General features: G+C 48.7%; 79 protein-coding genes, 2 tRNA genes and 3 pseudogenes (2 of these 84 only partly in view). 23 read left to right on the forward strand and 61 right to left on the reverse strand.

Annotated elements, in window-relative coordinates:
- From JCM14467_RS02225 to JCM14467_RS15095, 39 genes are all read right to left on the reverse strand, one after another.
- On the reverse strand, positions 1 to 197 hold the start of the coding sequence (locus JCM14467_RS02225) for a hypothetical protein (RefSeq protein ID WP_054848977.1). Its footprint begins 478 nt before the window's first position; 197 of the gene's 675 nt are visible here — the first part of the coding sequence; its start codon is at positions 195 to 197; its stop codon lies off the left edge, out of view.
- A gap of 125 nt (positions 198 to 322) precedes the next feature.
- On the reverse strand, positions 323 to 1,105 hold the full coding sequence (locus JCM14467_RS02230) for a thermopsin family protease (protein WP_054848978.1): 783 nt from the start codon (positions 1,103 to 1,105) through the stop codon (positions 323 to 325).
- Positions 1,045 to 1,629, reverse strand: coding sequence for a hypothetical protein (locus JCM14467_RS02235; protein WP_054848979.1), 585 nt, complete (start codon positions 1,627 to 1,629; stop codon positions 1,045 to 1,047). The genes JCM14467_RS02230 and JCM14467_RS02235 overlap by 61 nt, the downstream gene beginning before the upstream one ends.
- Before the next feature lie 15 nt (positions 1,630 to 1,644).
- Positions 1,645 to 2,403, reverse strand: coding sequence for an MFS transporter (locus tag JCM14467_RS02240; RefSeq protein ID WP_342765453.1), 759 nt, complete (start codon positions 2,401 to 2,403; stop codon positions 1,645 to 1,647).
- A gap of 72 nt (positions 2,404 to 2,475) precedes the next feature.
- Complete coding sequence (locus JCM14467_RS02245) at positions 2,476 to 2,670, reverse strand: hypothetical protein (RefSeq protein WP_054848980.1); 195 nt, start codon at positions 2,668 to 2,670, stop codon at positions 2,476 to 2,478.
- Between the two features lie 52 nt (positions 2,671 to 2,722).
- Positions 2,723 to 3,502: a hypothetical protein gene (locus JCM14467_RS02250; RefSeq protein ID WP_054848981.1), complete on the reverse strand. Its 780-nt coding sequence runs from the start codon at positions 3,500 to 3,502 to the stop codon at positions 2,723 to 2,725.
- A 4-nt stretch (positions 3,503 to 3,506) separates the two neighbouring features.
- Positions 3,507 to 3,863 (reverse strand): hypothetical protein, encoded by a 357-nt coding sequence (locus JCM14467_RS02255; RefSeq protein WP_054848982.1) that lies wholly within the window; start codon positions 3,861 to 3,863, stop codon positions 3,507 to 3,509.
- A gap of 942 nt (positions 3,864 to 4,805) precedes the next feature.
- Entirely contained in the window at positions 4,806 to 5,246 is a 441-nt protein-coding gene (locus JCM14467_RS02260; RefSeq protein ID WP_252900462.1) for a hypothetical protein, read from the reverse strand.
- Positions 5,246 to 5,485, reverse strand: coding sequence for a hypothetical protein (locus tag JCM14467_RS15090; protein WP_252900463.1), 240 nt, complete (start codon positions 5,483 to 5,485; stop codon positions 5,246 to 5,248). The genes JCM14467_RS02260 and JCM14467_RS15090 overlap by 1 nt, the downstream gene beginning before the upstream one ends.
- 507 nt (positions 5,486 to 5,992) lie before the next feature.
- Complete coding sequence (locus tag JCM14467_RS02270; protein ID WP_054848984.1) at positions 5,993 to 6,373, reverse strand: hypothetical protein; 381 nt, start codon at positions 6,371 to 6,373, stop codon at positions 5,993 to 5,995.
- Positions 6,333 to 6,695, reverse strand: coding sequence for a hypothetical protein (locus tag JCM14467_RS02275; RefSeq protein ID WP_252900464.1), 363 nt, complete (start codon positions 6,693 to 6,695; stop codon positions 6,333 to 6,335). Before JCM14467_RS02275 ends, JCM14467_RS02270 begins: the two co-directional genes overlap by 41 nt.
- Positions 6,685 to 7,128, reverse strand: a complete 444-nt coding sequence (locus JCM14467_RS02280; RefSeq protein WP_252900465.1) for a hypothetical protein — start codon at positions 7,126 to 7,128, stop codon at positions 6,685 to 6,687. Before JCM14467_RS02280 ends, JCM14467_RS02275 begins: the two co-directional genes overlap by 11 nt.
- A complete protein-coding gene (locus tag JCM14467_RS20335; RefSeq protein ID WP_054848987.1) occupies positions 7,076 to 7,372 on the reverse strand; it encodes a DEAD/DEAH box helicase family protein in 297 nt (98 codons plus the stop codon). Before JCM14467_RS20335 ends, JCM14467_RS02280 begins: the two co-directional genes overlap by 53 nt.
- A 7-nt stretch (positions 7,373 to 7,379) precedes the next feature.
- Positions 7,380 to 7,919, reverse strand: coding sequence for a hypothetical protein (locus tag JCM14467_RS02290; RefSeq protein WP_252900466.1), 540 nt, complete (start codon positions 7,917 to 7,919; stop codon positions 7,380 to 7,382).
- Positions 7,897 to 8,094, reverse strand: a complete 198-nt coding sequence (locus JCM14467_RS02295; protein ID WP_054848989.1) for a hypothetical protein — start codon at positions 8,092 to 8,094, stop codon at positions 7,897 to 7,899. The genes JCM14467_RS02290 and JCM14467_RS02295 overlap by 23 nt, the downstream gene beginning before the upstream one ends.
- A 260-nt stretch (positions 8,095 to 8,354) precedes the next feature.
- Positions 8,355 to 8,555 (reverse strand): hypothetical protein, encoded by a 201-nt coding sequence (locus tag JCM14467_RS02300; RefSeq protein ID WP_054848990.1) that lies wholly within the window; start codon positions 8,553 to 8,555, stop codon positions 8,355 to 8,357.
- Positions 8,556 to 8,590: 35 nt separating this feature from the next.
- On the reverse strand, positions 8,591 to 8,869 hold the full coding sequence (locus tag JCM14467_RS02305; RefSeq protein ID WP_054848991.1) for a hypothetical protein: 279 nt from the start codon (positions 8,867 to 8,869) through the stop codon (positions 8,591 to 8,593).
- Complete coding sequence (locus tag JCM14467_RS02310; RefSeq protein WP_054848992.1) at positions 8,851 to 9,147, reverse strand: hypothetical protein; 297 nt, start codon at positions 9,145 to 9,147, stop codon at positions 8,851 to 8,853. The genes JCM14467_RS02305 and JCM14467_RS02310 overlap by 19 nt, the downstream gene beginning before the upstream one ends.
- A complete protein-coding gene (locus tag JCM14467_RS02315) occupies positions 9,144 to 10,181 on the reverse strand; it encodes an ATP-binding protein (protein WP_054848993.1) in 1,038 nt (345 codons plus the stop codon). The genes JCM14467_RS02310 and JCM14467_RS02315 overlap by 4 nt, the downstream gene beginning before the upstream one ends.
- Positions 10,108 to 11,028 (reverse strand): hypothetical protein, encoded by a 921-nt coding sequence (locus tag JCM14467_RS02320; RefSeq protein WP_054848994.1) that lies wholly within the window; start codon positions 11,026 to 11,028, stop codon positions 10,108 to 10,110. Before JCM14467_RS02320 ends, JCM14467_RS02315 begins: the two co-directional genes overlap by 74 nt.
- Before the next feature lie 85 nt (positions 11,029 to 11,113).
- Positions 11,114 to 12,418 carry a hypothetical protein gene (locus tag JCM14467_RS02325; protein WP_054848995.1) on the reverse strand — a complete coding sequence of 435 codons (1,305 nt, stop codon included), beginning with the start codon at positions 12,416 to 12,418 and terminating at the stop codon, positions 11,114 to 11,116.
- A gap of 5 nt (positions 12,419 to 12,423) precedes the next feature.
- The gene (locus JCM14467_RS02330; RefSeq protein ID WP_054848996.1) at positions 12,424 to 13,050 is read right to left on the reverse strand and encodes a hypothetical protein; all 627 of its coding nucleotides are present in this window, start codon (positions 13,048 to 13,050) and stop codon (positions 12,424 to 12,426) included.
- A 41-nt stretch (positions 13,051 to 13,091) separates the two neighbouring features.
- A complete protein-coding gene (locus JCM14467_RS02335; protein WP_054848997.1) occupies positions 13,092 to 15,005 on the reverse strand; it encodes a hypothetical protein in 1,914 nt (637 codons plus the stop codon).
- Complete coding sequence (locus JCM14467_RS02340) at positions 15,005 to 15,652, reverse strand: hypothetical protein (protein ID WP_252900467.1); 648 nt, start codon at positions 15,650 to 15,652, stop codon at positions 15,005 to 15,007. The genes JCM14467_RS02335 and JCM14467_RS02340 overlap by 1 nt, the downstream gene beginning before the upstream one ends.
- Positions 15,653 to 15,759: 107 nt before the next feature.
- Positions 15,760 to 16,467, reverse strand: coding sequence for a hypothetical protein (locus tag JCM14467_RS02345; protein WP_054848999.1), 708 nt, complete (start codon positions 16,465 to 16,467; stop codon positions 15,760 to 15,762).
- Positions 16,468 to 16,525: 58 nt separating this feature from the next.
- Positions 16,526 to 17,845, reverse strand: coding sequence for a helicase HerA domain-containing protein (locus tag JCM14467_RS02350; protein WP_054849000.1), 1,320 nt, complete (start codon positions 17,843 to 17,845; stop codon positions 16,526 to 16,528).
- A 104-nt stretch (positions 17,846 to 17,949) separates the two neighbouring features.
- Positions 17,950 to 18,378, reverse strand: a complete 429-nt coding sequence (locus JCM14467_RS02355) for a hypothetical protein (RefSeq protein ID WP_252900468.1) — start codon at positions 18,376 to 18,378, stop codon at positions 17,950 to 17,952.
- 76 nt (positions 18,379 to 18,454) lie between these two features.
- Positions 18,455 to 18,736: a hypothetical protein gene (locus tag JCM14467_RS02360; protein ID WP_054849001.1), complete on the reverse strand. Its 282-nt coding sequence runs from the start codon at positions 18,734 to 18,736 to the stop codon at positions 18,455 to 18,457.
- A 92-nt stretch (positions 18,737 to 18,828) separates the two neighbouring features.
- Entirely contained in the window at positions 18,829 to 19,581 is a 753-nt protein-coding gene (locus JCM14467_RS02365; RefSeq protein WP_252900469.1) for a ParA family protein, read from the reverse strand.
- A 51-nt stretch (positions 19,582 to 19,632) separates the two neighbouring features.
- A complete protein-coding gene (locus JCM14467_RS02370) occupies positions 19,633 to 20,085 on the reverse strand; it encodes a hypothetical protein (protein WP_054849002.1) in 453 nt (150 codons plus the stop codon).
- Positions 20,086 to 20,117: 32 nt separating this feature from the next.
- Entirely contained in the window at positions 20,118 to 21,044 is a 927-nt protein-coding gene (locus JCM14467_RS02375; RefSeq protein ID WP_252900470.1) for a hypothetical protein, read from the reverse strand.
- Between the two features lie 83 nt (positions 21,045 to 21,127).
- Positions 21,128 to 21,787, reverse strand: coding sequence for a hypothetical protein (locus JCM14467_RS02380; RefSeq protein ID WP_054849003.1), 660 nt, complete (start codon positions 21,785 to 21,787; stop codon positions 21,128 to 21,130).
- Entirely contained in the window at positions 21,733 to 22,419 is a 687-nt protein-coding gene (locus tag JCM14467_RS02385) for a hypothetical protein (protein WP_054849004.1), read from the reverse strand. Before JCM14467_RS02385 ends, JCM14467_RS02380 begins: the two co-directional genes overlap by 55 nt.
- Positions 22,420 to 22,426: 7 nt before the next feature.
- Positions 22,427 to 22,804, reverse strand: a complete 378-nt coding sequence (locus JCM14467_RS02390) for a hypothetical protein (RefSeq protein WP_054849005.1) — start codon at positions 22,802 to 22,804, stop codon at positions 22,427 to 22,429.
- Between the two features lie 188 nt (positions 22,805 to 22,992).
- Positions 22,993 to 23,763, reverse strand: coding sequence for a hypothetical protein (locus JCM14467_RS02395; RefSeq protein WP_054849006.1), 771 nt, complete (start codon positions 23,761 to 23,763; stop codon positions 22,993 to 22,995).
- 187 nt (positions 23,764 to 23,950) lie between these two features.
- Positions 23,951 to 24,859 carry an ATPase domain-containing protein gene (locus JCM14467_RS02400; protein ID WP_054849007.1) on the reverse strand — a complete coding sequence of 303 codons (909 nt, stop codon included), beginning with the start codon at positions 24,857 to 24,859 and terminating at the stop codon, positions 23,951 to 23,953.
- 37 nt (positions 24,860 to 24,896) lie between these two features.
- A complete protein-coding gene (locus JCM14467_RS19290) occupies positions 24,897 to 25,019 on the reverse strand; it encodes a hypothetical protein (protein ID WP_256359188.1) in 123 nt (40 codons plus the stop codon).
- Complete coding sequence (locus tag JCM14467_RS02405; RefSeq protein WP_252900471.1) at positions 25,016 to 25,378, reverse strand: hypothetical protein; 363 nt, start codon at positions 25,376 to 25,378, stop codon at positions 25,016 to 25,018. Before JCM14467_RS02405 ends, JCM14467_RS19290 begins: the two co-directional genes overlap by 4 nt.
- 5 nt (positions 25,379 to 25,383) lie before the next feature.
- On the reverse strand, positions 25,384 to 25,560 hold the full coding sequence (locus JCM14467_RS15095; RefSeq protein WP_252900472.1) for a hypothetical protein: 177 nt from the start codon (positions 25,558 to 25,560) through the stop codon (positions 25,384 to 25,386).
- A 322-nt stretch (positions 25,561 to 25,882) separates the two neighbouring features.
- On the opposite strand from JCM14467_RS15095, the gene JCM14467_RS02410 reads away from it, so the two are divergent.
- Positions 25,883 to 26,218, forward strand: a complete 336-nt coding sequence (locus JCM14467_RS02410) for a hypothetical protein (protein WP_054849009.1) — start codon at positions 25,883 to 25,885, stop codon at positions 26,216 to 26,218.
- Positions 26,196 to 26,780 carry a hypothetical protein gene (locus tag JCM14467_RS02415; protein WP_252900473.1) on the forward strand — a complete coding sequence of 195 codons (585 nt, stop codon included), beginning with the start codon at positions 26,196 to 26,198 and terminating at the stop codon, positions 26,778 to 26,780. Before JCM14467_RS02410 ends, JCM14467_RS02415 begins: the two co-directional genes overlap by 23 nt.
- An 11-nt stretch (positions 26,781 to 26,791) precedes the next feature.
- Here the strand turns inward: JCM14467_RS02415 and JCM14467_RS15100 are convergent, their stop codons facing one another.
- The gene (locus JCM14467_RS15100; protein WP_252900474.1) at positions 26,792 to 26,953 is read right to left on the reverse strand and encodes a hypothetical protein; all 162 of its coding nucleotides are present in this window, start codon (positions 26,951 to 26,953) and stop codon (positions 26,792 to 26,794) included.
- Between the two features lie 116 nt (positions 26,954 to 27,069).
- On the opposite strand from JCM14467_RS15100, the gene JCM14467_RS02420 reads away from it, so the two are divergent.
- Positions 27,070 to 27,360 carry a hypothetical protein gene (locus JCM14467_RS02420; protein ID WP_054849010.1) on the forward strand — a complete coding sequence of 97 codons (291 nt, stop codon included), beginning with the start codon at positions 27,070 to 27,072 and terminating at the stop codon, positions 27,358 to 27,360.
- A 276-nt stretch (positions 27,361 to 27,636) separates the two neighbouring features.
- Positions 27,637 to 27,957, forward strand: a complete 321-nt coding sequence (locus JCM14467_RS02425; RefSeq protein WP_054849011.1) for a hypothetical protein — start codon at positions 27,637 to 27,639, stop codon at positions 27,955 to 27,957.
- Between the two features lie 73 nt (positions 27,958 to 28,030).
- On the opposite strand, the gene JCM14467_RS02430 is transcribed toward JCM14467_RS02425, so the two are convergent.
- From JCM14467_RS02430 to JCM14467_RS15120, 8 genes are all read right to left on the reverse strand, one after another.
- Complete coding sequence (locus tag JCM14467_RS02430; RefSeq protein WP_054849012.1) at positions 28,031 to 28,402, reverse strand: hypothetical protein; 372 nt, start codon at positions 28,400 to 28,402, stop codon at positions 28,031 to 28,033.
- The gene (locus tag JCM14467_RS02435; protein WP_054849013.1) at positions 28,402 to 28,752 is read right to left on the reverse strand and encodes a hypothetical protein; all 351 of its coding nucleotides are present in this window, start codon (positions 28,750 to 28,752) and stop codon (positions 28,402 to 28,404) included. The genes JCM14467_RS02430 and JCM14467_RS02435 overlap by 1 nt, the downstream gene beginning before the upstream one ends.
- 28 nt (positions 28,753 to 28,780) lie before the next feature.
- The gene (locus JCM14467_RS15105) at positions 28,781 to 28,918 is read right to left on the reverse strand and encodes a hypothetical protein (protein WP_252900475.1); all 138 of its coding nucleotides are present in this window, start codon (positions 28,916 to 28,918) and stop codon (positions 28,781 to 28,783) included.
- On the reverse strand, positions 28,911 to 29,270 hold the full coding sequence (locus JCM14467_RS02440; RefSeq protein WP_252900476.1) for a hypothetical protein: 360 nt from the start codon (positions 29,268 to 29,270) through the stop codon (positions 28,911 to 28,913). The genes JCM14467_RS15105 and JCM14467_RS02440 overlap by 8 nt, the downstream gene beginning before the upstream one ends.
- 22 nt (positions 29,271 to 29,292) lie before the next feature.
- Entirely contained in the window at positions 29,293 to 29,769 is a 477-nt protein-coding gene (locus JCM14467_RS02445; protein ID WP_054849014.1) for an MFS transporter, read from the reverse strand.
- A 40-nt stretch (positions 29,770 to 29,809) separates the two neighbouring features.
- Positions 29,810 to 30,184, reverse strand: a complete 375-nt coding sequence (locus tag JCM14467_RS15110; protein WP_252900477.1) for a hypothetical protein — start codon at positions 30,182 to 30,184, stop codon at positions 29,810 to 29,812.
- A gap of 66 nt (positions 30,185 to 30,250) precedes the next feature.
- On the reverse strand, positions 30,251 to 30,493 hold the full coding sequence (locus tag JCM14467_RS15115; RefSeq protein ID WP_252900478.1) for a hypothetical protein: 243 nt from the start codon (positions 30,491 to 30,493) through the stop codon (positions 30,251 to 30,253).
- A gap of 32 nt (positions 30,494 to 30,525) precedes the next feature.
- Positions 30,526 to 30,762, reverse strand: coding sequence for a hypothetical protein (locus tag JCM14467_RS15120; RefSeq protein ID WP_252900479.1), 237 nt, complete (start codon positions 30,760 to 30,762; stop codon positions 30,526 to 30,528).
- Between the two features lie 244 nt (positions 30,763 to 31,006).
- On the opposite strand from JCM14467_RS15120, the gene JCM14467_RS15125 reads away from it, so the two are divergent.
- Positions 31,007 to 31,255, forward strand: coding sequence for a hypothetical protein (locus JCM14467_RS15125; protein WP_252900480.1), 249 nt, complete (start codon positions 31,007 to 31,009; stop codon positions 31,253 to 31,255).
- A 124-nt stretch (positions 31,256 to 31,379) separates the two neighbouring features.
- On the forward strand, positions 31,380 to 32,426 hold the full coding sequence (locus tag JCM14467_RS02455; RefSeq protein WP_252900481.1) for an APC family permease: 1,047 nt from the start codon (positions 31,380 to 31,382) through the stop codon (positions 32,424 to 32,426).
- A gap of 50 nt (positions 32,427 to 32,476) precedes the next feature.
- Here JCM14467_RS02455 and JCM14467_RS15130 read toward each other — a convergent pair whose 3' ends face one another.
- The 3 genes from JCM14467_RS15130 to JCM14467_RS02465 form a co-directional block, all read right to left on the reverse strand.
- On the reverse strand, positions 32,477 to 32,638 hold the full coding sequence (locus JCM14467_RS15130) for a hypothetical protein (protein WP_252900482.1): 162 nt from the start codon (positions 32,636 to 32,638) through the stop codon (positions 32,477 to 32,479).
- Positions 32,639 to 32,664: 26 nt separating this feature from the next.
- Positions 32,665 to 32,874, reverse strand: coding sequence for a hypothetical protein (locus JCM14467_RS02460; protein ID WP_054849015.1), 210 nt, complete (start codon positions 32,872 to 32,874; stop codon positions 32,665 to 32,667).
- Positions 32,875 to 33,132: 258 nt separating this feature from the next.
- Positions 33,133 to 33,825 (reverse strand): purine-cytosine permease family protein, encoded by a 693-nt coding sequence (locus JCM14467_RS02465; protein WP_054849016.1) that lies wholly within the window; start codon positions 33,823 to 33,825, stop codon positions 33,133 to 33,135.
- Between the two features lie 127 nt (positions 33,826 to 33,952).
- Here JCM14467_RS02465 and JCM14467_RS02470 point away from each other — a divergent pair, with 127 nt between their 5' ends.
- The 7 genes and pseudogenes from JCM14467_RS02470 to JCM14467_RS02490 form a co-directional block, all read left to right on the forward strand.
- Positions 33,953 to 34,570: an FkbM family methyltransferase gene (locus tag JCM14467_RS02470; RefSeq protein WP_054849017.1), complete on the forward strand. Its 618-nt coding sequence runs from the start codon at positions 33,953 to 33,955 to the stop codon at positions 34,568 to 34,570.
- A gap of 31 nt (positions 34,571 to 34,601) precedes the next feature.
- Positions 34,602 to 35,621 (forward strand): MBL fold metallo-hydrolase, encoded by a 1,020-nt coding sequence (locus JCM14467_RS02475; protein WP_054849193.1) that lies wholly within the window; start codon positions 34,602 to 34,604, stop codon positions 35,619 to 35,621.
- A gap of 25 nt (positions 35,622 to 35,646) precedes the next feature.
- Positions 35,647 to 36,005: pseudogene (locus JCM14467_RS15135) on the forward strand (serine hydrolase domain-containing protein).
- 65 nt (positions 36,006 to 36,070) lie between these two features.
- Positions 36,071 to 36,585, forward strand: a pseudogene (locus JCM14467_RS15140) (serine hydrolase domain-containing protein); the annotation flags it as partial.
- A gap of 75 nt (positions 36,586 to 36,660) precedes the next feature.
- A complete protein-coding gene (locus tag JCM14467_RS15145) occupies positions 36,661 to 36,996 on the forward strand; it encodes a hypothetical protein (RefSeq protein ID WP_252900611.1) in 336 nt (111 codons plus the stop codon).
- Between the two features lie 232 nt (positions 36,997 to 37,228).
- Positions 37,229 to 37,600, forward strand: coding sequence for a cupin domain-containing protein (locus JCM14467_RS02485; RefSeq protein WP_054849018.1), 372 nt, complete (start codon positions 37,229 to 37,231; stop codon positions 37,598 to 37,600).
- A gap of 125 nt (positions 37,601 to 37,725) precedes the next feature.
- Positions 37,726 to 38,933 (forward strand): annotated as a pseudogene (locus JCM14467_RS02490) (pyridoxal phosphate-dependent aminotransferase); the annotation flags it as partial.
- Between the two features lie 16 nt (positions 38,934 to 38,949).
- Here JCM14467_RS02490 and JCM14467_RS02495 read toward each other — a convergent pair.
- Positions 38,950 to 39,429 carry a hypothetical protein gene (locus JCM14467_RS02495; RefSeq protein ID WP_252900612.1) on the reverse strand — a complete coding sequence of 160 codons (480 nt, stop codon included), beginning with the start codon at positions 39,427 to 39,429 and terminating at the stop codon, positions 38,950 to 38,952.
- Between the two features lie 364 nt (positions 39,430 to 39,793).
- Here JCM14467_RS02495 and JCM14467_RS02500 point away from each other — a divergent pair, with 364 nt between their 5' ends.
- From JCM14467_RS02500 to JCM14467_RS02505, 3 genes are all read left to right on the forward strand, one after another.
- Positions 39,794 to 40,591 carry a hypothetical protein gene (locus tag JCM14467_RS02500; protein WP_054849019.1) on the forward strand — a complete coding sequence of 266 codons (798 nt, stop codon included), beginning with the start codon at positions 39,794 to 39,796 and terminating at the stop codon, positions 40,589 to 40,591.
- A gap of 515 nt (positions 40,592 to 41,106) precedes the next feature.
- Positions 41,107 to 41,205, forward strand: a tRNA-Met gene (locus JCM14467_RS15150).
- 88 nt (positions 41,206 to 41,293) lie between these two features.
- Complete coding sequence (locus JCM14467_RS02505) at positions 41,294 to 41,833, forward strand: DUF996 domain-containing protein (RefSeq protein ID WP_054849020.1); 540 nt, start codon at positions 41,294 to 41,296, stop codon at positions 41,831 to 41,833.
- Here the strand turns inward: JCM14467_RS02505 and JCM14467_RS15155 are convergent.
- Complete coding sequence (locus JCM14467_RS15155; RefSeq protein WP_252900484.1) at positions 41,830 to 42,066, reverse strand: hypothetical protein; 237 nt, start codon at positions 42,064 to 42,066, stop codon at positions 41,830 to 41,832. The two genes, JCM14467_RS02505 and JCM14467_RS15155, sit on opposite strands and share 4 nt — an antisense overlap.
- On the reverse strand, positions 42,057 to 42,851 hold the full coding sequence (locus tag JCM14467_RS02510; RefSeq protein ID WP_252900485.1) for a phospholipase D-like domain-containing protein: 795 nt from the start codon (positions 42,849 to 42,851) through the stop codon (positions 42,057 to 42,059). Before JCM14467_RS02510 ends, JCM14467_RS15155 begins: the two co-directional genes overlap by 10 nt.
- A 167-nt stretch (positions 42,852 to 43,018) precedes the next feature.
- Between JCM14467_RS02510 and JCM14467_RS02515 the strand changes: the two genes are divergently transcribed.
- From JCM14467_RS02515 to JCM14467_RS02530, 5 genes are all read left to right on the forward strand, one after another.
- Positions 43,019 to 43,093: transfer RNA gene (locus JCM14467_RS02515), tRNA-Lys, on the forward strand.
- Between the two features lie 235 nt (positions 43,094 to 43,328).
- Positions 43,329 to 43,547 (forward strand): hypothetical protein, encoded by a 219-nt coding sequence (locus JCM14467_RS02520; RefSeq protein WP_054849021.1) that lies wholly within the window; start codon positions 43,329 to 43,331, stop codon positions 43,545 to 43,547.
- Between the two features lie 140 nt (positions 43,548 to 43,687).
- A complete protein-coding gene (locus JCM14467_RS02525; RefSeq protein WP_054849022.1) occupies positions 43,688 to 43,870 on the forward strand; it encodes a hypothetical protein in 183 nt (60 codons plus the stop codon).
- 256 nt (positions 43,871 to 44,126) lie between these two features.
- The gene (locus JCM14467_RS19295; RefSeq protein WP_256359189.1) at positions 44,127 to 44,255 is read left to right on the forward strand and encodes a hypothetical protein; all 129 of its coding nucleotides are present in this window, start codon (positions 44,127 to 44,129) and stop codon (positions 44,253 to 44,255) included.
- Entirely contained in the window at positions 44,240 to 44,509 is a 270-nt protein-coding gene (locus JCM14467_RS02530) for a PaREP1 family protein (RefSeq protein WP_054849023.1), read from the forward strand. Before JCM14467_RS19295 ends, JCM14467_RS02530 begins: the two co-directional genes overlap by 16 nt.
- 107 nt (positions 44,510 to 44,616) lie before the next feature.
- Here the strand turns inward: JCM14467_RS02530 and JCM14467_RS02535 are convergent, their stop codons facing one another.
- The 6 genes from JCM14467_RS02535 to JCM14467_RS02560 all read right to left on the reverse strand — a co-directional run bounded on the left by JCM14467_RS02535 (position 44,617) and on the right by JCM14467_RS02560 (position 51,276).
- Positions 44,617 to 44,829, reverse strand: a complete 213-nt coding sequence (locus JCM14467_RS02535; RefSeq protein ID WP_054849024.1) for a hypothetical protein — start codon at positions 44,827 to 44,829, stop codon at positions 44,617 to 44,619.
- A gap of 357 nt (positions 44,830 to 45,186) precedes the next feature.
- Positions 45,187 to 46,116, reverse strand: a complete 930-nt coding sequence (locus JCM14467_RS02540; protein WP_054849025.1) for an ABC transporter permease — start codon at positions 46,114 to 46,116, stop codon at positions 45,187 to 45,189.
- A 9-nt stretch (positions 46,117 to 46,125) separates the two neighbouring features.
- Positions 46,126 to 47,139: an ABC transporter permease gene (locus tag JCM14467_RS02545; protein ID WP_054849026.1), complete on the reverse strand. Its 1,014-nt coding sequence runs from the start codon at positions 47,137 to 47,139 to the stop codon at positions 46,126 to 46,128.
- Between the two features lie 59 nt (positions 47,140 to 47,198).
- Positions 47,199 to 49,223, reverse strand: coding sequence for an ABC transporter substrate-binding protein (locus tag JCM14467_RS02550; protein ID WP_054849027.1), 2,025 nt, complete (start codon positions 49,221 to 49,223; stop codon positions 47,199 to 47,201).
- Positions 49,224 to 49,328: 105 nt separating this feature from the next.
- Complete coding sequence (locus JCM14467_RS02555; RefSeq protein WP_054849028.1) at positions 49,329 to 50,312, reverse strand: ABC transporter ATP-binding protein; 984 nt, start codon at positions 50,310 to 50,312, stop codon at positions 49,329 to 49,331.
- The gene (locus JCM14467_RS02560; RefSeq protein ID WP_054849029.1) at positions 50,302 to 51,276 is read right to left on the reverse strand and encodes an ABC transporter ATP-binding protein; all 975 of its coding nucleotides are present in this window, start codon (positions 51,274 to 51,276) and stop codon (positions 50,302 to 50,304) included. The genes JCM14467_RS02555 and JCM14467_RS02560 overlap by 11 nt, the downstream gene beginning before the upstream one ends.
- 225 nt (positions 51,277 to 51,501) lie before the next feature.
- Between JCM14467_RS02560 and JCM14467_RS15160 the strand changes: the two genes are divergently transcribed.
- A complete protein-coding gene (locus JCM14467_RS15160) occupies positions 51,502 to 51,762 on the forward strand; it encodes a PH domain-containing protein (RefSeq protein ID WP_252900613.1) in 261 nt (86 codons plus the stop codon).
- 32 nt (positions 51,763 to 51,794) lie between these two features.
- Positions 51,795 to 53,228 carry a TldD/PmbA family protein gene (locus JCM14467_RS02570; protein WP_054849031.1) on the forward strand — a complete coding sequence of 478 codons (1,434 nt, stop codon included), beginning with the start codon at positions 51,795 to 51,797 and terminating at the stop codon, positions 53,226 to 53,228.
- Here the strand turns inward: JCM14467_RS02570 and JCM14467_RS15165 are convergent.
- On the reverse strand, positions 53,225 to 53,348 hold the 3' end of the coding sequence (locus JCM14467_RS15165; protein WP_252900486.1) for a metallopeptidase TldD-related protein. The gene runs 563 nt beyond the window's last position; only the last 124 of its 687 coding nucleotides appear in the window; its start codon lies off the right edge, out of view; its stop codon occupies positions 53,225 to 53,227. The genes JCM14467_RS02570 and JCM14467_RS15165 overlap by 4 nt on opposite strands.

The following is a 53,348-nucleotide window of genomic DNA, read 5'->3' on the forward strand; positions in this document are numbered from 1 at the left end:
TACCAACCACCCAAGCCGCTTAACAAGCCGCTTGGGTCCTCGATGGTGAGCATGTACTGAAGCGTGTAATTAATGTAAATGCTCGTGGGTCCCTGAAGCACTAGGTGTAGTGTTCTTGATGTGATTGTGTATGTGCCATTAATTACGTAATCCGCTAATAAGTACCTGGATTCATTAGGTACTACCGTGACTGTCATTGGTTCGTTAATAGTTACTGTGGAGTTTATTGTGTAAATATTGGTAATGCTAGATTCATTTAGTGGGTTAATGATTGTTAACGGTATGAAGTACGTGCTGAGGAAGCTCAGTTCCTCAGGTCCGTTCAGGACATCGCTTCGCCATAGTTAATTAATGAGACATGCGCATTGTATATAGTCTCACCAGTGTCTTCACCAAAGTCCCAGGTGGCTGGTACCGGCGATAAATATTCATCACTTGGGTACGGCCATGCGAAGTAGAGCATTAGGCTTGTGTTTAGGGACTTAGCCGTGGTGCATTCCCAATTCCATGGACCGGCAACAATGAGTTCAGCGTCGTCAGGCAGTCCATTACCAGTGGGCATTGGTGAGACCTCCATGTAGGCAGATACGGCTGGAACCTTTATCGTGATGTTATCGTACCATGTAATTGATCCATTAGTGTATAAATATCCGAAGGAGATCCAGGGATAGCCATTGCTCGATAATCCAGTCCTTGTTACCAAGGAAATGCTGAATGGTAGGGATGCCTTCGGCGTTAGTTCCACGAGGTACTCATAGACATAAATACTATTATTCAATGAATACACCACACCATTACCACTAACCGTGGCATTACTCAATACGGAGTTTATCGACGAGAAATTCCAAACATTATCCACAACCCAAACCGTGCCATTCAACGAGTCAAACCACACAACATTCTGCAACCAATAATACTGGGTTTGCCCACCAGCCGTATTCACAACCATAACCGTATTCAACTGCACACTAAACCAATTACTACCAGGCTCGGCATAACCCGATAAGCAGGCACTGGGTTCCTGAGTCAGGGCCTTATATATGGTCACATTACCGATAAACTCATTGGTAATGTAGTCATAGGCGAAGTACGTGCCATTAACCACGCAATGCCATAATCAGCAATACCCATTGGGAACGCCCACTTAGGAGTTGGGCTGCCCGAGATTGAAATTGTAAAAAGCACCAATGATGATTCCAACCCATTATCACTTATTACCACGTAGTAAGTACCGGACTTCCTAACCTGGTAATAACCAACCATATCGGTGCCAGTCATCGAGTATAGGTACTCACTAACGTTACCACTGATGAACTTCCCATACTCCTGCCCATTGAGTATGTATAGTGTGACCATCGAAGTACTCCAAATGTTATAGTATATGTATGAGCCAGCCGATGCGTTAAACCCGTAAGGGTAGTACCAACCTGGCCGTAGATAGATTATACCACCGGACATATTGGCGTATGTGTATACGAAGGAGGAGTTCACGGTTAAGTGGGTCTCATTAAATACGTTGACTGGCGGTACCTCAACTACGTAACTGGCATCGGTAATTAACGCCATACCTAGTAATGCGATGATTATTAATAACGGCAATAGCCCTAGTGAATTGCTGGGGAGTTCCATTGCATATTCATAATCCTACCTAACTTTTAATGCTAATTGGTATATTACCGCCGACGTGATTATTACAGCGCCCATAACAATCCATAGAAACTGATAACCAAACCTAGTAAGTACAATAGACGCCACCGCAGGAGCCACAGCACCACTCAACTGCCAAAATAAATTCGCAATACCAGTCACACTACCGGCCAGCTCACCACCGATCTTCGAAACAGCCGTTGAATTCGCCGGCGTTATCACAAACCTAACAAAGCCCATGGCAGCAGCCAGGAGCATTAAGGGAAGCTCCCTAGTCACTACGGAGAGCAGGATTGTTAACACGCCATAAATGGCCTCAAACAACGATAGGGTACCCCTAACACCCAAACCCCTGATTATATAACCTGCAACCAACGTTGATGGAATACCCAACAATGCCAGTAATGAGTATGTAAAGCCAGCCACGTAGTCATTAAGACCTAGGGACAGGAAGTACTTATAGGCGTATAGCGTTATTGTCCAATACGACATGAAGAATAGAAAGCCAGAAAGACTCACCACAATAACATCACTATTTCTTAACAACCCAAGATTCAACGAACCACCCGCATTACCACCATAACCACGGCCTTCAATGGGTAGGTACATTAAGGCTATCACCACTGAGGCCAGGGTAATTAGATAATAACTCCAACGCCAACCAAGGACTATGCAAACCCAGGGCAGGGTAGCACCGGCAAGGATTATGGAAAGCGGCCACGAAACACTAATAACGATATGTGTTAATAGAGTAATACTTTCCTTTAAACAGTAGGCCTAGCTGTTTTGAGACTACTTGCATTAATAACATTACCTTGGATGGCGCCATTACCTTAACCTGCCGCGGCCGCCCCCTCTGTGGGTGCTATTATGGGGGCGCTCTTTGCTAGCGCTTGCTTTATCATTTCTCGCGTTTTTTTCAAAAATCCCCATTTCCCCGTACTCGATGAACCTCCTGCACAATACCGCAATTATCTGCTCTTTAATTTTACTATTTTTCTTAATAAGTTCTAAAACATCCATAGGACTAATATAAACGTAGCCATTACCTGGTGTGCAATTCACATTATATTTCTTAAGCTCTTCGCACAACCTCACCGGCTCCTTTGTGTACTTGAATAACCTCAAAGATCCACCTTTTTTTTATTTGTACGGTAAAAGCAACTCCATGTATCGTGATTTGAAGGTGACTAAACGTCTTATACTGTAAAAACTCCTTAAGTGTTTTCCACTTCTTTATTTCTAACAGGTCCATTAATCGCTTTAACCTTGGCGACATTATTTCCATCAACATCTTTGCATATCTCCTTGCCTTGCTATACCTCAAATCAAGGAAACCGTGTTTCTCGCACCCTTTGAATCCTAACCTCTCAAGTTCCTTCCACTTATTAACATCCTTAGCAGCAATCCTAATTTGCGGTATCCTCAATCTTGATGATTTATATTTTACTAGAAAAAGAGAACCATCCCCCAAAATTGCGCCCCACGTTAACAGCGCTAATTCCTCGTTTGATAACCTCTGCATTATTTGTGGTATTAACTGTTTAATGCTCTTTCTATTCGTTACGATGCCTAATTCGGTCTTTGTCCCCTTCTTATTTAAATTTATAGAGATGATACGTAATCTCAGCCATCCCGGATTCGTCCATGCCCACAGCAAGGCTTGCCATTTATTTGCTGTGCTCATGGAAGCGTAATTGTACTTGCCTTTCTTGTATCCGTCTGTCATCTCCAGACCCATTCTAACTAATACCATGCTTTTATCCGCAGTTACAGGCATGCGCACACTAATGTATTTTATTTTCCTAAGTTCGATTTTAACCACTGTACTTTTCTTGTCCGTCTTCTCAATCATAAATCTAAAATATTTTTTTATGAACCACAATGCTTAAGCTTCTCCTTCCTCTCCTCACTGTTACATTTCCTTTCCTCAACTCCTCAATTAGCTGCGGGAGCTCTTTAGCTGCATGTTCCTCATACCACCTCCTCATCCCCTCTATGTATTTAATCACTTCCTCAGTAAACTTTACAAGCTCCGGGAAGCCATTACTCAGTCTCTCCCTAATCACAAACCACTCCCCTATCTCCTCCTTCCAGAATTTGTCATTAGCGTTGAATTCCTCTAATCTCTTAACGCCCTCCTCAATTAATGCCTTTATCTCCTCCTCGTTCAGGGTTTGCGGTGGGTCTGGGCTGGGGCGCCCGCCCAGGCCCACTCCGCCCCGCTAGCGGCATTGTTGGTATCGTTGCTTAACTCACGCAGCATTGGTATTTTCGGCAGCTTAACCCCCTCCTCCCTCGTTGAAGTGTCCCTACCCCCGGCCCCTGGGGGTAGGGTTTGAAGTTCATCCCCCACGGGGATCCCCGTGGGATCATCGGGGCTTGTGAGACGACGGGTGCCGGCACCCATATCAATCCCCTAGGGGGAGAAACTGCCCCAGCAGGGCTTTCGCCCCAGCAGGGACCCGGTAGCCGCCTCTCGGCGACACCCGGGTGTGCCGGGGCTACTCACCCCACCGGGGCCTTACCACCCACTACCCGAGGATCCAGGAGAGTGAGGAATTAAGGATGGGAATTGGGTTAGGATGGGTTGGCGCCCCGGTGAGGTGTCCCCACCAGGGCAGTCCCTCCCCCTAGGGGACCAGGCATGGCGGGCCCCTACCCCACCCCCTGGGGCGGGGCTGTACTCCTTACGCATTGAGGCCTTATATACTTTGCTCCACGTCCATCGTTGGCTTAACTAAGCACTTATCCAGCAATTCCCTGGGTTTTGCTTGCTCTTTTCCTCGTTTTATGGCTCTCTCATTGGTGACTTGTTTCACGTTTTCGTGAAATTACTTCTTGATTGCTTTGTGGTTTGGTTGCACTTTGTTTGTTTTTGCCTAGGGGCTGCTGGGCGTTGTTGCACCTAGCGTTCCCCGCCCTCCTTCTCCTCCCTCTCCCGCCGCTTCCTCGGTGTGGGTGTGGGTCTAACTGCCCCATGTCCACAACCGAGGGCGGCGCCCCCGGCGTCGTCGGTTCCTGGGGCTTGGAGGTCTAATTGCCCCACAGCCCCACCCCACATGCCGGGAGCCCCCTTGACCGAGGGGGCCTCCGGCTCGAGAGGGGATGGGGAGGGGAGGGAGGATGGGAGGGCGGGTTTGAAGCGACTAAGCAGTCTACTCGTAGAGCCACCAGGGCCTTTTGTCTGGTTCGATTGTTATGTTGTATTTCCTCGCTAGTTGTTGTAGTTCGTTTAGTACTTGGTGTAATTCCATGTCATAAAGTAGTAAGTCTTGGCAGTCTAGTTCCTCGCCTTCGAGGTTTACGGTGCCGCCTTTGCACTTTTTCATTAGGTTTTCGATTCGTGTAATTTGGCTTGTTAGGTCGCCGATGCCTTGGTTTATGATTCTCGAGATCACAGCGTCATTGCTCGTCGCGGCGCTTCTTACGTTGCCCGTTACGTGATTAATGACCTCCTCGTAAATCACTGATGACAAGCCCCTCAGTAGATCCTCACGTACATCTATTTTCGTAATGTCGACATCATTGACCACTGACTCCACCGTTTCAACGCCGTAGGCCTTGATTAGTGGGTGGAGTGTTGAGGCTATACTCACTAAGGCCCTAATGTGCCAGTTGCGTAGCACTTCATTGCCTCGGTGTCGAAGTGCCAGTCCCTGAGCTTAAACCTAAGGCAGTCCCTCGTGAAGTACTGCCTCACAGCCCTCTCATTGAGGTCCCTAAGCCTTCGGAGCAAATAGGCGGCTAGCCTAACGGCCTCATTCCAGGTGTTCACCGCCACCATCGCCAAACTCACTACAGATGCAGTCAACAACATCGTTTTGACACTCTCCACAGGGAGCGGCCGCGGCAGCGGGCAAAGCTTGAATCATCCCCAACCCTCCGCCTGGGCAATCCCCAGGTGGTTTGGTTGGGGACTCATCACCTCATTAGCTAGTTAGCATGCTTTATAAGGCGGCTAGGCGTCGATGCGGCGGAAACAATGGGTTTATTAAACCCCAGCCGGCATGGGCTCTAGGGGCCGGGGTGGGTCGGCCCGGGCAGTGTCAGCACGTCGTCCCATCTTCAGTGGTCTGCTCGTGCCGTGAACATCAAACCGCCCGGGCCTCACCCCCACCCCAGCCAACCCCACCCATGCTGGCCAGGGCGGGTCAGCCCAGGCGGTGGCCAAGACCTCGAATGCGATAGGTTTATTAAACAGCAATAAACACAATCGGCGGCCGGGTGGGGCAGTCCGCCTCAGAGCCTACGGGACTCTTCAGGGCTCCGTAACCCCAAGATACATCACGGGCCTCATCCCACCCCACCCGGCCAATGCCGGGTTGGGGCAGTCAGCCCGCAACTAATCCTCAACGCATTGAATGCCATATTGCTGCAGGTACTGGCAGTACTGCCAAAATCGTCGGTCTAATAACCAAACCTCGTAATCATCATTTGGGAAGATTCGCCCAATACTTTGTGTTGTCTTAATTGCCACTATATCTATTTCGCTGATGCCCCTCATGCGCAGACGTTTCATTATATCCATGGGGAGTATGGGTATGGTCAGGAGAATTGCGCGCTTATAACAATTAAGGCGTATCCCCTCGCTATAACGGCCATAGAATTTAAGCATTATGCTCTTCTTACAAATATCGTTGCTATGGCTCAGTAGTTCTTCTTCGTAAATAATATCGTCAATATCAATCTCCTTGGCCGTCGTTGTGAAAATAACCGACGGCACATCTAGTAATTCTCTCAATTTTTTTCGCCAACACATCTTTGTTTTTCTCTATAAACTCCACAGTTATTGCCTTTGCCCAGCCTGGAATCTTCGCAATTATTTGCTGGCTGGGCGGCACTCTAATAACCGGAAATTGTGATAATAGACTAGGTGGTATTGTGGCGCTCATAAGTATAACTCTGGATTGTTGCTGTAATGGCACCTCATCAACCTTTACTCCTACGTACTCATCGTTCTCCAAGTCAAAATATGTAATATCTGACTCGATATATCTAACAATATCATCAAGGTTGACAACTTCCTTGATCTCATCATCCATCACTATCTCGATAATGTGCTCGCTTAACACATCTCTGATTAACTCGGCACTCATCATAGTGTTTATATTCATTTTTTTCAAGTATTATATTGATGACCTTTCTAGGCAGTCGCACCACCCTAGGCATCATGATGTTGTGCGCCTCGTCAATTACGATGTTGCTAACGTACCTAGAGAACTTCCTAACACGGCCATAGTTCATTAGAACTACCAAATTATCGTGCTCATTTAACAACCTTCTAACCATTTGCTCCTGGACGTAGTATGGGCAGAATCCCTTTATCTCAGCCATGTCCTTGATTTGTACGTATTCATTAATGTTAGCTTTAACTAACTCATCAATCAACTTCTTTGTGTTTGTGTTGATAACATTAAATTTGCATCTATTGCATGGATTGGTGATGAAATCCGCGTAACGATAGCCCTTTACGCACATTTTTTTCTCGCCCTGCAGTAAAAAGAAACTTGACCCCAAATTCACTAAGCACTTTACTGTTCTGCGCCAACGCAGACAACAATGAACCTGTCCAGATCCACTTCCCCCCTAGCTGTCTAATTACCCAAGCTGCCACGTATGATTTCCCCCACCCCGTGGGGGCCTGGAGTGCCCCCACGGGGTGGGTTCGCAGCAATTCGATGAGTCTCTTAGCTACCTCTTCCTGGTCTGGCCTTAATGTCATGGCTCTATCACCTACGTAACAGCACTAACAGGATTAGGCCGAGGAGGAGCCACAACCATGGATACAGCGAGACGGCGATCGCAATTATTACCGCGGCAGCGGCGACGCCACCGATCAACCACATGACTCGCCTCTTCCTCCTTCTCCTCAACTCCTCCACTTCCTTATTCGACAACTCCCTCCTCACCTCCTCCTTAATCACCAATGATATCCGCTCCTCAAGTTTCCTAACCTCCTCGACGCGGCCCTGTTGCTGAAGTTGCTGAAACACCTCTTGACGTAATTGAGCCAGTCTATTCTCCACCTCAGCAAATCGTTGTTGCGATCTAGATTGCAAATCACTAAGCACCTCATCCCTCAACCTCTCAATCCTATCAATCATGAACCTAAGCAGCTCCCTCTTAACCTCCTCCTTATTGACGCTGGTCTCTCTACCCTCTAAGTACTCCATCAACTCCTCCTTGAACTCCAATAATCGTTGGTCAACGTACTCCTTAAGTTCTAAAATCCTCTTCTCCAACACCTCATTGGTCGTTCTCTTGGGCATTACTTGCCACCCTCTTCCTGATTATGTACGTTCCTCTATTATTGCTGTAGACTACCTCGAACCCCAACCTATGCAACTCGCCATGTAAGTAAAATGATAGGGCGATCATTGCGCCACTAACCTCATTCTCGGGCAAGTACTTGGCCAAGAACTGCCTAATCCTCGCAGTGGTCAACTTGTAGGTTCCATCATCCTTCGAACATTAACCTATACTTAGGCAGCTCCTCTCTCACGAAACGCCTAAACAGCCTAATCGCAGTATCCAAATACTTCGGCGTAAAACCATCGCTTCGCTGCTTCACGCGGGCCTGCGGTGGGCCTGGGCGCCCTTGAATCGCCCCCGAGGAATTCACCCCAGCGAGCCCGGGGTGCTCTACCTCAGGGGTTCATTGCTCCATAATTAATTTGAGGATTATTTTTAAGGGCGGGTTTGGGCTAGAGTAGCCTGGCCCTGCAGGGTGTTGGCCAGCTGTACCTCCTGGCGAGGTTTTCATCTGCGTTGTAGCCCGATGCCCTTAGTATTGCGTGGACTGCGTATGACGTCTTCCTCGCCTGTTTATGGAGCTTCCTCGCGATGGCCAACTCCTTGATGCCGTGGAGGTAAGCTATGTTCCTTACGATGCTCTCGGCATTCATGGCCTTGAGTGGGACTGCCCTTGGGTCTGCATTGACTACCTGTACGTGTACCTAGGCAGGCCAAGCCTGGTGAGGAAGTATGAGACTGCGTCCATGTACTGGCTTGAGTATGCGGTCCAGGGCTTAATGCCCTGCTCAGCCAACCCGGCCAGGTGTGTTAATTCATCCGCCTTGATGATTGTGTACTTGATGTTGCCCACGCTCACGGTGCATGAGCCTGGATCCACGTCGATTATCGCGGCTCCAATCATTGCGGAACCGCCAAGTATTAGGGCCTTTAGTTCTGCGTGGAATACTACGGCGTCCCAATGCATTCCCAAACACCCTGGAGTAATGCGTTGAGTGACCTGTGGGTGAAGCCCGACTCCCTAATCACGCCAAGGTCCACGCCGTAAGCCCTCGCACATTGGCTGAGTGTCGTGGCTAGTGGCTTTGGCTTTATTGCCGTGTCCACCGTGACTAACAACTCGTGGTACGGCTTCTTCTCTGCCGTCATATCTAGTAGTTGCTTGTTGGTTATGTGTAGGAACATTAGTGCTGAATGCGGCTGAGCCCAGTGGGGCGGCATTAAACCGCCCATGTTCTTGTTCACGTCGTAGACTCATTCCTCCCAAAATAAGCCTTGAACCCGACCTCCCTAAACAGCACGTTCTCTGGCTTGTGGAACATGGTTGGGAAGACTATGAATAGTTTGTTCATTGAGATGAACTCCTCCGGAACATCGAATATTGACTGCGTGATTAGGGCGAAGTAACGCCTATAATTCCTGCCAATCCTAACCGAGGTCGTTAGTGTTGACTCGCCTAGGCGGAAGTATAAATGGGCTTCGTCGATTATGAATATCAGGTTTCTAGCGTCAACCGCATTCGCGGTCGCCAGGAATGAGAGTACGTAGAACCACCTCTGGACTGGGGTTAACCACCTGAGGTCTATGCCTATTGACCTGCCCCTCAACTCACCCTTGAACAGCCTGTTGATTAATGGGTGTGTTTTCTGGAATATCCAGTGGTTGAAGTAAGAGAGCCTCCTTATGAGGCCCCTTGCCGAGTTGACCTCGTCCTCCCTGGCGATGGCGCCGGACTTGATGGCGTCGCTTAGGTACTTGATGATGTCGGTGATTGAGATTGGGGGCTTGGCCTGCTGTTGCCCCTCCTGGCCCTCCTCGCCTTGCTTGGTTAATTCGTTGTATGTAAACATGAACATGTACTCCATGGCGGGCGTCATCACGTAACTAAGCCTAGGGAACCTCATGGTCAAGACCTCACTCAGCACATCGAGGATTTCAATGCCATCTAAATGGTCAAAGGGGTTGAAGGGGTACGGGGCGTGGTAGTCCGTGAATCCCTCGTAGTTACCAGCGACATCAAACACAACCACCGCGTAGTCGCTCGGCACATTCATCAACGCATTCATGACAAGCCTAGTCTTACCAACACCCTTAGGGCCAACAATGAAGGCGTCAGTCTCGTTAAGAACCATGAAGTGGAAGAGGTGCTTGGCGGGCTCGTTGATCATCATTTTAAATGTTAATGCGCCTATCTGGGCCTGTCCATTAACCTGATCCACCACTTGACCAACCTGATTCGCCTGACCCACCTGAGGCTGGTTTACCCTCCTCCAGAACATCACCACTGTGGCTGAGGCTCTTTAAAAGGCTAAGCGCCTTTGTCGTGATCCTAACCGTCAAGTCACCCGGGTTGTATGTCATGTACCCTATCGTGATTGCCTTGAGCACTGCGTCCTGGCTCCTGAGCATGTCAGTGAGTGACTTCAGCGTAGCCACGCCGCCCAGGTCCCTCACGAGGACCTCCACTGCGTTGACCACGTCATCATCGATTTTTGGCTCCCTGGGCTCTGCCAGGTTGAAGGGTCTCGCTGGGTACTCAATGAACCTCCTACTCACGCCAATGACCTCGACCTTGCTGTTGAAGTCCGTCGTCTCCCTGAGTTCGTCAGTCCTTGGTACCCTGATCAATCTCCTCACTATTTCGTCGAAGATGTAGAACCTGTTTGGGTCGAAGACGCTGCTGTGTATCGCCACGTCAACGCCCAAGGCCTTCAATTGGGCCAGGGCGTCGGTGAGCCTTGGCCATAGGTCTGAGTAGAACTCGGTGTTTACCCTCAGGGCTGACGCCAGGGCTAAACCAATAATCGTCGATAACGGCTCGATAGTCGGTATCGGCGCTGAGTACAGGCTGGTCCTTAGTTCACCGACATCGTAGTTGTTGGTCAGCTCGACCGAGGCGGGTAGCGCAAACCCGCAGTTCTCAAGGACGTCGCTTAGCCTAGTCACGTGCGTTGCATCGCAGTTAATGCCCAACTCATGAAACACCCTATTAATCAACGCCCTACCCAGTGGCGTCAACCCAGCATTGGGCACACCGTCAAGGGGCTTCGCATTGCCACTCAATCTGAAGGTTACTCCCCTCTCGATGCCTTGATAGTCCAGTCTCCCCAGGATTAATTTAATCATCGCCATTAACCACTGGGGCTAATTTAAGGGGACCAACAACAATTACCAATATAATTAAAATTAATTTATTGAATTAATCACTCCACTACGGCTGCTGGCCCTGCGTTGGTTGATTAGGCTGCGCCCGGCCCTGCAGTTGTTGCTGCATTTGCTGGATTGCTGATTGTGTGTTGTGCGCCCAGTCGGCCGTTGCCACTGCCTTCGCGGTGAGTGCCAGGGCCCTCAGCTCCTCTGCTGCCCTTAGGAGTGGTTCCCTCATTGTTGTGTCTAGGTCGATTGCGGTGTTGCCGAAGGGCATTTTTAGTGTGGTCGAGCCAACCAGCTTCTCCAACTCCTCGGCCACCCTCAGGAGTTGTGGTAGTGCGTTGATGTTTATGTTCTTCGTATTGCCAATGCTCGCCAGTGCCGCTAGCACCTTGTTCGCCATGTCGATGAGCCTGTCAACTGGCTCCAGCACTGCCCTCAACCTCTCGATTTCCCTGTTTAGGTCCTGAACCCTCTTGTAGTCGCCGGCCTGCCATGCCCTGGCTAGCTCGTTCTGTAGCTCGTCAAGGCGTTGCCTGGCGTCTCCGTAGGCGGTGTCCAGGGTGTGTAGTGCTTCCTCGATGTGGTTGTTTATGCTGAAGTCCAGGGTGTCCACGACGTGCTTGAGTAGGTCCACCTCCATCTTTGGCATGTACTTCGTGATTAATTGGATTGCCTTGTCATCATCCATGGACCAGGGCGATATTAACTCGCCCGGCTTGGCGAGTCTGGATCCCTCGCTCTCGTAAACCGCCTTCCTGACTTCTCTGAAGAATTCTCTGAATGCCGCTGTGTCGTTTGCGTTGATTATCTTCGCCGCGAGTTCAGGGGCCTTCTCCTCGATTTTGTCGATGTCGAGTTTCTCGTGGGTGTACAACTGCCTTAGGTCCCTGGCCAATTGCCTGAGTTCCTCAAGCTCCTCCCTAGTGAGTTCTCCCTTGACGAATTTCTCATTCAAGTCCTTGAGGTGCTCCGCAATTGCGTCGCTGAATTTATCACCGAGGACTTCCTGGAGCATGGATAGTAACGCGGCCCCTGGGGTCATCCTCATGGTGAGTGCCCTGTCTATGACTGCCTTGGCCGTGTGGGTGTTGGTCGCTGGCTGCGGTAGTTTGCCCGGCTCCGCCTTGCCGACTGCGACCTCGGCGAAGTGGTGGTCCTCAGTGATTGCTAGGTGGAGTGCCATTGCCTTGTCTGCTATGCCGTCCTTTATGGCTATCTCGGCTAGTCTCGGGAATACCTTGTTGAAGGACTCCCGGCCAAGGGCTGTGGATCCCTCCCTAATGAACGTGCCCAACTCGGCAATGAGTCTCTGGTACTCCCTGTAGTCCCCGGCCCTCTCCCTGACCCACTCACCGTAGTTCAAGGACCTTAGGGTGTCAATGGCTGTCTGGCGTATGACCTCGGGTCCCTAGACGCTGCCTGGAGTGCCCTCTGCTCTAGGGCTTCCCTGTACCTTGCGTTTACGAATGGGCTTAACTCACTGGTTAATTCCTTAATGCTTAGTTTGTTGATTAGCATTAACTCGTCATTGCTTGCCCCCTGGTTGATTGCCTTGTTTAGCCTGTCGATGTGCCTGGCCCACCAATCATTTATTGTTGTGATTGCCCTGTAGTTGTCCCTGAAGTAATCCATGAGTGGCTTGAGTGCGTCGTAGCTCAGGACAACGCTGTTCCTCATCGTGTGTAGCACGTCGGTGATTGTCCTTAAGTCAGCCCTGGCCTGCTCCTTAACGGCTGGATCCCTCATGTACCTGGGCAGTGCCTGCCTCAAGTGAGTACTCAATGCGTTGTTTAGGATCTCCTTCACCTTCTCGTGCTCGATGTCCATTGCCCTCGCTAGATCCAGCGTTGCGGACCAATCACCCCTGAACAACGCCTGCACTGCCCTTGCCGCTTCCCTGACAGACCTCATTGACTCCTCCGCCTTCTCGTGTGATTGGATGATGTAGGGGGCTAGGGCTGCTGCGACTAGTTTTGCCGTGTCCACTGCGTTCATGCCGCCGTGTCTCAGGCGTACTGTTAATTCCTCTGCCAGGTCTAGCCCGACCCTCCTGGACGTGATGAGTGCTGGGTGTAGGTCCCCACACTGGCGAGTGGTGCCATTATGATTGCATTCATCAAGTCGGTCAGTAACTCCCCCTTGTTCACCCTCTTTATGTCGCCCCTCCTGGCTTCGTAGACATGCATGTCACGGTCCAGGGTCTTCGTGGATAGCTCCTCGTAGAGGAACCTCCTGTCCATCTCGGTGGTCATCCTGAGCGCCCTATACGCCCTCCTGAAGTCCCTACTCCTAAGCGCGCTTAGGAGTTCTTTCTTTCCCTCCTCACTGAGGAGCTTCATCCCAGTCACCTCGTAGAGCCTACCCCTCATGCCCAACTCCCTGGCCCTTGGGTACTCCACTGCGGCCTTGGCAAGGACTGCCCCGGCCCTGGCTAGCCTGGTCCTCCACACCCTCCCCTCCTGCTCGTAGGTTAATGCCTTGTCCTCCGCCAGTTCTTTTGCGACTCGTAGTCCCGTGCTCAGGGGTGACGTCAATATCCTGAGTGGGGTTAGGCGTGGTACTATTTCCCTCCCCACAAACGCCTTGGTGTCGTGGAATGCCTTAGTGATTGGGTTTACCAGTCTCGCAACCCTCCTGTGCCTGCTCACCCAGTGCCCAACCCTCTCCTGGATCGCCCTAGTCCTACTGCCCACCGCCTTCCTCACCCTCCTCGTTATTCTGTTTAGGATCCTGCCCATACCGCCTATGCGTAGGTACAGTACTAGTGATAGGTCGTAGATGACATTGTTCATGACCGCCCATGCTGGTGCCATCGGTGTTGGGAATCCTGCGATCCACATGGCCCCGTCCAGAAGCCCAAAGATCATGACTGACTCCGCCAGCCACCTTGGTACGAATCCACCCACTGCGAAGAACAGCTTCCTGAAGTACGACCAACCACTCAGCAATTCCTGGCTCCCAACGACTATTGAGTTAATGACCCAGGAGATGCTCGGCGTCAAGCCAAGTGGGACCTTGGCGTACCAGGGATTGCCGATGTTGCCGGTTATCGTTATTGAGCCTGGGACTACCACTGTCTTATTGGCGTAGTTGGTGCATGTTATCTCGATTTCTTTTTGTTCGTAGCCGGTTGGCGCCGGGCTTGGTAGTTTTAGGGTTAGGTTTTTGCCGACCCCCGTGATGTTCCTACCAATGGTTATCTCCTCATTGAGCTTGTTGATTAGTGCCTTTAACTCGTCCTCCTCACTGCCTATGTTTACTTCCCTGTAGAGGGTGGTGTTTAGGACTGTGTATTGGCACGTGGTTGAGTTACCTACCTTGCTCGGTAGTTGGACTTGGGCGTTGCTTGCGAAGTACCAGAGCAGTGCCGATGTAGTGCCTGGGTAGCAGATGGTTTCGTTTAAGCCCGTCCTTGGGTTGGTTATGTTTATGCAGTGCTCCGGCGGTATGCTTATTGTGAAGTTTATTGTGACGGTGTTGTTACTGGTCTCGACGGTGGATTGGGTTGGTGGGCTTAGCCACTTCCAGGCTCCCGTGTAAACCACTGTATTGTTTATGGTTGCCGTTATTACACTGAAGGGTGGGTTCCCGAAGTAGATGACCTCGGCGTATGTGGCGTTGCTGTTGAGGTACTGCGGTGAGTCGCATGGTTCGGTGGCGCTCTTGTTGTCGATATATGTGAGCAATAGGCAGCCGTGGCCTGGGTTTATCGAGAGCCACAGGAATGTCACGTTGCTAATGCTTGGGATGCCAAGGGCGTTTACTGGGGTTTCCGAGTCAGTGAATGCTGTGAAGTTAGTCACTGGGTACTCAATCAGCACCATTGCCTTCCCAACAACCGTGTAGTTGATGCCGTATAGGGTGCCGGAGACCAGGTATGGGTATGTGGAGTTTAGTATTAGGAAGGCCCTCACCTTGGTCCTTGGTGCGTTGTTCTGTAGCCACTGCATTAGGCATTCGTCTCATTCATCACCTTGGCCTTGGTGAAGGCCAGTGCGTCGTGGGCTGCTATCGTTGCTATGAACATGATTGCCAAAGTCAATATGAACAAAGCAACACCAGCCGCCCTCGTCCTGTCGAAGACCATTAGGAGCACGGCAATGCCGATGACTACCGGCGCCACTGCGTAGCTGAACCAGGCTAGGTAGGCTATGGTGTGCAACACGGCAATCATTACCTGGCTTACGTGCATCACTGCGAATACCACGTCCATTATTGGGTCTATGATGAAGCCCATGTTCTGCAGGACCTCGAACTCCTGGAGCGGGAGCACGCCAATGCCTAGGCTGCTTATTGACGCAATGATGTTCAGTATGAACATCCCAATTGCCCACGCGAGCCCAGCCTTGGCCGTTGCCATGAACATCAAGCCCCAACCCTCCTCGGCCACCTCAACCTCGCGGTAAAGCACGAGATATGTTGGGGATCCAGGCGATGCTATGCCGAAGAGTGCCGGTAGGAAGTAGGCCAGTACTAGGGCCGCACCCACCGCAATGAACCTCCTCACCTCGATGCCTCCCCTTATTACACCGTAGGCGATTACCGCGATTGCCTCAATGGCTATGGCGTACTCAAGTAATTCGGCTGGTAGGTACATCATGGTTTAAAAAGTAATTAGTTAAAAGGGGTGTGTGGTGTTAATGGTTTAATGACTGTAGGCGGTTCTAAAGGCTGAACTGCCAATAGCCACGTGTGCCCCCGCAGTCACTGGATCCCCTTGACGCTTGGCTCTAGCTCTGCGTAGATTAACCTCTTGATTGGGCCCGTTATGAGTAGTGCCTTTGCGGTTAATCCCTGCATGTGCGGTGGCAGTCCCGTGGTCAGCCACCTGACGTCCTCCTGGGTCAGGTTTAGGACTTGGCTTACCGAGGCTACGTAGGCGTCGTTTCCGCCTAGCACGATGATTAGTGGTATGTTTTGTAGGATGTCGTTGCTTATCCCCGTTATTGTCTGTGTTATGTAGATCACGCCAAGACCGAACTTCCTGACCCCACGCACTAGTAACTCGGCTAGTGGTGAGTTGAGTACGTAGTATGCCTCGTCAATCACGAGCAACTGCTGCAGTCGCTCCCCAATGTTCATGCTCATGACGTGGGTGTACACGTGGTCTGCGGCAATGCCCATTGTGAAGGCTAGTACGTCTGGGCTTTGCCTGACCGAGGTGAAGAGTAGGGCCTTGTTGTTTAGGAGTTCACTTACTGGTATTATCTCTACATCCTTGAGGTAAGACATTAATCGATCAAGGGCTAGGGCGACTGAATCATCATCAGTGCTTGCCCTCAGGTACTCCATTGCCTTGAAGAAGTCCCTGTAAAGGCCATTGTTGTAGATGGCCCTCAGGTCTGGGAGTAGGGCCCTCGGGTCTGCACCGAGGATGCTGAATGCATTGAGTAGGTGGTAGATCCTCTCCACGTCGGTTAATCCATCGAGTTCGAATATGTTTATGAACTTCTTGGAGATGTCGATCGGCTCAATGCCTTGGTAGTCTCAGGTACTCACCGTGTGGGTCTAGGATGACCACCTTAATGCCCGAGCCCATTAGGCGGTATAGCACCGACATTATGAGCCAAGACTTGCCACCGCCAGTCGGCCCGAAAATGCCCATGTGCCCACTCGGTTGTGCGTCTAGGTCAATCACGACCTCATTCCCCTCCCTATCACGCCCAAGCTTTACTCTAGCCCTTGATGATGGCGATAGGAGCCTGCCCCCGTGGAATACTGGCACGATTGCAATGTCGTGGCTCAACTCGTCAATGCTTGGCATTGACCAGAGTGGTAGTTGTCCCCTTAGCCAGGTCATGAACATATTAGTATCGGGTAAATCCCTATCGCTTAGGATGGCTACCCTCACTGGCTCCTCTGCGTTTTGTGTAATGCGGTCCAGGACCACCCTCCACTTACTCACTGAGGCGAGGGCTTTGCCCCTTTCCTGGACTACCAACCTCTCGTACTCCCTGGCGACCTTTGTTGATGTTACTGCCCTGAACTCTGGGTTTCCGCTTATTATGAGTGCGTAGTTCTGTAGGTAATTCGCCATTGCCGAGGCGACTGCCCTAACATCGTCGTCACTTGGCATTGTGTAGATTTTGCTCGACGCCGAAAGTCTCCTGGTGAAGGCGCCTAGCCTACCGCCCTTGATTACTGAGTAGTTGCTCAGGGACTTGGCGGTGATAACACTAATCACTATTGCGGTTGCAAGCCCGTAGATCCCAAAGAGTATGAAGAGTACTATTGAAATTAGTATCAACACAATAATGAGTCTCGCTTTTCCTGGCGTTGTTGGGAAGCCAATGAGTTTCCTAAGCTCGTCACCGTTTAACTGCCTCAGTACGAAGTACTGCCTCAGGAGGTTCTCCTTGGCGGTTAGCCAGTTCATGAAGTCCTGCAGCTCCGCCTCACTCCTAACAACCCTCGACAGCCTGATGTATTTGTCACTGCCGAGCCTGATGAATGTTACTATTTCATTAACGTTGAGATTAAGTCTCCTTAGGAGTTCGTCGATCAAGCCCACGTATTGTGGGCCGGTTAGCCTGCTTATGTCGAACATCGGCTCGGCACTGTAAAAGACATGAGCTGTCTTACCCCTCACGTCATAGACATAGTCCTCAAAGACCATTAGTCTAGGCGCTAGGTTTGGGTACACCAGCGTGAGTATTGACTCGACTAGCCACTCCCTGAAGTCCCGGTACAGGAGTGCAACTGCGAGGAGTAGGATCAATGGCCTGTAGGCTAGGGCTGCCGCGGCTATGCCGATTAGGGCTGCCAGGAAGACCCTTGTGCTTTTGACCATCGAATTAGGCGGTTAACAGCCTTAAAAGGCACGCCTAATGAACCTCGGCAGCCACGCAAACCTGTTGCTGGGCCTCCTCACGTATTGGCCCTCGATTATTGCCCTCAATTCCTCCGGCTCATGGTGATTCCCTGGCTTTGTAACGTTTGGAGTAATTGGTTAATGTCAACCCTCCCAGTGTCCAGGTAGTTCCTAATCAAGCCATCATCACAGTAAATTAGGTTGCACTGGGAGAGCATTATGACCACGGCCTCAATACTCAATCCCCTCGACAACGCCTCATTGAGTAGTGAAGCTATTGAGTCCTGAGTAAAGTACCTGCTTAATCGCATGAGCACATTTCTACAGTAGTCCTGGAGCGGCTCTGCGCACCTGCTAGCCCAGGATTTGGCGAACTTGGATAGCTCCCTGTTAATGACCTCCTCGGTGTTTATGGGCCTAACCCTTACCTCCCTAATCCTGCGCTTTCCTAAAATCAATTCCTCAACCTCCCGATCCAGGTCGCCTACTCCACCCCTACCAAGTGGTTTCATCTAGATCCACCGTTAAGCTTCATCCCCAGCCACTTCCTGAAGGCGTTTGCGTAGTCCTCCCCAACCCTCTCCTCGATCAGCTTAACCCAATCCTCAGGCTTATGCTCTTGAGGGGCTCCTCGAAGCCTAGGGCATCCGCAATAATGGCCCTCTCGATTGGGGATAGCATGTTCAGCTCCGTAAGGATGCCCCTAACAACCGCATGACCACTGGGTATTTGGGGTAGAGGTTGGGGCTGCATTGGCTGGGCCTGTGGTGGGGTTGGCGGCACCTCTACGGAAGGCCTCGCCTGATCTGCTGGGTCGATTTGTTGATCCCTCTGTCTCCTAGACCTTAGGAAGTTCTCTATTGGGTTCATCAATTTGAGCAACTAACCGCTTTAAAAGGGGCTGTTAATTAACGCGCCCCGTTAAGACCGCCCTAACCTGCCTAGCTAGGGTATTTGCCATGTTATTGAGGGCCCTCTTGAAGTGATCGAGTGAGCCCCTTGATTCGTAAAGGACAGCCGGCCTTAGGCCTGTGGTTAGGTAGTGGGCTGTGGCTCATGGGAATCACAAAAACATCCCCATTATGCGCAAACTCCCTAATGCGGCCCCCAATGTTGTCCTGGCCCATGGCCTTGTTCAGAACTATGTTAATGATCTTCCTATACCTCAACCTGGTCAGCATTGGCAGTATGTAGGCATTATCGACCTCCCTAAGCACGTACTCGCTGTAGGCTGCGTACTCCAGGACCACGTTTATTATGTGGGCGATGAGTAGTGGGGGTATCACGACGGGCATTGTGTTGTTTGCGGGTAGGTCGATTAGGACGAGTTGGGAGTCCGTGGTCATGACCAGGTAATTCACTAGGTAGACCCACCTGTCGAATGCCTCGTTATTGCCCACAGTCATTTGGTAGCTTCTAACATTGCCTGGCGGCACAACGAAGACGCTCGGTAGGTAGCTCGACCTAATCACCAGTTGGTTCAAGTCGCCCACCGAACCGACCAAGTAGTCGAAGACCCCAGGCCTATCCGCAATGCCCAGAATCCTCGACGATGTTTGGCTCGAGTCAATGCCAAGGTCGATGAGCAGTACGTTTGTTTTAAGGGATTGGCTCAGGAGTATGGCTAGGTTGGCGGCAAGCGTTGACTTACCAGTCCCGCCCTTAGCGCCGCTGAAGAATGTCACCACCACATGGCGGGGCTTAAGCATACCCATCACCGAAATTTAGTTGGTTCGTTTTTAAGGGGGTGGTTGGTGGTTTGGCTTTTACGGCGTTGGGCTTGCTGCGTGTTGTAGCGCCGTGTGTAGTAAGTTCCATATCTGCACAAACTCGCCCTGGAAGATTTGCCATGCCGTGGATGCCGGGTCCACGCCTTTGACCCCCACCAACTGGAATATGAGTAGTACGGCGTACATGGCCAGCCAAAAGCCGAGGGAGCCAAATATTATCTTCTTCCCGTGGCTGAAGACCTCGTTTAGTGCGGCTGTCCTCCCCCAACTCGTGAAGTGGAACATGTACTCGGCGAAGTGGTACATTATCGACACCACGGCGACTATGAACGCAATGCCCATCCCCAACTCCACGTACCCAATTATTGGGCTTAGGATGCCGGTGGCAATTTCATTGCCGAGTTGACTGGCGCTGGGCAACCCAGTGATGTTCCCAGTGGCGTTCCCTGCCTGAAGTATTATGCCCAGTGTTACGTGTATTGGACCCATCAATTGCTTGGCCGGCTTTATTTTTAAGGGGGTTAGAGTGGTAGTACGTCGACTATGACCTCGTCGAGTATTCGGTAGAGTGCGTATGATGCGGCCAGTGCCATTGCCAGGACTACGTCCACTGTCACGTCGTAGGTCTGCATGGTTAGGGCTTGTTGGTAGCCCTGGTTGAAGAGGACGCTGAGGAAGCCAACGAACTGGGATATGTCCGTGGTCCAGCCCTTCGTGAGCGCCCCAAGCTCCGCCAGTGGCTTGGTTAGGGCTGCAACCGTGTATGCCGTGAGTAGTGGGCCTACTATGGCGACTATGATGAGGAAGGCGACTATGAATGTTCCTATTGACCTGGTCTGCCTAACAATGACCAAGCCAATACCCAGCGGTAACAACCACCAGGCGTTGTAGGCTATGAGGTTCAGTGCGTATATGAATCCTAAATTGATGATTGTGTAAGTTATCATCTGCTGGAGGTACCAGGTGGATTGTTGGGCGTACCAGCCGAGGGGCGACGTCCATGGGAGTACTGACAAACCCACGACACCACCCCAGAAGTGCCCGTACCAAGCAGTCACGTTGTCGAAGTACTGCCTAGCCATTAGGTAGCCCCACTGGAGCATGCTCTTCGGGTCAGTGGCGTTTGGTAGGTAGTTGGCGAGTGCCGTGCCGTTGTTGATGGGCACTGCCGAGGCGATTTCATGCGTCAGCGTGGGTAGGAAGGTCCCTGGGGACTCGAGGAGTGCGTAGAGGATTGCCAACATGGCGGATCCAACGACCACGTCCATGATTTCGTCAATGCCCTCCCTACGGATGTCCGGGGTTGGGCCTGCCAAGTACTTGATGATGCCGTGCATCAACACGGCCACGGCAATGCCCCGTAGAGTGTGGTCCCCAATATCGTGGGCACTAACTGGAGTAGACCCATCAAGCCCTAGCCCAACTAACTTATTAAGGGGCTGGCTCAATGTCTCGGCAAAATCAACCGCAGACCGCCTAATAGGACTGCCTGGAGTTTTCCATGGGAAAAACCGGAGTTATTTTGTGGGTTTTAGCCGCAGTTGAGCCTTAGGTTGATGTGGCTCCTTAGGTTGCTCGGTAGTAGATTCCTCACTAGGTCGGCCACCAGGTACTGCACCGCCTCGCAGATCACCCCCACATCCCCGCTCTCAACCGCCCTAAGCAGGTCCCTAATGCCATTGCCTACCGCCAGTAGTGCGTTAACGGTGTTTGGGTTGCCCAGTAACTCCATTAAATGCTTGATTGTTGTTTCATTCCCGTTATAGGTTTCAATGACCCCGAGCAGTGCGTTGGCAAACCCCTCATCGCCAAGGTGCCTCGTTAATTCATCGAGGAGTCTCGCGTAACTACCCATGCCCAGAGTATTAGCCAACACGCTCGATAAAACCAACGAAGCCTCAAGCATCGCCCTAGCATCATTTCTCAACGAAGCTCTAGATAACTCACTGATGTGAGTGCATGTATCCTCACTGCAGGCAAACTCGAAGCTCCTCCTAAACACCACGTCGGCCTTCGTCTCAGCACCCTCGGTATCCTCAGCCCCACCCTCCTCATTCTCAGTTACCTCACTTACTCCCTTACCCATCCCTACCTCCCCACTGCCTTGCCCTGGGCCCGCATCCTTAATGAGAGGTCTTACGGCGTCGGCAATAACCGCATTGGTCCCATGCGTTGGCTCCCTAGCCTGCACCGTGGTGCTTGGCGCCTTCGCTCGATGACCTCGCCATACCTCTCACTTATCAACTCCACAACCCTATCAACCTCACCAACCTCCAGGTACCTCAGCACCTTAGTCACCAAGTCCCTGGCACCGCCCTCATTACCCCCATTGACGAGCTCAACAACGGTCCTGGCGAGCATCTCGAGACTCCTCTTACCAAGTATGGCTAGGGGCTTTAGGTTGCTTGAGTCGATGTTCAGCTTGTTCGATATGGCGTTTATGTACAGCCTAACCATGGGCCCGGGCTTCCCCTCACCATCCCTCGACCTCCTCATGTTATCGATAATGACCATGACCTCGTCAGCATTCCTCACCAAATCCCTCAACTCCTTGATGAATTGGTCATTGAGCACGGCGGATAGGTACCTATGGATTTCACGCCCACTCAACCCTGTTATCCTGGCCAACTCATCCACGAGGAGCATTATGTCCCTCCTCTGCTCAAGCCCCTCAATAAACCTGAGCGCCCCATCCTTACCATCCCTCCTTGTGATCTCGAGGACTCTGTGCTTTATGTAGTCCTCAACGAAGCTAAGCCTAACCTCACTATGCCTCCTACCACCATAGACGATACAGAATAGCGCCGCGGCCGCCTTAGCCAAAAAAAAGCTAGGAACGGCTCATTAAACTCACCCAAGTCCCAAACCTCGGCCCTAACGCCTCAAGCACATCCCTCCTCCCATTACTGTACATGAATAGCGCCGCCTCGGCAACGCAGGTCGGTGCCAAGATGACCTTAACGCCTAGGACTGTCGCAACGACCACCGGGTTCAGTAGCATGTTTCCGCGGGAGGCCAAGTCCTCGAGGTGCCTCTCAACGACGATCCTCTCCTCAGGGGTGTGGCCGCATGGGCATGGGTGCCATTTAGGCAGGACGTAACTCCTAATAACATCAATAAGCCTATAATCACGCCTACCCACAACCCTAAGCCCAAGTCTCTCAACAACCTTACTAACCTCCTGAGCGACATTGGCGCTGGTAGCCATTTAATAAAGGAGGATGGAGCGATTTATAAGGCTGCCTTACCCAAGGATCTCTCCGCGGCTCGTGGACGGATCTCACTTGTAGAAGGTCTTATTGAATTCTTTACATAGTTGACGAGGGTTCACGATGTCACCTTAGGTGAGATCGTGGGGCTCGTGGGAGAGCCACGGTTCTACACTTGAAGTATGTATTACTGAGCCCCGAGTATTAGTTCCCTTAGTTTGTCGAGTAGTTCCTCCCTCCCCATTATGCTTAGGTAATTCCTCGTGTCCTCCTCGCCCGCATTTATGAGTATTAGGTACGTCATCGCCAGATCAATCAGTGTCTTGGTTGGGTAGTTCCTACCAGCCGCCCTAGCCATCCTACTGACCTCAACGTAGGCCTGGTACGCCTCATCGATTGTGAAGACGCCCTGGGCATTCCACTCACTGATTGCCCGACCAATGAACTGCCTAATCAACCAATCCCTACCAAAGACCTCATTAATCGCCTCCTCAACAATGGACCTCTCACCCAGGTAACTAACGCACCCCACATCCAACACGCACTCAAGGACCCTCAAAAGCCTCGACGGACCCTCCCTCCACCTAGCCATGAGCAGGCCAATGAGCCTGTACACCTGGGACCTATGGACGCTGAATCCCCTCTTGGCAAAGACCCTCATAGCCCCATCAACCAACTCATTAATCGCATCCTCAACGCCCCTAAACTCATCGACACTACTCGCCATGTCAGCCCCAAACTTCCTGATTAAACCAACTATTTTAGGGTTGGGCAAAACTTTCGCACCACTATACACACTAGTATTACTGAAGGCCCTCGGGTCATACCTGGCCGGCCTAAGCTCAGTGCCCTCGATTAATGCGTACTCACTAAGCACCAGGCCAGTGCCCAACTCGACTAGGTAACCCTCATCATTCACCACAACCCTCGCCCCAGACTCATCGGGTTGACCACTCATCAATCAATGATTCTCACTGGGATTAATAAGGTACTAAATTTACCAGTGAATGAAGGTTGATAATTATAAATTTAACAAAGGCAATACGGATTATATAACCCAATATATGACTAATTAGCACCTCAATGAAGGCCATCATCACTTATCGAGTACTTCGTTTCGAAGCCTGGTGGTAGGCCTGGGACGTCTAGGCTCTTAGGACTCCCTCGTTCTTGGCTTTCGAGGCCCTGACCATGAGCCACCTGGCATTCACGGTGTGGGCGAGGACGTTCCCACCCACTGGTAGTTTGACCTCGATGAAGCCTGCCGGTGATGTCATTACCTGGTTCGTGTAAACCACCAACATCCCAGCCCTAATGGTTAAACGCCTAAGCCAGTCTAGGACGTAGTGGAGGCGTTGCTGCCTCTCCGCCAACCTCTCCCTACCCCTGAATTGCGCTCGGTAGAGGGCTGTTATTGAGTCAACGATGATTACTTTAGCATTGTTGCTTAGGACGAGGTCCGCGAGCCTAAGCTTAATGAAGTCCTCGAGGTCGTCAACGGTCGCCGGATTGTAAACATATAAATAATTATTAATTAATTTGTCGTAATCGATGCCAAATCGATTACACATATTCCTAATTAAATTAGAATAAAGGTACTGGTCAATGGTCTTCTCAGTATCCACGTAAACGACTCTGAAGCCGAATTGACTAACTGAGGCAATGGCCGTCTGCAGGGCCATGATGGTCTTACCAGCGAATTCGCCGGCGAATTCGTGATGATGCAAATCTAAGCCACCAATTGCGTTGTCCAAGCCCTCAACGCCGGTCTTCAGAGTGGGCACCTTACCCAGGGCCTCAATCCTCTCCTTCGCGGTAGTCGCAATTGGCGACTCGGCCAGTAACTCCCTGGCCGCGTTGATTAAACGCCTCGGGAGCTCCGTGTCTGGTGAGCCGAGTAGTTCCTGAAGCTCCTCCGCGTTGAAGAGTAGTATATGCCTGATCGTCTTGACGCCAGCACTTAACAACCTATCAACGGTCTGCCTACTGAAGCCAAGCTCAACCAATTTATCAAGCTCTGAATCACCAACCGAATCAGCCCTCCTCCTAGGCACATTACCCAGCGAGACCAGCCTTTTAAGGGGTGGCTGGCTAGAGCTCAATGCACACGTCGAATTCGACCTCGTAATCCCCGTAGTCCCTGACTATCCTAATGCAGCTTATCCGAACTGGATCTTCAATTGGCTTCAACCCGTCCCTTATACTCGTAGTCACACCACCCTGATGCCGAGCCTCGATAGGGCGTCATTGATGTATTGTCCCGCTAAGCATTGCCTTGGGTAGCGCCAGAAGGGTTTCCCACTGCCGACTGCCCTCAGCTCGATTACGCCTATCAACGTTGGTCTCGCCGACACCGCGGACTCGATGTTTAGTATGGTCTCGAGCCTAATGAGGCCTTGGCTGATGGCGCTTTTGTATGCCCTGACTACGTTGGGTGGCTTGGCAATCCTCTCAACGACCAATGCATAACGCCCGGACTCAACCAGGTTGACTATGTTTTGGGCGTTGTCGGGAGGCCAGACAAAACTTCGATCCCAGCAGAATTGTCGCTTGACCCTGCCGTCAATCAACACGTTGTTTAGGCTATTTGAGTCTCCTGACTGTCGAAGTGCATTGGGCTTGTTGAGGCCGCTAGGATTAAGTCCCTAGTGATTAAGGCTATGGAGCCGACGCCGATGACGACCTGAGCCGGAGGCCTGAAGCCGTAGACGTAAATTGGTCTCTTCCTAAGTAAGCCAATTGTTAGTGTGAGCATCACTTGGTTGTTTTGCGGGCTTAAAAGGCGTGCCCGGATGCCGTATTGCACGGTTACGGTTAGCCATAATGCATTGTTCGTGAACCACGAACATAAGGGGCGTGAGCCACGCAACGCATGGTCTCGGTAAACCATAACGCACGTGGGTGTTGGTGAGGGAGTCATTAGCCGGTGCGTGGCTTCTCATGTGTTGTGGTCTCGCCTCACCATGCGTTATTGGTTGTGGGGGTTGTATGACCCTCCCGTGGTTTCCGTAACTCACGGTTTCGAAAAGCCGTAATTCACATTAATGGCCCTTTTAAAGCCTGCCTCCAACTGTGTCGTGAGGTATAGGAGTGTGAGTATTAGGGAGGATGTGTATAGGAGGCTTGAGGGCTTCGCCTCAATGAGGGGCTTGTCAATGAGTGATGCAATTGCCGAGCTACTCAGTGAGCACCAGTCACTAAGCGAGATCAAGGAATTACTCAGGCAATGCCTCGATAAGTTGGGTAAACAAACAACAACCACGCTGACGAGTCAGCAACCAATCAATACTCACGGGTCTGCTAGGGAGTCTGGGGAGACTACTGAGGCTCCATTAATTGGCTTTGAGGATAATCCCTGGGTTCAAATCATCCGTGCCAGGGTGGTTGGCGGTGAAGGTGGAGAAGGACGTTGAGGAGTTGGTTGTTGAGAGACTCAAGGTGAAATTCTCTGGTAAGTCTGGTTCGTGGGTTAGGAGGGCTCTTAGGAGGTTTGAGGGTGGCTCGGTTAGGCAGGTTGGCGATGGCGTCTGGGTTGTGAGTGGTGACCCGAGGCTCGGTGATAAGTACCCAACCTACGTGGTTAGGTTCAAGGACGGTAGGTACTACTGCTCGTGCTTCGAGACCAGTTGGGGATTACGCAGGAAAGCCGAGGTCTGCACGCATATCGCTGCTGTGATCCTATACAGGGAGTACTCAAAGTTAACTCAACCAATATACGCAGCAGTACTGACAATGGAATGCGACGGCGACTACCACCTTGAGACCCTGGACAAGGACGTAAAGGTTGTTAAGCAGGTTAGGGCCTTAAGCACCGACCTACTCAAGCCGAGGTATAAAGTGACGTACATCATAACGAGTGAGGAGCCGAAGACCGTGAGGGTTAGGTACGTGTGTGGTGGTGAAATGGGTGAGCAGGAGGTGACGCTGAGTAGGGTGTTGAGGTACTTGGTTGAGTTGGTTGTGGGTGGGGTTTGACTGTGGTTTGCCTACTTCCGTGTCTCTCCGTCGTCGACCACCTCTATGATTACGTGGACCAACTTCCCATAGAGACTGACCCCACCCCTCACCTCCTTCGGTATCGGTATGTACTCCAGGTAGTCCTTGGCCATCCTCCTCCGTGAAACCCTCGTGTAGTACTCAATCCTCACCCGCCATTAAGGGCACGGTGCCTTATAAGCGTTATGTCTTGCCTTGAGAACTCATTATATGCTTATTGAGAACTCATTGAGTTAAACTTATATGCCTGGGTGTTTCGGGTGTTTTGATGCCTGGCCTTCCGTATAGGGCTAGGGTTTACGTGAATAACCAGGTGCTTGTGCCGGCCTCCGTGGTTAGGACCCTGGGTATTGAGGGTGTTAGGTACGTGGATGTTACGATTAGGTTTAGGGGCTTCACAATTGAGTTGAGGGGTGTTAGGTTGTTGAGGGCTGGGAACACGGCTAGTAGGCAGTTCACGATTCCGAGGGAGGTCAGGGAGAGGTATGGGATTGGGCCGATGGACATGGTTGAGGTATTGGACATAAGGCCCTCAGGTGGGTCCCGTGAGGTTCATTGACGGCGGTGAACTATGAGGACGTTAGTTAGGTGGAGGAGTGTGAGAACCATTAGAGGTAGAAGCATCTTCCGTGCGTTCGGTGAACAGGAGGAGTTGCGTGATGAGCCTGTGCATTGGCTGTCTCGTTAGGGAGCGTTCCTCGAGTGCCCTCGCCATGCTATTGCGTTCAGTGCCGTGTACATCGGCCCGTACCCGACAAGCCTGATTAGTGCCCACCTAGCAACCTGGTTTGCCGTGTGGTTGGGCTTTTAAGCTGGGGTGGCCGCTTGTTGGTTGATGGGTAGGTTGGTGATACTCAACGCCCTACCGCTCAATGCGTTTGGCGCGGGGGAGTTCATGCTGAGGGTTAGGAGGGTTGGTTTTGGGGAGTTGCCGGCGTTGGCTGGGGCGCACGGCTCGGTCATTCACTACGTGAGGCATCGGGCGACGGTTTCGCTGCTTAGTAAGTACCTACCCTTGAATCCAAGCCTGAACCCTGACAAGTACGAGGTTGGCGACACATTGTTGGTCGTGGTCCTCAAGAGCCCGCAGCGTGGGCAGGAGGTGGATACCCTCACTGAGGGTGATGTTGAGTTGTTCTTGGTGAGTTTGGTTTGAAACACCCGGCCAATTAGTAATTAATTAAAAATTAAAGTGGCTTAGTGATTTGAGGGTGGTTTCCGTGGTGGTACTAAGTGGGTTTTTCAACCTCATGCAACGCCCTCCGCTTAACGTCCTCAATAGCCCTCCTGGCGAAATCCCTAACCTCCCTTGGCGCCAAACCTAAAAGTATCATTATCGTGCCTTCATCGAGGTATAGGAAATAAAGGGCGTAGCCGTCGCCGTAGCCCCTAAACCACAGTCCCTCGAACCTATGCATCGTTGTTTTGAGCCACTTTGGGAATTCCCTAAGTGGTAATTCCCAGTCGCCAATGACTAGGTTGATGGCTCCGTCGTCCCAGAACTTGACGCCGAACTTAATCCTCACCTCGTAACCACTTAACGCCCTCATGGCGTAGAACGGGCCCCACTCCACATCCCTAATGATTAAGCCCATCGCCATCACCTCTGGTATTCCCCAGCCCTGGCTATCCTTTCGATTTCCTCATTTATTTCACGCATTACGTCCTTGGGTATTGGGTACTTGCTGTCTATTATCCTCAACGTCCACATCACCCAGCCGTAGTCCTCCAACATGTAGGCTATGGATACGCCGTTGTGCCTAACCATAAAGTCTTTTAGGTCCAGCACGAAGTCCCTTATCGCTATGAACCACGGCTCCCACCCCACCCTTATCCTCCTGCTCCCGATTACCAACCAGCGGCCGTCCATGTCCTCCCTAACGCCGATTGCGACTTTGATTGTTTTCCCACCTTGGGGAGGAACCCCAGGGGTTATTTTACCCGTACTCATCAGGTAACCCAGGCAGTGGGGGGCAGGGTTAATAAGGGCTTTGGCGCCGAGCCAGGCAATCCCTGGCTATGGCTACCCTCCTCACGGGCCAAGCCCTATCGCTAACCTTGATGGGTTGTATCATTTCGTTGATTACCGTGAGTGGGTCGTAGTCCCTACTAAGCACGATGCACCTGCCCCTTTTGAGGCACTCCCTTGCTGCCCTTATCTCGCTGGTTCGTCCTCGGCGAGGATGAAGCCAGGCCCAACTCCCTGAGCCACCTGACCCTAGACTCAGCCACTGCCTTATGCTCGGGCCTCGAGTAGTCAATGACGAAAATGATACTGGGTTTCAAGTAGCCGTAGTCGATGGCGAGCCTAACATTGGCGAGGAAAGCCCTCGGGTCCTTGAGACCATACGTAATGCTGGCCAGATCAATCATTAGGTAATCGTAAAGACCATTAACCAAGTCGGGCAATAAGCCCCTCACGACCTCCCTAATACACCTCGAGTAAACTCTCCTAAGCTTGGGGTCCACGGTGATAATGGCAATACTGAATTTAAGGGGTTGGTGTTGGAGTGTTGCACTTTAGGTTGTTTAGGAGTCGGTACGTGGTGTCCCTGGGCTGGTTTGGAGGGGATAGAGGAAGAGGAAGAAGTGGCATAGTTTTTGTGCTGTTATGCATAGTTTGAATTTTAGGAGGTGCCCTAAACCCAGCACTAAGTCCCATGAAGAGACTAGCCACGTATTCAACCCACATGGAGTTGGCAATGCCAGAGATTAATGATGAGGCCGCTAAGCCAATCAGTGATGTTGTCACGACATACCTAGGGCCCACCTTATCGGAGATCACGCCAGCAGGTACCTGAACCACCACGTAGCCTATGAAGAAGAGGGAGAAGACGATACTATCCTCAACAATGCTTGGCTTCAATGACGAGTACGCAGAGACTATGCCCCACGCCAACCTGGAAAAGTAACTCATGAAGAAGGATGCTGATGCGACTCCGATTATGTAAATGTCCCTGGCCCTCATGCTCGAGACATTACTATGCGCGTGGTATAAGTCATTTTCCCTAGAGTGTTCGTGCTGCAGCCGCATAAATCGGGTCGGCAATCACGTACTCATCACCCCTCTTCTCGACGATCCCCATACCCACCGGGTTACTCAATAGACTGCTCAATGATGCATCATTCACATACCTACCCTCAATAACCTCCAACCTACTCTTGATCACGCTCCACGTTGCAGGTCCTTCACCGAGGATTTTGAGTATGGTCCTATACCTAACGCTCCTCACTACATTCAATAGGTTAATTAGTTCATTGCGTGCCATCTCCACAGCCATTTTCTTCACCGTGTCGAAGTCGGCAATTCCCCTGACGGCGTAGCTATAACCGAAGTAGGTCAACCAACCAATTATCCCGTCAAACTCATTAATCGCCCTCATGAGTACGTCATCACTGGCTTAACATTAACCTCACTAAACCCCTTATTGAGGAATTCATAGGCCTCATCAGCTTAACCTCCTCGTCCTAACCTCAATATAGGCCCTGCCAAAGAGTGGCGCCCTTGGGTCATGAAGGCCAAGAAAGCCATATAATAGGCCAACCTGCGAGCCCGTAAGTACGAAGTTCACGTACCTGAGATTATCGTAGGCGTATGCCATCAACCTATCAAACCTAAGCCAATTAACCCTTCGAAACTCCTGAGCCTCATCAATGGCAATCACGACCTTACTACCGATCTCCTCAGCCAACTCATTAATCCTAATTAGTAGCTCAGAGATGCTTAATTTCTCAGGCCCCTAAACCTAACCTCAACCTTAACAGGACTGAGACCTATGATTAACCCAGCCACACCCTTAAGCACATTGGCTATCCTCTCCCTAAGCCCTGCCTCGCGTTTCAGAAAATCCTCAAGGGCATTGGCCCACACGGAGGCCAGGTCGGCATAGTTTGGGTATGCGCTTAACCTAACGTCGAGGTAGATATACGGCAACCCAGCCTTCCTGAGGGCCACATTCATTAGTGACGTTTTACCACTCCTCCTAATGCCTGTAATGATCGTGAGCCTAGAGACCTTGATCGCATTGATTAATTGATTAAGCTCGACCCTAAAGTCGAATAGGTCCTCCTCATTGACCTTAGGTTCCGGTGAAAAGAGCGCTAAGTAACTAGGTATAACCTAGTTAATTTAGTTTTTCCACGGTGTAATTGCGTATTAAACGTTTAACTAAGTATAAAAGCATGCGGTGTTGACGTAGAGGACGATGGCAAAGCAAAGGAGTGCTGAGTTAATGAGGAATGCCACAAGCTTCCTTGGATCGCTATACAACTCCTTGGCTGGGCAAGCACCTGCCTATAGTGTAGCGGGTGGTGCAGCACTCATAATGGGTAGCGCCTACGCAGCGGCACCGCTGGCGATGTTACTCACGTTACTTGGCGTCCTAGCATCGTCTACTCAATATTCGTACTTGCCCGCAAATACCCACACGCAGCCAGTTTCTACGCGTACGTAACGAACACGATTAATTCCAGGACTGGCTTCATCAATGGAATAATATACACCGTGTTCTACAGCATTGTTGGCGTGGCTCAGTCGCAATAGCCTTCGCATACCTCGGGACCGAGGGCATATACGCAGTGACTGGTCACGTTATAAACCCATTGATCCTACTGCCAATACCCATTGTATTGGCCCTGGTACCTGCAGTCCTCGGGATTAGGCCTAGCATAAGGACGGAGATGATGCTGACAAGTATTGAAATTGCGATACTGCTGATATTCGTGGTACTCTCATTCATAGCCAACATGGGTAGGCTCTCGGCATTCCCATTCACAGTTCAGGGAACCTTCGCAAAAACGCCAACGGGCATACTGGCGGCTTTATCGGGTGGCTTAATCTTTGCAATAACCTACTTCATGGGCTTCGAGGTTAGTACGCAAATATCCGAGGAGGTTAGGGACCCAAGGAGGAGCGTGCCCGTGAGCACGATGTGGGCCACAGTATTCATGGGGATACTCTACATACTGGTCACATACGCAATACTACTCAACATAGGCTACACGCAGAGCGCAATCACGAACTTCGTGAATCAAGCCGAGGGCATGGGACCGAACCCAGTATACATGCTGATAGGGCATTACCTCGGCACGGCCGGCTTAATACTATTTGCGGCGAGCGTCATGTTAAGCGTATTCGGTTGCTACCTAGCCACACTGAATGCAACGGCAAGGATGCTTTACGGAATGGCAAGAGATGGGTTATTACCTGCCTGGCTAGCGGAGACACACCCAAGGTATAAGAGCCCGCACAAGGCCCTATACCTAAGCACTGCGGTGGCTATACTAACAATAGCCCTAGCCTACGTGGCAGCCTACGCCAGTGGTTACGTTAAGCCCCTGGAGCTGACGTACAACGCCATGGAGGATGCCTACGCAATAGACTCGCTTTACTACGTAATAAGCCTAATACTCGTCGCCGCAGGAGCCCTAAAACTAACCACTTGGGGCGGTAGGGTGGTCATAGGGATTGGTATCGCCATACTGGCAATAACCCTCTACTACTCAATAGTCAGTACTTGGTACCTGGCAATACTAATAGCCTCAATAATACTCACCATAGCAATATCCTACGTGATAAACACGAGGATAAAGAGCATAAAGCTAACCGTATGCCCATATTGCTGATTTAAATCGTGAATTTTATCATTTAAATAGTAAAAAGTATTATTTTAATATTATTTTAAAATCGCTCCTCTCTCCTTACCTCTCATGAGTATTAAGTATGTTATTGACGCAGCTATGAATGATATGAAGTAGCTAATATCGGCACCACCTAGGGCATTGGCTATTGGGCCTACATATGGTACTAACCCTCCAGTGGCTGCGTATAGGTTCATGAATGGTACCGAGATCAGTAGGCCGATTACGTATGCCAGCAGTGCCCTCCAAATGACCCTTGGGCTATCCTCAACCAGCTCCAGTCCCTAATCCTGTACACGTAGAACATGACCAGCAGTATGCCTATCCAGGGAGTTATCCAGTAGTCGAGGAATAGTAGGAAGCCCTCGTAGTAACCAACAAAGTTTAGGCCGCCGAGCACGGCCATTAACGTGCCGACTATGGCGCCGGCCACTAGTGCCTGCCACCTCCTGGCCTTATTATATATTGCGAGGCTGATAGGGAGTTTGTGTATATGTTGAGGACGTTAGCTGCCAGGGCGCCTAGGAATAGTGCTGCCACGGCTATTACTGCGTAGCGAAGCCGTAACTACCCATGAACTGGACGAGCACTGTCGGTAAACCGCTTGTGTTACCCGTGGCCGCAGCCACGGCAAAGCCCACAACCTCACTCCATAGGCTCGCCAGTAACCCGCCGAGTGTCGCGTAGGCTATTACCCTGGCCCTACTGGTGTTCTCGGTAGGTAGCGTGAGTAGTCGCTTGCGTAGGGTCCCCAGGACATTATGTAGCTGAATACCGTGGCCAGGGCTATTGCGAAGTTGAATGGGTTGAAGGTCGCCGTCCTCAAGTAGGCACTGAGTAGGTGGGGCTTCGTTAGTGATAGGGCCAGTGAGACTGCGAACATTATGCCTAGTACTATGGATAGTATGTACTCGGACCTATGTATTATGTCGTAGCCGAAGAGGGCGATTATGAATTGGGTGATTACGGTTATGAGTATTGCCGCATAAAGTGGTATCCTGGGGTCTACGTAGTTTATTATGTAGCCACCAATTATTGCGTTTACCGAGAACCAACCAAGCGTACTAACCCAATTGGTTATCGCAAAGGGTAAATTCCCAACCCTGCCATAGGCAGCCCTGGAGATCATTATCTGCGGGTAGCCGTACGTCGGACCCATGGCGGCTAGGAGCCCAACCAGTAGGCCTCCGAGCACATTACCGAGCGCCAATGCCAGGGCTAACCAGGGTATTGGTAGGCCCAGCGTGTATAGTATTGGGCCGAGCGCGTAGTCTGCCACGGTTAGGTTACTTGCGAACCAGAGTGTGAACTGGTACATCGTTTTACCGTGCCTCATTGATTCGGGTATGTGCTCTATACCGAGTCTTTCCATTACCGATGTCATTGGGCATGGAAGAGCAAAGGAATGGGAAGTAAGTGTTACATGGCAAAAACATTCGTTAAACCAATATGGGGCGGTTAAGTGGGCTTGGCAGAAAATGCCTTAAGTCAATGCTTAGACAAGACCTTCTGTGGATTATTACGGGGATTACCTGTCGATCTATGGTGATAGGTATGGGGTGATTAACTACGGTGGTAAGGACGTCATTGATGTTGGAGCATTCATTGGCGATACGGCTATTTACTTCGTTAGGAGGGGTGCGAGGAGGGTTGTGGCTATTGAGCCCCATCCTAAGGCGTTTACTGAGTTAATTAGGAATATTAAATTGAGTGGGCTAAGCAATGTCGTCATACCCATTAATGCAGCCCTGGGCAGTACTCCGGGCATTACCTGCGTGCCGATGGACCTGGACCTAGGGAGTATAATGGCTATGTACTTCGGTCCATCAACAGGTTCGTGTAATGACGGTTTTAGGGTTAGGTTAATAACGCTGAGCGAGGTCCTTAGAGAGACTGGAGTGGGTGCTGATGTTCTTAAGATGAATTGCGAGGGTTGTGAGTATGACGTAATACTTAGTGATTACGGCCACGTCAGGCTCTTCAGGGAGTTAATCTTTGAATACCATAGGTGGGTTACCGGCATACCCATTAATGAATTACTCGCCGTGTTAAGTAGGGACTTTGAGTGTCGCTTCGTTGGGCGTGCGCATGAGGATTATGGTTATGTTTATTGTCGGCGAATAACTTAAAACCAACAAAATACTAGTGCTTTATGGTGTAATGATAGAGCTAAGTGAGAAGATTGGGGGTCGTGTTTATCAATTAAGGTTTTTCATGCCCATGGAGCCGGGGCACGTATTTTCATACGTTGTTAGGCTGAATAATGAATGCGTAATGATTGATGCAGGTTACCCAAGCAATGACCTACTTAATCCATTAATTAATACGTTGAAGGCAATACCCAACTGTAGGGTAACCACCTTATTCATAACGCACATGCACATTGACCATACAGGCCTAGCAAATGACCTGCGCAGTAAACTAGGCCTAAGCGTTGCCATGCATAGGAGGGATTACGAACAAGTCATTAAGATGCTGAGCAGTGATTTAATCACTAGGGAATTTCTAGAGCTGCTGCAGTATTACGGTGTCCCTGAGACGGAAGTGGAGATGTACAGGAGGGTCATGAATGGCATATCCAGCAGGAGGAGACTAAGTGATGTGCGGCCTGACATAATCATTGACGGTGAGGAGGAACGCATAGAGGGTGTTCGCGTATTACTAACGCCGGGCCACTCGCCGGGTCACGTATCAATCGTGGTTGATGAGTACGGCATTGCCTTCACGGGCGACTTAATATTACCGACAATAACAACCCACGTAGGACTAACCGCGATAAACCCCGGCAACCCACTGTCCGACTACCTCACTTCATTACTTAAGATAAGGAGTATAGGGCCTAGGTGCTTATACCCAGGGCATGAGGGTGAGATATGCAATGTTGGTAGTAGAATAAGTGAGTTGATTGAGCATAGGGTCTCGAGACTATGCGAAGTACTAAATGCATTGAGGAGCAATGAGTTAACGATATTCGAGGTAACTAAGGCATTGAAGTGGATGGACAACAAGGGTTATGCGGATCTAGACCCAATGAATAGGTACATGGCCCTCACGGAGACTGCAGCCCTAATTAAGTACCTGGAGTCACTGGGAATTGTTAGGGAAGGTAATTATCATAGGTATGAAATCGTTAAGGAAGCCCCATGCGACACGCAGCGGCTTATACCACAATTAGGTTAAAATTGCTCAAAAATAAAAACCATTAATGAGCCTTGAGGATATCGAGGAGTTCATACTCAGTAAAATCAGGGAGTCCAGACTGCCGGGCCTGAGCATCGGCATTATTAAGGACGGCGAGTTGATATATGCCAGGGGCTTTGGCTTTAGAGATATTGAGAGGGGCCTACCTGCAACGCCACGGACGATCTATGGTATAGGCTCAATAACCAAGTCCTTCACCGCATTGGCGATACTGAAGCTCGTTGAGGATGGTAGGCTAAGCTCGATGACCCAGTGGACAGGTACGTGCAAGTCAGGCTAAACCCAAGGGGATCAGTCACAATACACCACCTACTAACCCACAGCAGTGGCTTACCGGCCTCGGCTACGCGGAAGCCTACATAAATGGGGTCCTCGGTCTTGACAGCAATTGGTTACCATTATCCACGCCAGAGGATGTGCTCACATTCATGAGGGATGCGGCTGACTGGGCTGTGGCAAGGCCTGGCGAGAGGTTCTTTTACTTAAATGAGGGTTACGTAATCCTAGGCCTAATAATCAGGAGGGTTAGTGGCATGCCTATAAGGACTTCGTTAGGGAGAGAATACTTAAGCCGCTCGGCATGGACAGGACATACTTCAAAGCCGATGAGGTGCTTAAGGATCCTGAGGTGGCTACGCCGTATATAATCGATAGAAAGGGGAGAATTATTAGGAGTAGGTTTCCATTCGGAATAACGTCTGACGGCGGATTACTGAGTAATGTCATTGACATGAGCAAGTACGTAACAATGCTCATAAACAGAGGCGAATACAACGGCACGAAAATACTCAGCAAGGAATTACTCGAAACCGCAGAGAAGGGTTACATAGACGTTCCCTGGAGGATAATTGGTGATGAGAAGTACGGCTATGGGTTAATAATAAGCCAGAATTTTTATGGGAGGAAATTAATTGAGCACAGTGGTAATGTTGGTGTTTACACGGCAGACATGGCTACGTACAGTGACAGGATTGGCGTCGTGATAATGGCTAATGCCGAGGGTTATTCCCTATCGAAGATGGGGATCTACGTACTAGGTAGGTTACTTGGTCATGACCCATATGAATTACCGGCATTTAAGCTCGAGAATATTAATAAGAGGCTTGAGGGGACGTACGAGACTTACGGCGGCACTGTTAAAGTTTCGATACAGAGGCAAGGTGATTTCCTCATAATGAAGAGCACAACTAAGTACACAGAGGAGGTTACGATTCTCGTTCCTGAAGAGCTGGGGAGAGATTATGCAAGGTTTTACACGTTAATGAATGGTGCTAAAGTGCCGGCTGAATTCCTCATCGAGAAAGGTAGGGTGGTCCTTATCTATGAGAGGTTTAAGTTTATAAAACGGGAATGATAGGCAGGAGTTAATTTCGTAGAAAGGTTTTTAAAGAACACCAATATACGGTACCCGTATGATTAGAATAAAGTTTAACAGAAATAACATCAGAAGGAATATCTCGAACGATAATACCGATAGATATATGTATATGGATAATGTCCAGGAATACACCAGATACTATGCATTTATACGGCGAACACCAATGTAACAGTACTACTTAAATTTACCTAGCCATAAGCAGTTGTTCGTGATTGTTAACAACATAAATAACGTCCCTGCAGAAGACGTTTCAAAATTATTAAGGGGTACGAAAGGCTTCTACGTTCAGTGGTTAATAACTAAGGACCACGGTTCTTCCAAATTCGCTGTTAGGAGATTTATGGTTAAGCCTGGCGGTGTCATGCCTCTGCATAATCATAAGTATGTTGAGGCTGTTGTCATCTTGAAGGGTAAGCTTAGGATAAGGACTGATGGAAATGTTTACGAGCTTGGTCCTGGGGATTTCTTCTTTACGGGTCCGTATGAGCCTCATGCAATTGAGAATGTTGGTAATGAGGAGGCTGAGTTCATATGCGTTATTTCATATGAGGATGACATGACGTTAAAACCCCTGGAATAGTACTTGATTTTGAATTTTGTTCTCGCATTTTGTGTTTAAAAACGTAAGTTATATAGTGGTAACTAGTCTGCTGTAGATTATTTGTTGAAAAATAGTTATTAAGAGGCTATTATAACACTCAATTAATGAATCCAATAAATGACTACCTCAAGGATGTGGTTCGGGAACTACAGGGTGAGAAGGCATTCACGTACCTGGCTAAAGCACGTGATGTTGCTGAGAGGAAGGGTATTAAGATTATTTCCTTCGGCATCGGCCAGCCCGACATACCGACCTTCGACAACATAATAAACGCAGCCAAGAAGGCCTTGGATGAGAAGTTCACGGGATACACCGAGACTGAGGGCGTTAGGGAGCTTAGGGAGGCCATTGCTGACTACCTTAATTATAGGTACCACGCTGGTGTTAGGCCTGACGAGGTCATAGTCACCACGGGGACTAAGACTGCGATCTTCCTAGCCATGGCAGCCTACGTAAGGCCTGGGGACGAGGTCATAATACCGGACCCCACGTACCCTGCCTATCCAGAGCTTACGAAGTTCTTTGGTGGTAAGCCCGTTTACGTGTCCATGAGGTTTAACCCAGAGGATGGGTTTAGGCTTGACCTGGAGGCCATAGAGAGTTCAATAACTCCTAGGACCAGGGCTATAGTGATAAATAATCCACACAACCCAACGGGGGCGATCTTCAAGCCTGAGGAGGTGTCCAAGCTCCTTGAGATTGCCAAGGACCATGGGTTATTGGTCATTGTTGATGAGATATATGATAACTTCGTTTATGAGCAGGGCGCCTTCAAGAGCGTGTTAGAGCTCGAGCCTGAGTGGAGGAACTACATACTATACACCAACGGCTTTAGTAAGACCTTCTCAATGACTGGTTGGAGACTCGGCTACCTAGTGGCGAGTAGGGAGGTCATTGATCCAATAAGGAGGTTGGCAGCCAATACGTACAGTTGCCCGCCCAGTATTGCCCAGAGGGCTGGTGTTGAGGCTCTTAGGGATGAGGCGTCGTGGAGGAGTTCCAGGGCGATGATTGAGTTATTCAGAAGGAGGAGGGATGTTATGTATGAGGAGTTGAGGAAGATACCCGGTATCGAGGTTTGGAGGAGTACAGGCGCATTCTATATGTACCCCAGGGTTAAGAAGATCCTCGATAAGCTTGGCATGGATGTCGAGAAATTCGCAGATTGGCTGCTTGAGAATTATGGGGTTGTCATACTGCCGGGCACTGCGTTCTCGGAGACTCACATGGTAGGGAATACGTGAGGTTGAGCTTCGCACTTGATGAGAAGTTGATTAAGGAAGGCATAGAGAGAATTAGGAAGGCTGTGGAGCTGAGTCATCACAGCCTCAGCAATTCAGTAGGTTCTGAATCTGGTCAGGGGACATGGAAATACCCAGGTCATTCATCACGTTCGTTATTATCCTCAACGTTAAATCATCACTCAACCTACTTGCGATGCTCCTCAATTCCTCAGCATACCTACATGGATCCTTCACGAAATCCTCATTACCATACGCCAGGAACAACTCCCTCCTAACCCCTCCACAAATGACGCGCACAAAGACGTTGTTGAGCCCATGCTCATGAACCACACCACCATAGATTGAGGAGTACCTCGTATAAACCTCAAACCTAACCTGCCCATAATTACCGGGTCCCCTAAAGATTGGCCCCTCGATTATTAATGAGTCGAGTAACCCATCATCACGAATAATAAACTCAACAGTCAACTCCAACTCATGAAACCAAAACTGCACAATCACACAGTCAAAGGCATCCAAATACCTAGAACACCTAACCCCACCGACACCACAGACCCCGACCACAATCAATATTAACTAACCATTATTTAATGCTAATCACCGCACGATACTTTACATATAGCAAATAAATCAGCAATTCAGAAAATATGGCGCTTCCAAGAGAAACACCGGAGAAACCTTTAAATAAGAGTAAAGATATACAAAAACACAGTAAAATATCAGGCAGGCCCACTATCGTGGGCTAAAACCAAATCACCTCTTTTCCTTTTTGCATCCTTAAATACAGGGCAATAATTAGTTTCTTAACTTTACATTACTATTTTATGTTCTACAAGGGAATAATTGCAATAAAATATAGATACCTATAAAGTCTTTATCCAGAACATACTAAAAAGATTTAAATTAATCCCCAGCAAGAAGCAACCATATGAGTTTCACAGAGGTTAGTCTTGGGGATGTTGTTGGGATAATTAGGGAGTTAAGGATGCTTAGGGATTCGATTAGGAATAGGATTACAGTTAAGGTCCCCAGGGACCACATAATTGGTGGTGTTGACGTCCTAGCCAAACCCATGTTTACTGACGGCTTTATTGTTTCCTTTAAGGTTGGTTCCCGTGAGTATAGGGTTTGGTGGTCAAGTATTGAGGAGTCACTGAGTGGTAGGGGTGGTTATTGGGGTGATTACAGGGTCGTTACCAGTAAGGAGCCCTACATAGAGTTTCTCAACCCTGACGGTAGTACTGCGGCTAAGGTGAGGATTAGTGAGGACTTAATAAGTAGGTTAGGTAACCTGTTGAACGCAGCATTTCTGCTGAGCGTTGTTGATTGGTTTATTGAGGATGACGTTAGGGGAATCGCTAACATAGCCAACATATTCATACCAGAGGATTACTCCGAACTCAGGTACATAAGCGATTTCGTGGAGACAATCCATGCTAAGTTGAGTGAGTTGAATATAATTAAGGAACTTGAGGATGGTGTTAGGAAAATAGAACTTGAATGCCACACAAACAACCATGCGAATAGGGAAATAGTCGACGTAATACCAGTGGGCAAGTACTACCTATGCCCAGACTGCCTGAGGAGGGCTGAGAAGTACGTGGATGAGGTACTCAGCAGGTGGAGGGACGTGAAGATAAGGGTACCGCTAGAAACATGGCAGGGATTGCAAAAGGGTATAGAGCAGACAAAGGATATAATACAGGCAGTAATGAAGGCCATATAATCCAGGGTAAAACATGTTATTGAACTCTTTAAAAACCACGATCAAGCTTGACCACCAGGTAACCATTAACAATGAAGGATATAGGAAATTATTATGATAGTGCTCATACCACCTATGCTACCTTCCATGCCTACGCATCATGAAGAACGACCAACACTGTCATGATTGGTGCTACGAAATCCAATCAAGCCTAGCACCGCAGTTATCCTCCATAAATTATAAGGCGCACAAGAATCCTCATCAATTTAATCTTACTCGACGCAATAACTCAACGGCGTTTCTTCAACATTTACGACAAAGCCGTAACCCATCGCAACAATTTTGAAACTATCTCTCATACACTTTGATTAAGCGGCAAATCCAATGCTGGTGAATCAAACTTGTTGATTAAGCCCTGACTATTGGACCTAACGCTCTCCGCAATATAGAACTACCATATCTTAACTCCAACATTATTAAAACCAATAATTACGCACTGAAAACCTTAAAAAAATCCCAATAAGGAAAGCATCATAGCGGGGGTAGCTCAGCCTGGCTGGAGCGCCCTGGGGCAGGAAGCCCCGCGTATGGCTCATAACCGGGAGGTCCCGGGTTCAAATCCCGCCCCCGCACCAGTTCGTGCTTGGTTTATTACTTTCGTAGGTCCTTGTATTGATTGCGCATGAGTAGAGCTTAAAATGCCGCGTTGGGGATCTGCATTGTATGGGTGGTGCTGGCTGGAACATTAGAGATGCTGCTTTGCTTGGTTTTGTTGGTGCGATACTCACGTTGATTCCGTATTACGTCAACATAGCGGGTCTGGTTCTGGTGCTTGTGGCGTTGTACATGTTAGCTAGGGCTTATGGTAATGACAATATCTGGAGGTACGCACTGTATGCGGTAGTCACGGCTATCGTTGGTTCGGTGTTGGTGATGGGTATTGGGTTCACAGTAATCCTCACCACAATACTATCCTTCCCACGGCCAGTTTCACCCACCTCATTTAGTCACGCAGTCCTCACCACGGTTATTGCGATACTCGCGGCGGCCTACGTGGTCATGGTCATAAGTGGTTACTTCTGGAGGCATGGTTATGGTGAGCTTGCCAGGAGTAGTGGTGTGGAGAGGTTTGAGAGGGCTGGTTGGTGGTTATTTATTGGGGCTGCCACGGCCATTGTGCTTGTGGGTATTGCGCTCTACGTGGTTGGTATGATATACGTGATCCTGGGCTTTAACGAGTTAATGAGTAGGTCACAACCTTAAGACCAATCCCTAATTACCCTGGTTCTCCTCCTGCCTCTTGACGTGGATGCTACGATGATTAATACTAATATTATCAATGTAATTAGGTAGAGGGTTTCATTGGTATTACCGGTTAATTGGGTATTCTGAGTATTCATGGATTGGCTGGTTCCCGTGGTTGATGTGCCATACCACTGTTGTATTACGGCAATTACATCATGAGCCACCTGGGGATTCTCAATTATTATGCCCAATTCCCTATTTTCGTGGAGTGACGTGTAGTCAGGTTGATGCTGCCTACGTATACGTAGTTGCCCACGACTATTGCCTTGGCTGTTAAGTCATTAATCATTACCGCGCCCAATTCATTAACTACGTAGTAATTCTCGCCGTGGCTTCCAACTAGTATGAGCCTATTATTGTGTTCCTGGATTAGGCCGTATAGACTTGATGATGGGTATAACTCCTCGAGGGCCATGTATAGTGTGCCTGGTTGGCTTAATAAATCGCTTAGGTACTCGTAGGAGTTTATGGGCGAGACTACAATCCCTGGGTAATTGATTTGCGTTATTGAGACGTTGTGGTAGTCGTCGAGTATTATGTTTGCGAAGACGCTTGCTATACTTGAGTTATTAATGATTAAGTCAATGCCTAGGTCATGCTCGAAGCCGTAGTAGGTTGGGTTTATTGATCCTATGATCACGGTCTCATTATCGATCACGAAGACCTTACTATGGACATAATCAAAACCGTAATTAAACGAGACATGGACACCGGCACCCCTCAACTCACTCACCACCGCATACTCCTCCTCGGGAACACCACCATAGACATTACCCGAGAGAACTACGTAAACCGCAACACCCCTCTGGGCCAGGCTTGCTAATTCATTGACGAGAGGTTGATAAGTGAGTTCATAAGCCTCGACATAGATGCAACACCTTGCTTCATTAATCACGCTGAGGATGTATGATGAATTAGTTGGCGATACTACAATGGCTACTTGGCTCGAGTTAATCGCCACGTACCAACTGGGCATGGACTAGGATGGGCAGTGCCACGATTATAAACAGTGCAATAATTATGGCACTCCTCATCAAACACTAATCACCAACGGGCATTTTAAACCCAATACTGAAAACACGGCACACAATAATGGGAATCCCAGGAAAAATGCTTTTAAAGCAGACAAAAATAGCCGAAACTGGGCCGTAGCTCAGCCAGGTAGAGCGGCGGCTCTTAACCCGTAGGTCGTGGGTTCGAATCCCACCGGGCCCGCCAAGGCATATTTAATCATTCTCTCGATAATAATCATCGTAACCATTCCCATGTTCATTGAGAATCCTTTCTATAAGGTTCTGAGCATAGGTTAAGGTTACGATTAAGGACCATGCTAAGCAGGTTCTTACCGCGAGTTCAGGTTTTGCGAATAGATTAGCGAGATACTTTACCTTAATCATAGTCATGGTTTAGACAAAAATAATATTTTTAAGGCAAAGATGATTGCAATAATTGTATGAGCGTTAGTAGGAGAATTGGTGGCACGTTGCTCATAATGTTTGGCGTGTTTGTGGCGGGAGGCAGTATGTATGGATTTTTCAAATTCTTAGCAATCTATGGAGCGTACAAATTACTTGGCGGCGTCGTTGGCTGGCTTGAGCTTTCAGCAGTAATGATTTATTTTGGCGTAAAATTAGTGAGGACGAAGCAATGTACTAGACGTAATGACTGCTAACGTGCTATATACCAACATATTAATTACCAACGTCTCATTCATTAATAACGTTAATGCAACGTACGAGGCACCACCAGGTTAAGTGAACATAATATATGTGGTAATGTGGTGAATAGTTCGTTAGTATTTCCAGGACTGAAATGAATGCCGTCACTGTAATCCTACTCAATGTCACCGTTACCATACTCATCAATCCAAGATCGACACCCAACATACCGCATATACTACCGTGCAACTGGACCGTGATAAAGACACCACTGACGCCAGGGCAGGCATTAACGCTACCGGCGCCAACGAGCATATTACTCGCTAAGGAGTGGTAACACACCACATGAGGCTTCAGGACTACCCACCATACACACTAACATGGAAGCTTCTGGGTCTGGTACACAATGGAGCCTATGAAGAACGTAACCAGCCTACCCTGGCCAGTGAGTTAGCCCCCATCAACCCTGGCAAACCCATGAAACAATTCTACGCAAAGGAAGCAAACCACCCCATGGCCTAGGTTAGCCCCTTATTAAACACTGCCATGCTAAACCAAAGGCTTTTTAGTATCAAACCTATTAATGGACTAGCATGGAGGATAGGGTTAGGCGCCACGCCAAGTTGACCATTAGCATGTATGAGAAGGGCCTGAGACTGCCAGGAGGGGTAATGCGGTTCAGGTCAGCGAGAAGTTCTATAAGGCCGTGGAGGAGGGCATAAAGGCACTGGCCATCGCTAAGGACACCGAGGAGACGAGGAGAGCGTTGAAAAGGCGTGGCTGGAGTACCAAGCTCCTTGGTAGGGCTGCTGCAAGGCTTGGGCCTGTCGTTAGGCATGCCTGGTTGTCTGGTTATTACTTACACGTGGAGGGGTTCCACGAGGCGAGGCTTGACGTAACCGACGTGGAGACGTTGCTGGAGGATATTGAGCCATTAATCCAGGAGTTTCCTAACCTCCTGGACCAGGGGCCGTAGGCATTGCCTGGGTCTGGCTTGATCAACCATGCTTTGTAATACCACGGCGATAATGAGGATGGGCCCAAGGCTGTAATCCCTACTGCAGGAAGTAAGTACCGGACTAATTACAGCTTGTTTGCTCCGCAAAACAGTGATGGGTAAGCCCACGGAATAACACTGGGCCTAAAACCCAATGATGCCCACAATCCCTGTGCCTTCCTGAAATAAACAATAAAGAGCAGAATATCAACAAAGGGGAATACGAACATAAGTACGGCGGCTATCACGAGTCCAATAACGAACCATCTATTCCTACGAACCCACTCCCAACCATACATCTAAATAACCTAACCCAAGAAAGACAAAACCAGACCACAAGACATTCACTACTGAGGTAATTATCGCTATGTCGAAATAAATCAAGAACATGCTTTATTAGCCTGGTTTTGGTTGCTTATTTGTGATGAGGGCCCAGTACCTGATTGGTGAGGTGAATGACCACTGCTGACCTGGGTAAGGGCTTTAAGCCCGTGCTTATTTTTGTCCTTGATGACGAGAGAGGGCTTGCTGAGCGGTGCTGATCACCTGGCAAGTCTGACACCTTTGGCTTAATCATTCATTGACTGTGATGATTCCCTAGACCCTGAGCCCTGATGATGGACATCCTTACTGAGTTTGAGGGATTTAAAATGGCATTATGTTGTTATGCCTCCACTTGTTATGTACTCTGATATTCCATCGCCGAGCAATGCGAGTCCGATGACCACGATAGTTATTACTACGCCAGGTATTATTGCATACCACCAGGCAGGGGCTGGGAAGTATTGGAAGCCCTCTGACACGAGCCTACCCCACTCCGGGTATGGTGGTGGTACTCCGAAGCCCAGGAAGCTTATTATTGAGTAGGCCAGTATGACATTGCCTAGGTCGATGGTTGCGTAGGAGATTATTGGTGTTAGTACGTTGGGGAATATGTGCCTAAATATTATGCCCATGGTGCCTGTCCCAGAGAGTTTAGCCGCATCTACGAAGTATTGGGTCTTTATCCTGAGGGTCTCAGCCCTGAAAAGTCTTGCGTACGTGGGCCACCAAACAACAACTAGGGCTATTGCTGCATTAATAGCGCCTCTACCTATTGCTGCCTCTACGGCTAGGGCCAGTATTATTGCGGGGAATGCTAGGAACATGTCGGTGACCCTCATGCCCGTCTCATCGACGTACTTACCAAAGTACCCGGATATCATGCCTATCAAACCACCAATTAGTATTGCTGACCCAACAACGAGTATTGATATAAGGGCTTCAGTCGGCGCACCATACAGTATCTCGCTGAATAGGTCCCTGCCTAGGTTATCAGTGCCGAAGATATGCTTAAGTGAGGGTGGTTGGAAGGCCGCGGCGTAATTTACGGCAAATGGGTTATACGGCAATAATGCCCATCCTATGGCTGGATTATGAAATACCATTCCTAGTAATTGAAGTATGCCCTCAATTATTGACCAGCCATAAAATGCTATCGTAATTATGAAGCCTACCAATGTTGGTGGGTTATGACGCATGTAAGTCATAAATAATCTTAATGATGAGATCCTACGTTCGCTAATTACAACGGTTTGTGTCGCCATATTAATCGCCTACTCAAGCTTAATCCTAGGATCTACAACCGCATATAATATATCGGCCACTAAGTTTGCAATTACAACACCAATAGCCACGATGAAGGTTCCAGCCATTACTAATGGATAATCCTGTTGGTATAACGCCTGTGTTAATAACCACCCCATACCTGTCCATGAAAATACATCCTCAATAACAACCGCGCCAGCAAGCAATGAGGCAAATGTTAGTGCTAATACCGTTATTGCAGGTATGAGGGCATTCCTTAGCATGTGCTTAAATACCACGTCCCTCTCCCTTAATCCCTTCATTATTGCTGTCCTTATGAACGGTTTTGCCGCGATATCAATCATGCTATTCCTTATCAATCTCGAAATTATGCCGAATGCTACAAGCGCCAGTGCCGTAGCCGGTAGGATTAAATGCCTTAGGCTTGACCAGAAATATGGCCAATCACCCTCAATTAGCGCATCGACCGTAGGCATACCGGTAATTAGCTTTGGTGGAGATAATAATGGGTTAGCCAGGCCTGTTGCTGGTAATAATTTCAGTCCATAGGCTATGGCCAATTGAAGGAGCATTGCGACGAGAAATGGCGGCATTGACCAAGTCACTAGGTAAAATGCTCTAATTGTATAATCAGTCGGTGTATTTTTATGCACTGCAGCTATTGCACCCGTTAATATGCCTAGGATTATTATTACTATCATGGCTGCTATGGTTAATTCAAGTGTTCTTGGGAAGTATGTATCAATTAATTGTATTATTGGTTGATGATACATGGGGTCCTCACCCCAATTACCCTGGATCACAGCTAGTAAGAAGTAGTAGAATTGAACGTAAACAGGATCATTTAAGTGATACTCTTTAGTTATTGCTTCGACTATCGATGGTACAGGGTGTGGACCAGCCCACGCAACCGCTGGATTTGGTGTTATTATGTGCGTGATTATGAACATTATGAAGATTACCCCGAGCACGGTTATAACCATGTTTATACCTCTTCTAATTAGAAATGAGGCAAGTCCCATTATTATAGAAATATTATGATAATTTTTAAGTTTAACTCACTTCAAATAGCATTAGTAATTTATGAGCTACCTGTTGTTGTATATATTGATGTGTAATTTATGCATGTGCCTGTGCCATTGTAGAAGTACATTGTTGGGTAGTAGAAACCAGTAATTAATGGGTTAATTAGAACACCACATACATACTTGTACGTGAAGCCGTAGAATGCCGGTTCATATAACCATATGTATGGCACATCCTTATATACCTGTGTATATATCTGCTTCATCATTTCTACCCTCTGTGTTATGTTTGTTGTGAATACGGCCTCCGTAGTTAATGTATTAACTAATGAGTTGTTATACCAAGCCTCATTACCCGCAATACCTCCAAAGTCAACATTGAGTATGAACCAAGCCTCCTGAGCCACTGGGTCCCACCAATCTGGGTACCAATCAAGTAGGAAGAAACCTGGATACTGCGGTGAGGTTGGTGGGTTCTCCATAGCGGAAACCAGGTAGCTCACGGGTACGCCCTCAAGTATTACATTAACGCCAATATTACTTAGCATCTGCTGTATCATCTGTGCTTCCTGCGTGAATGTAAGGTCAGTACTTATGTACCATAGGTGCACGGTTAATGGCTTACCGTTCGGATTAATCACAGTTCCATTCGGTAATGTTAATTGGAATCCGGCGCTCGCTAGTAATTCAATTGCCTTATTAGGATCATACGGGTACAGTGGTAAATTACCTGGGTTATAATATGGATTAGATGGATATGGCGGTATTGGGCCTAGGTATGGCGTACCGAATCCCTTCAACACGGTATTAATTATTTCCGTAGTATTAATCGCATATGCAAAGGCCTCCCTTACCACAGTCAAGTTATACGGGTATCTCTGTGTATCAAATACAAGAAATACATCACCACCTGACCATACTGGTCCGTACATCACTATATTGGGTATTGATAATATGGCTGAGAGGTATATTGGCGGTGGCGACTCATGTGGACTTGGGTCAATTGCTTGTGCAGCACCTGTCTTAAATGCGAGTATCTCCTCATCGAAACTTGTGTAGTACTTAATGACAATATTCTTTATATGGGCTGGAGCCAGCATGAAGTTTGGTGGATTCTTTGCTGCCCAATAATTCGGATTGGCTGTTAGTACGATTTCCTCGCCAGGTATGTACTGGGCCAATGTATATGGACCACTACAAAGCATGTGAGTACTTAGGTAGGACGTTGTTTGGTCAGGTTGTACACCACCATTTTGATCAACGAATGTTGGATCAACGATCATAGCCCATGAACCAGCCATTACGCCAAGGAAGTCATAATAAGGTGCTAGCAGGTTGAATTGTATTTCATATGGTCCCTTAACCACCGCTGCCTGGTTTGGGTATTCCATGAGTTTTACTATTGATTGGTTGTGTACGTTGAAGTTGCTTAGTACGTTGGCTAGGGCATTGGCGCACTCCTCCTCATAACCAGTCAGGTTAGTCTGCGGATTCGGAAACTGAAGACCAAAAATCTGCTCCATAGCACGACAAACACCCCAGGGAGCGGCATAACCAGTTATGCTGGCTACTGTACCATTATATAACAAGTCGAGGAAGTTGAATGCGCCGAACTGGTTCATTACTATTGACCTGTATATGCTGAACCAAACCGTTGTTGCGTTTATCTGGTCACCGTTCTGGAAGTATGCTCCCTGCCTTATGTAGAAGGTCCAGTTAAGGTAGTTATTCGATACGGTCCAGTTATAGGCTAGGGCAGGTAAGAAGGATGATGGGTCAGTACCGTTGTATATAACCAATGTTTGATAGCACGAATATAGTATTTCCATGTCCTGTGTGTACGCAGCTATTGCTGGATCGAGGCTATCTGGCGGTGTTGTTTCTGCGACGACCAATGTATTATTCGATGGTGGTGTTACTGTGGTTGTTGGAGTAACAGTCGTGACATTTGATGGTGTTACTGGCTTTGACACCTTAGTGGGTGGTTTATAGAGCATATAGGCTGCAACGCCGACCACTATTACCACTATTATAACGGCAATTGCTATTGTAACGCTCTTTGACAACCCCTTCCTCGGCATAAATTACTAAGTTAATATATTAGTTTTTAAGTATTGCTCTTCTTCAATTTTTTTATGAAATATCTATTTATAAATATCTAAAATACGAGGGAACATTTACAGGGATTATTTCTTTACGTACAGCCAACATGCAACTTTAATTCCATTCTTAACCTCAACAATTGGTGGTTCTCTCTCACGACATATGTCCATCCTGAATGGGCATCTTGGATAGAATCTACAACCCTTTGGCGGATTAACGAGACTACCAACCTCGCCGGTTGGTGGCTTTAACTCAGACTTGCCAATGTCTGGTACTGACTCAATAAGTGCCTGCGTATACGGATGTAGTGGTTCCTTAAGGACTGAACCTGTATCCCCTATCTCCAGTATCTTGCCCATATACATAATCATTATTAAGTCGCTCATGTACTTAGCAACGGCTACATTATGTGTGATAAGTAGGTACGTTAGGTTATGACGATTCTGTAGATCAACGAGGAGGTTAAGTACCTGGGCCTGCGTTGACGCATCCAATGCTGATGTTGGTTCATCAAGTACTACGAATTCCGGGTTCGTGATTAATGCCCTCGCAATGGCAACCCTCTGTCTCTGCCCACCAGATAACTCGCTTGGTCTTCTCGTGGCCAACGATGAGTAATCTAACCCAACCTCACCCATTATTTTGGCTACAGCCTCATCTAGCTCCTTGCCCCTGACACCCCTATTCTTAAGTGGCTCACCTATAATGTCTTTAATCCTCATCATTGGATTAAGGCTTGAGTATGGGTCCTGAAAAACCATCTGTAACTTAGCCCTAATATTTCGTAAATCCCTCCCCCTCGCCTTAGTGATGTCAATGTCGTGGAAATAAATCCTACCTGAGGTGGGTTGCTCAAGGGTAACTAGAAGCCTACCCAGTGTTGTCTTACCGCTACCTGACTCACCGACAAGGGCCGTGGTTTTTCCCGTGGGTATTTCTATGCTAACATCATCAACAGCCCTAACAAAGAGTGGCTTCTCTCTTAAGATCCTGTTTATTATGCCGTAATTCTTCGCAAGAAATACCTTGACTAAGTTCTCAGTCCTAATCAATACGTCACTGCCCATATAGGAAACACCTCACGTATATGTCATTAACTTTAGTAAGATTTGGAACCGCCTTACTACATATGTCCATCCTGAATGGGCATCTTGGATGGAATCTACAACCGGGTGGTGGATTTAGTAGGTTGGGTACGGAACCACCTATTATCGGTAGCTTTCCCTCGGTCTTGCTAATTCTTGGTATGCTGCTAAGCAACGCCTGTGTATATGGATGCTTCGGTTCGTGCATTACGCTTTTTACCGAGCCTAACTCCATTAATTGACCAGCATATAGTACCATTACTGAGTCAGCTATTATTGACGCAACTGCTATGTCATGCGTTATGAACAGTATCGATATGCCATACTCCCTCTTTAAATCCTTAAGTAACCTGAGGATTTGTGCCTGGACAGTTACGTCTAACGCCGATGTTGGTTCATCAGCAATAAATAACTTAGGTCTCATGAGCAGCCCCATCGCTATCATAACCCTCTGTATCTGCCCACCGGATAGTTGATGTGGGTATCTTTCAATTATTAATTCAGGATCAGGCATTCTAACATCCTTAAGCACACTAATTATTTCACTAATTGCCTTATTCTCATCAAATATATTGCCTTCCCTCTCATACCTAATTCTAACGGCTTCCATCAATTGATCCTTAACCTTAAATACAGGATTTAGGCTTGTGGCTGGTTCCTGAAAGACCATGAATATGCCCGTACCCCTTATTTTCCTCATTTCATCACTGCTCAATTTTAATAAATCAATATTGTCAAATATTATGGATCCACTAACATACTTAGCATTGGGCGGTAATAACCTAGCTATCGCTAAAGCTAATGTCGATTTACCACTACCTGATTCACCGACGACGGTGAGTGATTCGCCCTTATCTATATTAAAAGTTATATCATTAAGTGCGTTGACAATACCAAATGGTGTTCTATAAATTATGCTTAAATCCTTAACTTCGAGGAGTGCCATACCTAATTGGTTAAGTTTATGGTTTTAATTATTTTAAAGTCTTACTTAACATTCTTAATCTAAATGATGAACATTAATAGATGTGTTAGGCCCGTGATTAAAAAGACTATTATTAAGGGCACGATTATATTGGCAGTATTTTCATTATTTCTCGAAATCTCGCCGTCGAAAATAATAAATTACATAATCTTTATAGTATTATGGTATGTAATGCTCAGCATGTATATGCTTTGGAAGCGAGTACATGAATATTGCATAGAAAGTAATTCGATAAAGGTAAGAGGATTTACGGGAATTAAAACCATAGACTTAGGACAGGTAATTGATTGCTTCGTGTCACAGGGAATATTAGCAAGGCGTTTCAATTGTGGGTCAATATACCTAATTTTGCGAAATGGAAAGGTTATAATCATGAGGGATGTACCTCAACCGAATGTCTATTACGAAATCATATGTAAGGGAATAAATAATGCATTAAACACATAATGTCTATAAAGCCGTTATTTCTCATTTAATTGATGAGCATTCCGGAGGATGCTATGATCAAGGCACTTGACCTAGCCTTAAACAGTGGCTCTACATATGCTGAGGTTAGGTATCAGGTTGATTCTGTTAGGTTTGTCAATGTTAGGAATGGGACCCTCCAGTCGTTGAGTAGTTATTCCTATGGTGGTGTCTCGGTTAGGGTTTTAATTGACGGTATGTGGGGCTTCGCGGCGACGAGTAGTACTGATTGGGACTCAGTTAAGGATGCCGTTGGCAGAGCCGTCTCCCTGGCCAGGGCTGTGGCTAGGCTTAGGAGGAGGAAGGTTTCCATCAGCCGTGAGAGGCTTGCCAGGGTTAGTTATGACGTTAGTGAGAAGAATAAGGTTGAGGACTTAACGAATGAGTACCTGGTCAAGTACCTCATCGAGCTTGACAGCCACGCCAGGGTTGAGCCTAGGATTAGGGTTAGGAACCTGTCCCTGGGCGTGACCATTACTGAGAAGTTGTTGATTACGAGTGATGGTGCTTATGTCAGGAGTAGGGTTCCGAGGGTTTACCTATTTAGTTCGTTGATTGCCTATGATCCGCAGGTTGGTAGTGCCCAAAGGAATATTGAGTTCGGTGGCTCGGGTGGTTTCGAGGTGTTGAGCGACGTTGAGGATGAGGTTGATAGGGAGGTCAGCGTCATTAGGGACGTGCTCGATAAGGCGAGGCCCCTGCCTCATGATGATGTCATGGACGTGGTATTAAGTCCCGAGTTGGCTGGTATAATGGTTCATGAGAGCATTGGCCACCCGCTGGAGTTGGATAGGATCATGGGTAGGGAGGGTGCTGAGGCTGGTGAGTCCTATGCTAGGCCGGATTACCTGGGTAGTTTTAGGATTGGTAGTGAGTTGGTCACGATAATTGATGACCCAACAATACCCAATAGCTACGGCTTCTACCTGGTCGATGAGGAGGGTGTTACGGCTAGGCCCAGGTATCTGGTCAGGAATGGCGTGATTAATGAGTTCCTCATGAATAGGGAGTACGCCTCATACATAGGGCTTAGCAGCAACGCAGCGGCTAGGGCCAGCGAGTTTGATAAGGAGCCAATACCAAGGATGGCCAACACCTACCTGGCACCAGGTAATTGGAAGCCCGAGGAAATAATCAGGGAGACGAGGAGGGGCCTATACATTGTCTCATACACTGAGTGGAATATTGATGATAGGCGTTGGTTTGGGCGTTACGGTGGTTTTGAGGCTTACTACATCGAGAATGGGGAGTTGAGGTACATGGTTAGGGAGCCGTTCATCGAGGTTGATACGAAGACGTTGTGGAGCAATGTGGATGCGGTGGCGAACGACCTAAGATTCTTCCCAGGAACCTGCGGTAAGGGTAATCCCGAGCAGGGAGTCCCTGTTTACCTCGGCGGGCCAACCTTCAGGGTGAGTAATGTCAGGGTTTTGAAGGCTCCGCGTTAACCCTTCGATAGGTTCAGGTCCTTGACCAATACGTAGGGTGCCGTGCCTGGTAATGGCGAGTCCCACCAATGGACCGGCTTGGCCTCTTTGCTTGAGTCCATGAAGTTCCTTAGGAGGATT

The sequence above is a fragment of the Vulcanisaeta sp. JCM 14467 genome (genome assembly GCF_001316245.1).
Classification (GTDB): domain Archaea; phylum Thermoproteota; class Thermoprotei; order Thermoproteales; family Thermocladiaceae; genus Vulcanisaeta.

Bases quoted from the DNA above. Each gene is read 5' to 3' on its own strand.
- JCM14467_RS02300 (WP_054848990.1), bottom strand. From the start codon at position 8,555: ATGAATGCCGAGAGCATCGTAAGGAACATAGCTTACCTCCACGGCATC.
- JCM14467_RS02465 (WP_054849016.1), bottom strand. From the start codon at position 33,825: ATGACATCGGTAATGGAAAGACTCGGTATAGAGCACATACCCGAATCA.
- JCM14467_RS02305 (WP_054848991.1), bottom strand. From the start codon at position 8,869: ATGCATTGGGACGCCGTAGTATTCCACGCAGAACTAAAGGCCCTAATA.
- JCM14467_RS02350 (WP_054849000.1), bottom strand. From the start codon at position 17,845: ATGGTCAAAAGCACAAGGGTCTTCCTGGCAGCCCTAATCGGCATAGCC.
- JCM14467_RS02420 (WP_054849010.1), top strand. From the start codon at position 27,070: ATGCCTGGCCTTCCGTATAGGGCTAGGGTTTACGTGAATAACCAGGTG.
- JCM14467_RS20335 (WP_054848987.1), bottom strand. From the start codon at position 7,372: ATGACATTAAGGCCAGACCAGGAAGAGGTAGCTAAGAGACTCATCGAA.
- JCM14467_RS15160 (WP_252900613.1), top strand. From the start codon at position 51,502: ATGCTTTGGAAGCGAGTACATGAATATTGCATAGAAAGTAATTCGATA.
- JCM14467_RS02340 (WP_252900467.1), bottom strand. From the start codon at position 15,652: ATGTACCTACCAGCCGAATTACTTGAGTACGCCATAGCCATTGAGGCA.
- JCM14467_RS15095 (WP_252900472.1), bottom strand. From the start codon at position 25,560: ATGCTCACACTAACAATTGGCTTACTTAGGAAGAGACCAATTTACGTC.
- JCM14467_RS02330 (WP_054848996.1), bottom strand. From the start codon at position 13,050: ATGAACGCAGTGGACACGGCAAAACTAGTCGCAGCAGCCCTAGCCCCC.
- JCM14467_RS02235 (WP_054848979.1), bottom strand. From the start codon at position 1,629: ATGGAACTCCCCAGCAATTCACTAGGGCTATTGCCGTTATTAATAATC.
- JCM14467_RS19295 (WP_256359189.1), top strand. From the start codon at position 44,127: ATGGAGGATAGGGTTAGGCGCCACGCCAAGTTGACCATTAGCATGTAT.
- JCM14467_RS02475 (WP_054849193.1), top strand. From the start codon at position 34,602: ATGATAGAGCTAAGTGAGAAGATTGGGGGTCGTGTTTATCAATTAAGG.
- JCM14467_RS02290 (WP_252900466.1), bottom strand. From the start codon at position 7,919: ATGCCCAAGAGAACGACCAATGAGGTGTTGGAGAAGAGGATTTTAGAA.
- JCM14467_RS02425 (WP_054849011.1), top strand. From the start codon at position 27,637: ATGGGTAGGTTGGTGATACTCAACGCCCTACCGCTCAATGCGTTTGGC.
- JCM14467_RS15130 (WP_252900482.1), bottom strand. From the start codon at position 32,638: ATGAACCTATACGCAGCCACTGGAGGGTTAGTACCATATGTAGGCCCA.
- JCM14467_RS02510 (WP_252900485.1), bottom strand. From the start codon at position 42,851: ATGCCCAGTTGGTACGTGGCGATTAACTCGAGCCAAGTAGCCATTGTA.
- JCM14467_RS02445 (WP_054849014.1), bottom strand. From the start codon at position 29,769: ATGAGGGCCAGGGACATTTACATAATCGGAGTCGCATCAGCATCCTTC.
- JCM14467_RS02360 (WP_054849001.1), bottom strand. From the start codon at position 18,736: ATGAACCCAATAGAGAACTTCCTAAGGTCTAGGAGACAGAGGGATCAA.
- JCM14467_RS02315 (WP_054848993.1), bottom strand. From the start codon at position 10,181: ATGTTCTGGAGGAGGGTAAACCAGCCTCAGGTGGGTCAGGCGAATCAG.
- JCM14467_RS02540 (WP_054849025.1), bottom strand. From the start codon at position 46,116: ATGGCGACACAAACCGTTGTAATTAGCGAACGTAGGATCTCATCATTA.
- JCM14467_RS02570 (WP_054849031.1), top strand. From the start codon at position 51,795: ATGAGCATTCCGGAGGATGCTATGATCAAGGCACTTGACCTAGCCTTA.
- JCM14467_RS02320 (WP_054848994.1), bottom strand. From the start codon at position 11,028: ATGATTAAATTAATCCTGGGGAGACTGGACTATCAAGGCATCGAGAGG.
- JCM14467_RS15110 (WP_252900477.1), bottom strand. From the start codon at position 30,184: ATGAGGGCGATTAATGAGTTTGACGGGATAATTGGTTGGTTGACCTAC.
- JCM14467_RS02430 (WP_054849012.1), bottom strand. From the start codon at position 28,402: ATGGCGATGGGCTTAATCATTAGGGATGTGGAGTGGGGCCCGTTCTAC.
- JCM14467_RS02245 (WP_054848980.1), bottom strand. From the start codon at position 2,670: ATGGATGTTTTAGAACTTATTAAGAAAAATAGTAAAATTAAAGAGCAG.
- JCM14467_RS02355 (WP_252900468.1), bottom strand. From the start codon at position 18,378: ATGAAACCACTTGGTAGGGGTGGAGTAGGCGACCTGGATCGGGAGGTT.
- JCM14467_RS02365 (WP_252900469.1), bottom strand. From the start codon at position 19,581: ATGGGTATGCTTAAGCCCCGCCATGTGGTGGTGACATTCTTCAGCGGC.
- JCM14467_RS02280 (WP_252900465.1), bottom strand. From the start codon at position 7,128: ATGTGCGTAAAGGGCTATCGTTACGCGGATTTCATCACCAATCCATGC.
- JCM14467_RS02505 (WP_054849020.1), top strand. From the start codon at position 41,294: ATGGGTGGTGCTGGCTGGAACATTAGAGATGCTGCTTTGCTTGGTTTT.
- JCM14467_RS02550 (WP_054849027.1), bottom strand. From the start codon at position 49,223: ATGCCGAGGAAGGGGTTGTCAAAGAGCGTTACAATAGCAATTGCCGTT.
- JCM14467_RS02520 (WP_054849021.1), top strand. From the start codon at position 43,329: ATGAGCGTTAGTAGGAGAATTGGTGGCACGTTGCTCATAATGTTTGGC.
- JCM14467_RS02500 (WP_054849019.1), top strand. From the start codon at position 39,794: ATGAGTTTCACAGAGGTTAGTCTTGGGGATGTTGTTGGGATAATTAGG.
- JCM14467_RS02395 (WP_054849006.1), bottom strand. From the start codon at position 23,763: ATGAGTGGTCAACCCGATGAGTCTGGGGCGAGGGTTGTGGTGAATGAT.
- JCM14467_RS02555 (WP_054849028.1), bottom strand. From the start codon at position 50,312: ATGGGCAGTGACGTATTGATTAGGACTGAGAACTTAGTCAAGGTATTT.
- JCM14467_RS15145 (WP_252900611.1), top strand. From the start codon at position 36,661: ATGGGGATCTACGTACTAGGTAGGTTACTTGGTCATGACCCATATGAA.
- JCM14467_RS15125 (WP_252900480.1), top strand. From the start codon at position 31,007: ATGGCAAAGCAAAGGAGTGCTGAGTTAATGAGGAATGCCACAAGCTTC.
- JCM14467_RS02390 (WP_054849005.1), bottom strand. From the start codon at position 22,804: ATGGCTACCAGCGCCAATGTCGCTCAGGAGGTTAGTAAGGTTGTTGAG.
- JCM14467_RS02560 (WP_054849029.1), bottom strand. From the start codon at position 51,276: ATGGCACTCCTCGAAGTTAAGGATTTAAGCATAATTTATAGAACACCA.
- JCM14467_RS02335 (WP_054848997.1), bottom strand. From the start codon at position 15,005: ATGCAGTGGCTACAGAACAACGCACCAAGGACCAAGGTGAGGGCCTTC.
- JCM14467_RS02535 (WP_054849024.1), bottom strand. From the start codon at position 44,829: ATGTATGGTTGGGAGTGGGTTCGTAGGAATAGATGGTTCGTTATTGGA.
- JCM14467_RS02525 (WP_054849022.1), top strand. From the start codon at position 43,688: ATGAATGCCGTCACTGTAATCCTACTCAATGTCACCGTTACCATACTC.
- JCM14467_RS02435 (WP_054849013.1), bottom strand. From the start codon at position 28,752: ATGAGTACGGGTAAAATAACCCCTGGGGTTCCTCCCCAAGGTGGGAAA.
- JCM14467_RS15120 (WP_252900479.1), bottom strand. From the start codon at position 30,762: ATGAATGTGGCCCTCAGGAAGGCTGGGTTGCCGTATATCTACCTCGAC.
- JCM14467_RS02250 (WP_054848981.1), bottom strand. From the start codon at position 3,502: ATGATTGAGAAGACGGACAAGAAAAGTACAGTGGTTAAAATCGAACTT.
- JCM14467_RS02370 (WP_054849002.1), bottom strand. From the start codon at position 20,085: ATGGGTCCAATACACGTAACACTGGGCATAATACTTCAGGCAGGGAAC.
- JCM14467_RS02545 (WP_054849026.1), bottom strand. From the start codon at position 47,139: ATGGGACTTGCCTCATTTCTAATTAGAAGAGGTATAAACATGGTTATA.